The sequence below is a fragment of the Stenotrophomonas sp. ZAC14D1_NAIMI4_1 genome, from assembly GCF_003086775.1.
In the GTDB taxonomy this organism is placed as follows: Bacteria; Pseudomonadota; Gammaproteobacteria; order Xanthomonadales; family Xanthomonadaceae; genus Stenotrophomonas.
This window is the reverse complement of record NZ_CP026001.1, coordinates 3,609,638-3,666,511: the sequence shown is the minus strand read 5'-3', so window position 1 is coordinate 3,666,511 and position 56,874 is coordinate 3,609,638. Positions and strand designations below refer to the sequence as shown.

51 protein-coding genes and 1 tRNA gene (2 of these 52 only partly in view) are annotated in these 56,874 nt (G+C 66.2%); 29 read left to right on the top strand and 23 right to left on the bottom strand.

Features of this window, described 5'->3' with window-relative positions:
* On the top strand, positions 1–344 hold the final stretch of the coding sequence (locus C1927_RS16805; protein WP_108747270.1) for an ABC transporter substrate-binding protein. The gene continues 694 nt to the left of window position 1, outside the view; 344 of the gene's 1,038 nt are visible here — the last part of the coding sequence; its start codon lies beyond the left edge, outside the window; the stop codon is at positions 342–344.
* Between the two features lie 48 nt (positions 345–392).
* Here the strand turns inward: C1927_RS16805 and C1927_RS16800 are convergent, their stop codons facing one another.
* Both C1927_RS16800 and cysK read right to left on the bottom strand, forming a co-directional pair.
* Positions 393–989: an O-acetyl-ADP-ribose deacetylase gene (locus C1927_RS16800; protein ID WP_079222982.1), complete on the bottom strand. Its 597-nt coding sequence runs from the start codon at positions 987–989 to the stop codon at positions 393–395.
* A 230-nt stretch (positions 990–1,219) separates the two neighbouring features.
* Positions 1,220–2,179, bottom strand: coding sequence for a cysteine synthase A (gene cysK, locus C1927_RS16795; protein ID WP_079222981.1), 960 nt, complete (start codon positions 2,177–2,179; stop codon positions 1,220–1,222).
* A gap of 210 nt (positions 2,180–2,389) precedes the next feature.
* On the opposite strand from cysK, the gene C1927_RS16790 reads away from it, so the two are divergent.
* The 8 genes from C1927_RS16790 (at position 2,390) to C1927_RS16755 (ending at position 14,148) form a co-directional block, all read left to right on the top strand.
* Positions 2,390–3,373 (top strand): LysR family transcriptional regulator, encoded by a 984-nt coding sequence (locus tag C1927_RS16790; protein WP_079222980.1) that lies wholly within the window; start codon positions 2,390–2,392, stop codon positions 3,371–3,373.
* An 852-nt stretch (positions 3,374–4,225) separates the two neighbouring features.
* Positions 4,226–5,332 carry an efflux RND transporter periplasmic adaptor subunit gene (locus C1927_RS16785; protein ID WP_079222979.1) on the top strand — a complete coding sequence of 369 codons (1,107 nt, stop codon included), beginning with the start codon at positions 4,226–4,228 and terminating at the stop codon, positions 5,330–5,332.
* Positions 5,329–8,454: an efflux RND transporter permease subunit gene (locus C1927_RS16780; protein WP_108747269.1), complete on the top strand. Its 3,126-nt coding sequence runs from the start codon at positions 5,329–5,331 to the stop codon at positions 8,452–8,454. Before C1927_RS16785 ends, C1927_RS16780 begins: the two co-directional genes overlap by 4 nt.
* Complete coding sequence (locus C1927_RS16775) at positions 8,447–8,980, top strand: GNAT family protein (protein WP_108747268.1); 534 nt, start codon at positions 8,447–8,449, stop codon at positions 8,978–8,980. The genes C1927_RS16780 and C1927_RS16775 overlap by 8 nt, the downstream gene beginning before the upstream one ends.
* Before the next feature lie 190 nt (positions 8,981–9,170).
* Complete coding sequence (locus C1927_RS16770; protein ID WP_079222976.1) at positions 9,171–10,682, top strand: alanine/glycine:cation symporter family protein; 1,512 nt, start codon at positions 9,171–9,173, stop codon at positions 10,680–10,682.
* The gene (locus tag C1927_RS16765; protein ID WP_079222975.1) at positions 10,683–11,522 is read left to right on the top strand and encodes a TrmH family RNA methyltransferase; all 840 of its coding nucleotides are present in this window, start codon (positions 10,683–10,685) and stop codon (positions 11,520–11,522) included.
* A 177-nt stretch (positions 11,523–11,699) separates the two neighbouring features.
* The gene (locus C1927_RS16760; protein ID WP_108747267.1) at positions 11,700–12,686 is read left to right on the top strand and encodes a hypothetical protein; all 987 of its coding nucleotides are present in this window, start codon (positions 11,700–11,702) and stop codon (positions 12,684–12,686) included.
* A gap of 10 nt (positions 12,687–12,696) precedes the next feature.
* Entirely contained in the window at positions 12,697–14,148 is a 1,452-nt protein-coding gene (locus C1927_RS16755; protein ID WP_108747266.1) for an alanine/glycine:cation symporter family protein, read from the top strand.
* A 61-nt stretch (positions 14,149–14,209) separates the two neighbouring features.
* On the opposite strand, the gene C1927_RS16750 is transcribed toward C1927_RS16755, so the two are convergent.
* The 4 genes from C1927_RS16750 to C1927_RS16735 form a co-directional block, all read right to left on the bottom strand.
* Positions 14,210–15,631: a M28 family peptidase gene (locus tag C1927_RS16750; RefSeq protein WP_108747265.1), complete on the bottom strand. Its 1,422-nt coding sequence runs from the start codon at positions 15,629–15,631 to the stop codon at positions 14,210–14,212.
* Positions 15,632–15,888: 257 nt separating this feature from the next.
* Positions 15,889–16,293 carry a large-conductance mechanosensitive channel protein MscL gene (mscL, locus tag C1927_RS16745; protein ID WP_079222971.1) on the bottom strand — a complete coding sequence of 135 codons (405 nt, stop codon included), beginning with the start codon at positions 16,291–16,293 and terminating at the stop codon, positions 15,889–15,891.
* A gap of 53 nt (positions 16,294–16,346) precedes the next feature.
* Entirely contained in the window at positions 16,347–17,069 is a 723-nt protein-coding gene (locus C1927_RS16740) for a fumarylacetoacetate hydrolase family protein (RefSeq protein ID WP_108747264.1), read from the bottom strand.
* A gap of 69 nt (positions 17,070–17,138) precedes the next feature.
* On the bottom strand, positions 17,139–17,423 hold the full coding sequence (locus C1927_RS16735; RefSeq protein ID WP_079222969.1) for a hypothetical protein: 285 nt from the start codon (positions 17,421–17,423) through the stop codon (positions 17,139–17,141).
* A gap of 179 nt (positions 17,424–17,602) precedes the next feature.
* Here C1927_RS16735 and C1927_RS16730 point away from each other — a divergent pair, with 179 nt between their 5' ends.
* Positions 17,603–17,938, top strand: a complete 336-nt coding sequence (locus C1927_RS16730) for a Rieske (2Fe-2S) protein (protein WP_079222968.1) — start codon at positions 17,603–17,605, stop codon at positions 17,936–17,938.
* Between the two features lie 259 nt (positions 17,939–18,197).
* Here the strand turns inward: C1927_RS16730 and C1927_RS16725 are convergent, their stop codons facing one another.
* The 4 genes from C1927_RS16725 to thiS form a co-directional block, all read right to left on the bottom strand.
* Positions 18,198–20,045 carry an SLC13 family permease gene (locus C1927_RS16725; protein ID WP_079222967.1) on the bottom strand — a complete coding sequence of 616 codons (1,848 nt, stop codon included), beginning with the start codon at positions 20,043–20,045 and terminating at the stop codon, positions 18,198–18,200.
* Between the two features lie 27 nt (positions 20,046–20,072).
* The gene (gene trmB, locus C1927_RS16720) at positions 20,073–20,807 is read right to left on the bottom strand and encodes a tRNA (guanosine(46)-N7)-methyltransferase TrmB (protein ID WP_006387461.1); all 735 of its coding nucleotides are present in this window, start codon (positions 20,805–20,807) and stop codon (positions 20,073–20,075) included.
* Positions 20,807–21,601 carry a thiazole synthase gene (locus C1927_RS16715; RefSeq protein ID WP_079222965.1) on the bottom strand — a complete coding sequence of 265 codons (795 nt, stop codon included), beginning with the start codon at positions 21,599–21,601 and terminating at the stop codon, positions 20,807–20,809. The genes trmB and C1927_RS16715 overlap by 1 nt, the downstream gene beginning before the upstream one ends.
* Positions 21,602–21,734: 133 nt before the next feature.
* Complete coding sequence (gene thiS, locus C1927_RS16710) at positions 21,735–21,935, bottom strand: sulfur carrier protein ThiS (protein WP_108747263.1); 201 nt, start codon at positions 21,933–21,935, stop codon at positions 21,735–21,737.
* A 207-nt stretch (positions 21,936–22,142) separates the two neighbouring features.
* Between thiS and C1927_RS16705 the strand changes: the two genes are divergently transcribed.
* The 9 genes from C1927_RS16705 to C1927_RS16665 all read left to right on the top strand — a co-directional run bounded on the left by C1927_RS16705 (position 22,143) and on the right by C1927_RS16665 (position 30,660).
* Entirely contained in the window at positions 22,143–23,975 is a 1,833-nt protein-coding gene (locus C1927_RS16705) for an autotransporter domain-containing protein (protein WP_108747262.1), read from the top strand.
* Positions 23,976–24,079: 104 nt separating this feature from the next.
* Positions 24,080–24,153 (top strand) — tRNA-Gly (locus C1927_RS16700).
* 170 nt (positions 24,154–24,323) lie between these two features.
* Positions 24,324–25,472: a hypothetical protein gene (locus C1927_RS16695; protein ID WP_108747261.1), complete on the top strand. Its 1,149-nt coding sequence runs from the start codon at positions 24,324–24,326 to the stop codon at positions 25,470–25,472.
* Between the two features lie 82 nt (positions 25,473–25,554).
* Complete coding sequence (gene rimK, locus C1927_RS16690; RefSeq protein ID WP_079222961.1) at positions 25,555–26,433, top strand: 30S ribosomal protein S6--L-glutamate ligase; 879 nt, start codon at positions 25,555–25,557, stop codon at positions 26,431–26,433.
* Between the two features lie 257 nt (positions 26,434–26,690).
* Positions 26,691–27,170: a hypothetical protein gene (locus C1927_RS16685; RefSeq protein WP_079222960.1), complete on the top strand. Its 480-nt coding sequence runs from the start codon at positions 26,691–26,693 to the stop codon at positions 27,168–27,170.
* 105 nt (positions 27,171–27,275) lie between these two features.
* Entirely contained in the window at positions 27,276–27,746 is a 471-nt protein-coding gene (locus tag C1927_RS16680) for a hypothetical protein (RefSeq protein ID WP_254051497.1), read from the top strand.
* Between the two features lie 139 nt (positions 27,747–27,885).
* On the top strand, positions 27,886–28,563 hold the full coding sequence (locus tag C1927_RS16675; RefSeq protein WP_005410804.1) for a response regulator transcription factor: 678 nt from the start codon (positions 27,886–27,888) through the stop codon (positions 28,561–28,563).
* Positions 28,564–28,567: 4 nt separating this feature from the next.
* Positions 28,568–29,893 carry a HAMP domain-containing sensor histidine kinase gene (locus C1927_RS16670; RefSeq protein WP_079222958.1) on the top strand — a complete coding sequence of 442 codons (1,326 nt, stop codon included), beginning with the start codon at positions 28,568–28,570 and terminating at the stop codon, positions 29,891–29,893.
* A 350-nt stretch (positions 29,894–30,243) separates the two neighbouring features.
* Positions 30,244–30,660, top strand: a complete 417-nt coding sequence (locus C1927_RS16665; protein WP_108747259.1) for a hypothetical protein — start codon at positions 30,244–30,246, stop codon at positions 30,658–30,660.
* Between the two features lie 175 nt (positions 30,661–30,835).
* Here the strand turns inward: C1927_RS16665 and C1927_RS16660 are convergent, their stop codons facing one another.
* Positions 30,836–31,888 carry an AI-2E family transporter gene (locus C1927_RS16660; RefSeq protein ID WP_108747258.1) on the bottom strand — a complete coding sequence of 351 codons (1,053 nt, stop codon included), beginning with the start codon at positions 31,886–31,888 and terminating at the stop codon, positions 30,836–30,838.
* 205 nt (positions 31,889–32,093) lie between these two features.
* Between C1927_RS16660 and C1927_RS16655 the strand changes: the two genes are divergently transcribed.
* The gene (locus C1927_RS16655; protein WP_159095373.1) at positions 32,094–32,663 is read left to right on the top strand and encodes a hypothetical protein; all 570 of its coding nucleotides are present in this window, start codon (positions 32,094–32,096) and stop codon (positions 32,661–32,663) included.
* 140 nt (positions 32,664–32,803) lie between these two features.
* Positions 32,804–33,106 (top strand): hypothetical protein, encoded by a 303-nt coding sequence (locus tag C1927_RS16650; RefSeq protein ID WP_159095372.1) that lies wholly within the window; start codon positions 32,804–32,806, stop codon positions 33,104–33,106.
* A 44-nt stretch (positions 33,107–33,150) separates the two neighbouring features.
* Here the strand turns inward: C1927_RS16650 and coaE are convergent, their stop codons facing one another.
* The 3 genes from coaE to C1927_RS16635 are packed head-to-tail and all read right to left on the bottom strand — an operon-like array spanning position 33,151 to position 35,899.
* Complete coding sequence (gene coaE, locus C1927_RS16645) at positions 33,151–33,762, bottom strand: dephospho-CoA kinase (protein ID WP_108747256.1); 612 nt, start codon at positions 33,760–33,762, stop codon at positions 33,151–33,153.
* A gap of 10 nt (positions 33,763–33,772) precedes the next feature.
* Positions 33,773–34,636: an A24 family peptidase gene (locus C1927_RS16640; protein ID WP_108747255.1), complete on the bottom strand. Its 864-nt coding sequence runs from the start codon at positions 34,634–34,636 to the stop codon at positions 33,773–33,775.
* Between the two features lie 6 nt (positions 34,637–34,642).
* Complete coding sequence (locus tag C1927_RS16635; RefSeq protein ID WP_079222952.1) at positions 34,643–35,899, bottom strand: type II secretion system F family protein; 1,257 nt, start codon at positions 35,897–35,899, stop codon at positions 34,643–34,645.
* A 357-nt stretch (positions 35,900–36,256) separates the two neighbouring features.
* Here C1927_RS16635 and C1927_RS16630 point away from each other — a divergent pair, with 357 nt between their 5' ends.
* The 3 genes from C1927_RS16630 (at position 36,257) to C1927_RS16620 (ending at position 39,120) form a co-directional block, all read left to right on the top strand.
* A complete protein-coding gene (locus C1927_RS16630) occupies positions 36,257–36,691 on the top strand; it encodes a pilin (RefSeq protein WP_079222951.1) in 435 nt (144 codons plus the stop codon).
* Between the two features lie 77 nt (positions 36,692–36,768).
* On the top strand, positions 36,769–38,700 hold the full coding sequence (locus C1927_RS16625; protein ID WP_079222950.1) for a hypothetical protein: 1,932 nt from the start codon (positions 36,769–36,771) through the stop codon (positions 38,698–38,700).
* Between the two features lie 3 nt (positions 38,701–38,703).
* A complete protein-coding gene (locus C1927_RS16620; protein WP_079222949.1) occupies positions 38,704–39,120 on the top strand; it encodes a pilin in 417 nt (138 codons plus the stop codon).
* On the opposite strand, the gene C1927_RS16615 is transcribed toward C1927_RS16620, so the two are convergent.
* Positions 39,106–40,221 carry a glycosyltransferase gene (locus C1927_RS16615; RefSeq protein WP_079222948.1) on the bottom strand — a complete coding sequence of 372 codons (1,116 nt, stop codon included), beginning with the start codon at positions 40,219–40,221 and terminating at the stop codon, positions 39,106–39,108. The two genes, C1927_RS16620 and C1927_RS16615, sit on opposite strands and share 15 nt — an antisense overlap.
* 81 nt (positions 40,222–40,302) lie before the next feature.
* On the opposite strand from C1927_RS16615, the gene C1927_RS16610 reads away from it, so the two are divergent.
* Complete coding sequence (locus C1927_RS16610) at positions 40,303–41,190, top strand: FkbM family methyltransferase (RefSeq protein WP_079222947.1); 888 nt, start codon at positions 40,303–40,305, stop codon at positions 41,188–41,190.
* A complete protein-coding gene (locus C1927_RS16605) occupies positions 41,187–42,302 on the top strand; it encodes a glycosyltransferase (RefSeq protein WP_108747254.1) in 1,116 nt (371 codons plus the stop codon). The genes C1927_RS16610 and C1927_RS16605 overlap by 4 nt, the downstream gene beginning before the upstream one ends.
* Here the strand turns inward: C1927_RS16605 and C1927_RS16600 are convergent.
* The 3 genes from C1927_RS16600 to C1927_RS16590 all read right to left on the bottom strand — a co-directional run bounded on the left by C1927_RS16600 (position 42,265) and on the right by C1927_RS16590 (position 45,701).
* Positions 42,265–43,461 (bottom strand): oligosaccharide flippase family protein, encoded by a 1,197-nt coding sequence (locus C1927_RS16600; RefSeq protein ID WP_254051496.1) that lies wholly within the window; start codon positions 43,459–43,461, stop codon positions 42,265–42,267. The genes C1927_RS16605 and C1927_RS16600 overlap by 38 nt on opposite strands.
* A gap of 204 nt (positions 43,462–43,665) precedes the next feature.
* Positions 43,666–44,829 carry a glycosyltransferase family 4 protein gene (locus C1927_RS16595; protein WP_079222944.1) on the bottom strand — a complete coding sequence of 388 codons (1,164 nt, stop codon included), beginning with the start codon at positions 44,827–44,829 and terminating at the stop codon, positions 43,666–43,668.
* Positions 44,826–45,701, bottom strand: a complete 876-nt coding sequence (locus C1927_RS16590) for a glycosyltransferase family 2 protein (protein ID WP_079222943.1) — start codon at positions 45,699–45,701, stop codon at positions 44,826–44,828. The genes C1927_RS16595 and C1927_RS16590 overlap by 4 nt, the downstream gene beginning before the upstream one ends.
* A gap of 274 nt (positions 45,702–45,975) precedes the next feature.
* Here C1927_RS16590 and pilB point away from each other — a divergent pair, with 274 nt between their 5' ends.
* Positions 45,976–47,706, top strand: coding sequence for a type IV-A pilus assembly ATPase PilB (pilB, locus tag C1927_RS16585; RefSeq protein ID WP_079222942.1), 1,731 nt, complete (start codon positions 45,976–45,978; stop codon positions 47,704–47,706).
* A 122-nt stretch (positions 47,707–47,828) separates the two neighbouring features.
* On the opposite strand, the gene C1927_RS16580 is transcribed toward pilB, so the two are convergent.
* Together C1927_RS16580 and C1927_RS16575 are read right to left on the bottom strand one after the other, a co-directional pair.
* Complete coding sequence (locus C1927_RS16580) at positions 47,829–49,202, bottom strand: sigma-54 dependent transcriptional regulator (RefSeq protein ID WP_079222941.1); 1,374 nt, start codon at positions 49,200–49,202, stop codon at positions 47,829–47,831.
* Positions 49,203–49,257: 55 nt separating this feature from the next.
* A complete protein-coding gene (locus C1927_RS16575) occupies positions 49,258–50,871 on the bottom strand; it encodes an ATP-binding protein (RefSeq protein ID WP_108747252.1) in 1,614 nt (537 codons plus the stop codon).
* Positions 50,872–51,211: 340 nt separating this feature from the next.
* On the opposite strand from C1927_RS16575, the gene sucC reads away from it, so the two are divergent.
* Positions 51,212–52,381 carry an ADP-forming succinate--CoA ligase subunit beta gene (gene sucC / locus C1927_RS16570; RefSeq protein WP_079222939.1) on the top strand — a complete coding sequence of 390 codons (1,170 nt, stop codon included), beginning with the start codon at positions 51,212–51,214 and terminating at the stop codon, positions 52,379–52,381.
* Positions 52,382–52,402: 21 nt separating this feature from the next.
* Positions 52,403–53,278 carry a succinate--CoA ligase subunit alpha gene (gene sucD, locus C1927_RS16565; RefSeq protein WP_005410793.1) on the top strand — a complete coding sequence of 292 codons (876 nt, stop codon included), beginning with the start codon at positions 52,403–52,405 and terminating at the stop codon, positions 53,276–53,278.
* 118 nt (positions 53,279–53,396) lie between these two features.
* Here sucD and C1927_RS16560 read toward each other — a convergent pair whose 3' ends face one another.
* The 3 genes from C1927_RS16560 to C1927_RS16545 form a co-directional block, all read right to left on the bottom strand.
* Positions 53,397–55,130: an ABC transporter transmembrane domain-containing protein gene (locus C1927_RS16560; protein ID WP_159095371.1), complete on the bottom strand. Its 1,734-nt coding sequence runs from the start codon at positions 55,128–55,130 to the stop codon at positions 53,397–53,399.
* A 663-nt stretch (positions 55,131–55,793) separates the two neighbouring features.
* Complete coding sequence (locus C1927_RS16550) at positions 55,794–56,810, bottom strand: TraB/GumN family protein (RefSeq protein ID WP_079222936.1); 1,017 nt, start codon at positions 56,808–56,810, stop codon at positions 55,794–55,796.
* Positions 56,804–56,874 carry the final stretch of a hypothetical protein gene (locus C1927_RS16545; protein WP_079222935.1) on the bottom strand. It continues 943 nt past the right edge of the window, so 71 of the gene's 1,014 nt are visible here — the last part of the coding sequence; its start codon lies off the right edge, out of view — the gene reads right to left on this strand; the stop codon is at positions 56,804–56,806. The genes C1927_RS16550 and C1927_RS16545 overlap by 7 nt, the downstream gene beginning before the upstream one ends.

The window sequence follows — 56,874 nt, the reverse complement described above, 5'->3', positions numbered from 1 at the left end:
TCACGCTGGACGTCCAGCGCAGCAAGGTGCCTGCCACGATCGTCGACCAGGACGGCACCCCGCTTCCAGCGTCGGGCAGTGTATTCACCGTGCTGGATGCCGACGGACGCCGGCGCTTCCTGCTGAGCCTGGACGCACCGGCGCGGGTGCAGGTGGATGCGCTGTCCAGCCAAGTCGATACCGTGCTGCGCGTGGTCGGCGGTGACATCGACATCGAAGACGATGATGGCGGCAGTGGCACCGATGCGCGCCTGCAGGAAACCCTGCCGGCCGGCCACTACACGGTGGATGTATCCAGCATCGGCGGCGATTCCGGCCTGGTGGAGCTGCGCATCCAGCGGTAGATCCACGCCACGCGTGGATGGCCTTTCATCTTCCTGCCTGCCCGTGCCTCAATGCGCGGCAGCGTAACCGGCATCACCCACCGGCGGCAGCGGCAGGATGCGTTCGGCCTCCACCGCCTGGCCCGCCGCGGCCAGTGCCTGCTGGTAGGCCTTGGCCGTGGCCGTGTTGAACGCCACCAGCACGATACGCATCGGCTGCGCGTGGCTGCGCTGCCATGCCAGCGTTTCGGTCACTGCCACCTGCGCGGCCTGGTACAGCGGATAGCCATAGACGCCGCAGCTGATGGCCGGGAACGCAATCGAGTGCACGCCCAGCGATTCGGCCAGCTGCAGTGATTTCCAGTAACAGTTGGCCAGCAACGCCGGTTCATCGCGCTGGCCGTCATGCCAGACCGGGCCGACGGTGTGCAGCACGTGCCGTGCGGGCAGTGCATAGGCGTCGGTGGCACGCACTTCGCCGGTCGGGCAACGCACGCCCGGGCGCAGTTCCGGCAGGCGCTCGCATTCGGCCAGCAGCTCCGGCCCGGCCGCACGGTGGATCGCACCGTCCACACCGCCCCCGCCGAGCAGGGTTTCGTTGGCCGCGTTGACGATCGCATCCACCGCCAGGGTCGTGATGTCGCCCTGCCACACTTCGATCTTCATGCGTCCGTCTCCTGCCTGTTGTTGTTGCGCGCCGTGCCCGCGCTGGCTGCACCCACCGTAGTGGAGAGGGCATCCATGCTGCGTCATGACCGTCTCACGCGCTGCGATTACGGCCTTCACGCACGATGGGGGCAATAACCTTCACGCAGGCTGAAGCAGAAAGGGGTCAGCCAGAAAAGGAAACGCCGGGCATGGCCCGGCGCTACCGTGGGTTGACGACCCCGTGCGGCTTACGGCAGGCCGGCCAGCCAGTCGTCGTCGGAGCCTTCGTTCACCTCGGCAAACAGCGGCGTGGAGAAATAGCGTTCACCGGTGTCCGGCAGCATCGCCAGGATCACCGAGCCCGGCTCGGCGCGGGCAGCCACGTCCAGTGCGCTGGCCACGGTGGCACCGGCGGAGATGCCGACGAAGATGCCTTCTTCGGCTGCCAGGCGGCGCGCGGTGGCGATGGCGCGGTCGTCCTCGACCGTCAGCAGTTCATCCACCACGTCGCGATTGAGCACATCCGGCACGAAGTCCGGCGTCCAGCCCTGGATCTTGTGCGGCTTCCAGTCGTCGCCCTTCAGCAGCGCAGCGCCGGCCGGTTCGGTGGCCACGATGCGGGTCTGCGGGCGGGCGACCTTCAGTACTTCGCCCACGCCGGTGAGGGTGCCGCCGGTGCCCCAGCCGCTGACGAAATAGTCCAGGCGCTTGCCGGCGAAGTCGCGCACGATCTCCGCCGCCGTGGTGTTGCGGTGGTAGGCCGGGTTGGCCGGGTTGGCGAACTGGCTGGCCAGGAACCAGCCGTGCTGCTCGGCCAGTTCGGCGGCCTTGCGCACCATGCCGCTGCCGCGCTCGGCGGCGGGGGTCAGGATCACCTTGGCGCCATAGGCACGCATCAGCTTGCGTCGCTCCACCGAGAAAGTCTCGACCATGGTGGCCACGAACTTGTAGCCGCGCGCGGCGGCCACCATGGCCAGGGCCACGCCGGTGTTGCCCGAGGTGGCTTCCACGATGGTGTCGCCCGGCTTGAGCAGCCCGCGTGCCTCGGCGTCGAGGATGATGGCCAGCGCCAGGCGGTCCTTCACCGAGCCGCCCGGGTTGAACGATTCGACCTTGGCGTACAGGGTCACGCCCTGCGGAGCCAGGCGCTGCAGTTTGACGATGGGGGTGTTGCCGACGGTATCGAGGATGGAGTCGTACAGGGCCATGGAAGCGCTCCGGAAGCTGGCCGCGCCGTGGGCCGGCGGGCGGAAGGGGGGGAGGCTGGCCGTTCAGGCCAGCGGCTGCCGGCTGACCGTAGCGCCGGCATATGACGCCCGGAAATGACCAGATACCTTTCTTAAACAACCTTTGGTTATAAGCTGGTGAGGGTATTAGACCCTAGAGTGGACCTCCGCCCCCCTGCGCCCCCGCCTGCCATGACGCTTACCCAGCTGCGCTACCTGGTCGCCATCGCCGACGCCGAGATGAACATCACGCTCGCGGCCACGCGTGTGCACGCCACCCAGCCCGGCCTGTCCAAGCAGCTCAAGCAGCTGGAGGACGAGCTGGGCTTCCTGTTGTTCGTGCGCAAGGGGCGCAGCCTGGAATCGGTCACCCCGGCCGGTACCGAAGTCATCTCCCGCGCCCGCGCGGTGCTGGCCGAGGCCAACAACATCCGCACCTACGCCGCCAACCAGCGGCGCGAAAGCCAGGGCCAGCTGATCCTGACCACCACCCATACCCAGGCGCGCTTCGTGCTGCCGCCGGCGGTGGCGGCGATCAAGCAGGCCTACCCGCAGGTCAGCGTGCACCTGCAGCAGGCCGGTGAAGCCGACGCGCTCGACCGCCTCAACCAGGGCGATGCCGACATCGCGATCATCAGCACGGCCGGCGGCGAACCGACCGATGGCATCGCGGTGCCGCTGTTCCGCTGGCGGCGGCTGGTGGTGGTGCCCAAGGGCCACCCGCTGGACCGCGCCGGCCGCGCCCCGGATCTGGCCGCGCTGGCCCGCCAGCCGCTGATCAGCTATGAATCCTCCACCCGTCCCAGTTCCTCGCTGCAGCGCGCCTTCGCGGCCAACGGCCTGGTACCGGACCTGGCGTTGACCGCGCTGGATGCCGACCTGATCAAGACCTATGTCCGCACCGGCCTGGGCGTGGGGCTGCTGGCCGAGATGGCGGTCAGTTCCAACGATGAAGACCTGCGCTCGTGGCCGGCCCCGGAGCCGATCACCGAGTGCATTGCGTGGGCGGTGCTGCCGCGCGACCGGGTACTGCGTGATTACGCACTGGAGCTGGTGCACGTGCTGGCGCCGCAGATTGATCCGCGTGACCTGCGGCGGGTGCTGGATGGCAACCAGGCGGCCGCGTGGCCGGTGCCGCCGACATGGGAGTCGCTGACCCAGACCATCACGGTCTGAGGGGTGGGGTTTTCGGCAGGGCTTGCAGCCCTGCACCTGCCGAAGCAACGGCAACGTCAACTTCAAAAGCGGGCGATCCGTGGGTTGGCGGGGCGGTGTGGGTGGGCAGGACACGCCGTAAACCCATCCATGGGGGCTCGATGGCGCCATCCATGGCGCCAACGGTCCTGCCCACCCACACCGCCCCACCTCTGACAGATCCCTGCGATCTGTTGGTGGGTGCCGACCGTTGGTCGGCACATCTGTCAGATATCGATATTCAGAATTGGGTCGGAGCCCGGCTGGTAGATCCACGCCATGCGTGGATGAAATCTGTCAGACATCGAAATTAATTCCGGATCCGACCCAGTGCCGACCAACGGTCGGCACCCACCACCATCAGCAGCAGGTTCCAACAGGCCGCAGGAATCTGTCGAAGGCGGGGTGGGTCCGGTTGAGGGGGTGTGAGCGGCATGGATGCCGCGACCAAGCCCCCATGGACGGGTTTACGGCGTCCCCTCAACCGGACCCACCCCGCCATCCCACGGAATGCCGGCTTTTGACGTTGCCGTTGCATTGAGCGGGTGCAGGGCTGCAAGCCCTGCCGGGACAAAAAAAACAGGGCCGGACCCCGCCAGGGCCGACCCCCGCCTGGCGCCCTCTGCCAAGCAGCCTCGACTGTACGATGACAACGCACGACAAAGTGCGGCTGGATACATCCCGACATACGCCGACACTGCCCCGGCGAGCCTTGCATGGAACGGGTTCACGGCGCCACCGCAGGGCCTGTTCCACGCCAGTAAACGCTTGGCACATATCGCTTTCGCAGCCCCTTGCCTACACTCGGCGGCCGTGCATCAACCAGGACCTTTCATGTTGGCTCGTATCACTTCGACCCTGGCCCTTGGCCTCAGCCTGGCCGTCCTGGCCGGGTGCGCAGGCAAACAGGAGGCCGCCGCGCGTCGGCAGGGCGAAGCGGTGCCGGTCACCGCCCAGGTCGTGCAGCCCTCGCAGTGGAACGACACGCTGCAGGCGCTGGGGACGGCCAAGGCGCGTGAATCCATCAGCGTTACCGCCAAGGTCAGCGAGATCGTCGACCGCGTGCACTTCGAAAGCGGCCAGCAGGTCGCCGCCGGTGCGCCCATCGTGACCCTGCGCGGGCAGGCCCAGGAGGCGGCGCTGGTGCAGGCGCAGGCGACCTTCCATGAAGCCGACCAGCTCTACAAGCGCCAGCGCGAACTGGCGACCCAGCGCCTGGTCTCCAGCGCCACCCTCGATACCCAGAAGTCGATCCGCGACGCCGCCGAAGCACGCGTGGCGCAGATGCAGGCGGACATCGGCGACCGCCGCGTGCGTGCGCCGTTCGCCGGCGTACTCGGCATCCGCCAGGTCAGCCCGGGCACGCTGCTGACCCCGACCACCGTCATCGCCACCCTGGATGACATCGAACGCATGCACGTCGATTTCCAGGTGCCGGAAGTGGAAATGGCCGCGCTGTCCAACGGCGACAAGGTCAGTGCGACCAGCGTCGCCTGGCCGGGCCGTACCTTCGAAGGCGAAGTGACCACCATCGATGCGCGTGTCGATCCGGCCACCCGCGCGGTGACCGTGCGCGCCGACTTCGCCAACGCCGATCACGCGCTGCGTCCGGGCATGCTGCTGGACGTGCGCCTGTTCCGCCCCGAGCGCCCGGCGCTGGTGGTACCGGAAATCGCCGTGGTGCAGGTCGGCCGCGATACCTTCATGTACCGCATCAAGGCCGACGACACCGTCGAGCGCATTGACGTGACCACCGGTGCGCGTCGTGCCGGCGTGGTCGAGATCCGCCAGGGCCTGCAGGGCGGCGAGCGCATCGTCGTCGATGGCACCGGCAAGCTGCGCGCCGGCCTGAAGGTGGCGGCGACCGACGCCGCGCCGGCCAGCGGCACCGCACCGGCCAAGACGCCGGCACCGGCACCGGCCGAGGGCAACGGCGGATGAAGCTGTCGGATATTTCCATCCAGCGGCCGGTATTTGCCGTGGTGATGAGCCTGCTGCTGGTGGTGCTGGGCATCATGTCCTTCACCCGCCTGACCCTGCGCGAGCTGCCGGCCATCGATCCGCCCATCGTCTCGGTGTCGGTGGATTACACCGGTGCTTCGGCGGCGGTCATCGAAAGCCGCGTGACCCAGGTGCTGGAAGATGCGCTGGCCGGCATCGAAGGCATCGATACGATCAACGCGCGCAGCAGCAATGGCCGCTCGCAGGTCAGCATCGAATTCACCTCCAACCGCGATATCGAAGCGGCCGCCAACGATGTGCGCGATGCGGTCAGCCGCGTGGCCGACCGCATGCCCGAAGAGGCGCGCCCGCCGGAAATCGCCAAGGTCGAGAGTGATGCCGACCCGATCATCTGGTTCAACATGTCCTCCACCACGATGGACACGCTTGAACTGAGCGACTACGCCGACCGCTACGTGGTCGATCGCTTCTCCAGCCTGGATGGCGTGGCCCAGGTCCGCATCGGCGGCCGCCAGCGCTATGCCATGCGCATCTGGCTGGACCGCGACCAGCTGGCCGCCCGCGGCCTGACCACCGGCGATGTGGAAACCGCGCTGCGCAACGAGAACGTGGAGCTGCCGGCCGGCCGCATCGAGTCGACCGACCGCGACTTCACCCTGCGCGTCGAGCGCAACTACGTGAAGCCCGAGGATTTCGCCACCATCCCGCTGGGCAAGGGCAGCGATGGTTACGTGGTGCGCATGGGCGATGTTGCCAAGATCGAACTGGCCTCGGCCGAACGCCGCGCGTACTTCCGCAGCAACGGTGAACCCGGCGTCGGCCTGGGTATCGTCAAGACCTCCACGGCCAACTCGCTGGACGTGGCCCGCGCCGCACGCGCGGAAGCTGAGAAAGTTGCCGCGACGCTGCCCGAGGGCACGCAGATCGTGGTCACCTTCGACAACACCACCTTCATCGAAGCGGCCGTCGATCGCGTCTACGCGACCCTGATCGAAGCGATGCTGCTGGTGCTGGCGGTCATCTGGCTGTTCCTGGGCAGCTTCCGCGCCGCGCTGATTCCAGCGGTGACCGTGCCGGTCTGCCTGGTCGCGGCCTTCATCGCGCTGTACGCCTTCGGCTTCTCGATCAACCTGCTGACCCTGCTGGCGCTGGTGCTGTGCATCGGCCTGGTGGTGGACGATGCGATCGTGGTGGTGGAGAACGTGCAGCGCCGCATCGACCTCGGCGAACCGCCGCTGGTCGCCTCCAAGCGTGGCACCACCCAGGTGGCCTTCGCGGTCATCGCCACCACCGCGGTGCTGGTGGCGGTGTTCCTGCCGGTCGGCTTCCTGGAAGGCAATACCGGCCGCCTGTTCCGCGAGCTGGCGGTGGCGCTGGCCGCCGCAGTGGCCCTGTCGGCGTTCGTCGCGCTGACGCTGACGCCGATGATGGCCTCCAAGCTGCTCAAGCCGCACAGCGGGCACGCGCCGCGCGGCCTGTATGGCGTCATCAACCGCAACCTGGAGCGCCTGGCGTCGGGTTACGGTCGCGTGCTTGACCACCACGTCGACCGCCTGTGGATCTACCTGGTGGTGATGGCGCTGGCACTGGCCGCCAGCTGGGGCCTGCTGAAGATCCTGCCGTCCGAGCTGGCCCCGGCCGAAGACCGTGGCTCCTTCCAGATCATGATCGACGGCCCGGAAGGCGCCGGCTATGACTACACCGTGCAGCAGGTGCAGCAGGTCGAAGCACTGCTGGCGCCGCACGTGGGCGCCGACAAGACCATCGCCCGCGCCAACCCGCGCGTGCCCGGCGGCTTCGGTGCCAGCGAGGAAATGCACACCGGCCGCGTCAGCGTGTTCCTGCAGCCGTGGCGCCAGCGCACCGAGAACACCGTGGACGTGGCCAACGACCTGCAGAAAGAGCTGGACACCCTGCGTGGCGTGCGCGTGCGTACCCAGGTCGGTGGTGGCCTGGTGCGCAGTGGCGGCCAGCCGTTCCAGATCGTGCTGGGTGGCCCGGAATATGCCGAGATCGCGCAGTGGCGTGACCGCATCCTGCTGCGCATGGCCGACAACCCGGGCCTGGTCGGCCCCGATTCGGACTACAAGGAAACCCGTCCGCAGATGCGGGTGAACATCGACCGCCAGCGTGCGGCCGACCTCGGCGTCCCGGTCACCGCGATCGGTTCGGCACTGGAAACCATGATGGGCTCGCGCCGCGTCACCACCTTCGTCGACAACGGCGAGGAGTACGACGTGCTGGTGCAGGCCGGTCGTGATGGCCGCGCCAGCCCGGCCGATCTTGCCGCCATCCGCGTGCGTGCCAACTCCGGCGAACTGGTGCCGCTGTCCAACCTGGTCACCCTCAGCGAAGTGGCCGAGGCTGGCACCCTGAACCGCTTCAACCGCCTGCGCTCGATCACCATCAGCGCCGGCCTGGCCCCCGGCTACCCGCTGGGCGAGGCCATCGCCTGGGCACAGCAGGTCACCCGCGAGGAGCTGCCGCAGTACGCGCAGGTCAACTGGAAGGGCGAGTCGCGCGAATACCAGAGCGCCGGTGGCGCGGTGCTGCTGACCTTCGCCATGGCCCTGCTGGTGGTGTACCTGGTGCTGGCCGCGCAGTTCGAGAGCTTCATCCACCCGCTCACCATCATGCTGACCGTACCGCTGGGCGTGCTCGGCGCGCTGGTCGGGCTGTGGGTCAGTGGCGGTACGGTGAACCTGTTCAGCCAGATTGGCATCGTGATGCTGGTGGGCCTGGCGGCGAAGAACGGCATCCTGATCGTCGAGTTCGCCAACCAGCTGCGCGATGACGGGCGTACCGTGCGCGCGGCCATCATCGAATCGGCGGTGGTGCGCCTGCGCCCGATCCTGATGACCTCGATCGCCACCGTGGTCGGCGCCATCCCGCTGGTGGTGGCCGGCGGCCCGGGTTCGGCCAGCCGTGGCACCATCGGCGTCGTGATCATCTTCGGCGTCACCCTGTCCACGTTCCTGTCGCTGTTCGTGGTGCCGGCGTTCTACGCGCGCCTGGCCCCGTACACGCGTTCGCCCGAAGCGGTGAAGCGCGAACTGGAGAAGCAGGAAGCCGAGTCGCCTTCGGTGGGCGGTCATGCCTGACCCTCGGCTGCAGGGCGAAGGCTTCTGCCTGCGCCCCTGGCGCAGCGACGACCTCGAATCGCTGCTGCGCCATGCCGACGATCCGGAGGTCTCGCGCGGCCTGCGCGACCGCTTCCCGAGCCCCTACACGCGTGCGGACGGCGAGGCCTTCCTGGCCGGCCGCGTGCTTGGCCCCGGCACCCTCAACCTGGCCATCGAGATCGACGGCCAGGCCTGCGGCAGCGTCGGCGCACAACCCGGCACGGCCGAGCGCGGACATACCGCTGAACTGGGGTACTGGCTGGGCCGGGCGTTGTGGGGGCAGGGCGTGATGACCCGCGTGGTGGGCCTGTTCGCGCCGTGGGTGATGGATGAGCTGCGCCTGTTCAGGCTGCAGGCCGAGGTGTTGGATTTCAACGAGGGCTCGGCCCGCGTGCTGCTGGCAAATGGCTTTGCCGAAGAGGGCACGGCCCGCTGCGCCGTCTACAAGCGCGGCGTCCTGCACGACTTGCGGCGCTTCGCCCGGGTACGCACGCAGCTGCCCTGACCGGCCGCCGGGCACGGCCCGGCGCTACCGTGGGGGTGCGCGGTCAATGCCGGTAGCGCCGGGCCATGCCCGGCGGAGAACACGCCTCCGAATCCGGCGCTATCGCAGCGACCTTCGATCAGGGAGAATCGGTCCGGTCCCTTCCAGCCGACGGGACGTCCTTACAACCCGCCGACTGGAGAGAGCGCGCGTGGAAGCAACCGTACATTTCATCAACAGCATCATCTGGAGCAAGGCCCTCATCGTGGTGTGCCTGGGCGCCGGCCTGTATTTCAGCCTGCGCACCCGCTTCATGCAGATCCGCGGTTTCTTCGAGATGTGCCGCCTGACAGTGCAGGGCGAGAAGTCCGAGGCCGGCGTGTCCTCCTTCCAGGCCCTGGCCATGTCGATGGCCGGCCGCATGGGCATCGGCAACATCGCCGGCGTGGCCACCGCCATCGCGTTCGGCGGCCCGGGTGCCATCTTCTGGATGTGGGTGATGGGCTTCCTCGGCGCGTCCACCTCGTACGTGGAATGCACCCTGGCGCAGATCTACAAGACCAAGGATGCCGAGGGCCGCTACCGCGGTGGCCCGGCGTACTACATCGAAAAGGCCATGGGCCTGAAGTGGTATGCGCTGGCCTTCGCCATCGCCACGATCATCGCCGCCGGCTTCCTGATGCCGGGCGTGCAGGCCAATGCCATCGCTGACAGCGTCATCAACGCCTGCCGTGGCACCGCCGTGTGCGGCCCGCTGGATGGCCAGATGCTGGGCATGAGCTCGGTCGAAGCGCTGAAGCTGGGCATCGGCATCGCCGTGGCGCTGCTGCTGGGCGTGGTCATCTTCGGTGGCGTCAAGCGCATCGCCAACTTCGCCGAAGTGGTGGTCCCGTTCATGGCCGCCGCCTTCATCCTGATGGCCATCGTCATCATGGTCATCAACTACGACCGCGTGCCGGAAATGTTCGGCATCATCTTCGACAGCGCCTTCGGCACCCACGCTGCGTTCGGCGCGATGATGGGCCTGGCGGTGGAGTGGGGCATCAAGCGCGGCATCTACGCCAATGAAGCCGGCCAGGGCTCGGGCCCGCACGCCGCCGCGGCCTCCGAGGTTTCGCACCCGGCCAAGCAGGGCTACGTGCAGGCCTTCGCCATCTACTTCGACACCATGATGGTGTGCACTGCCACCGCGTTCCTGATCCTGGCCAGCGGCACCTACAACGTGTACTCGCCTGCAGGCGCCAACGCGCCGCCGATCTTCCAGGGCCTGGCCGGTATTCCCGAAGGCGCCGGCTACGCGCAGGCCGGCGTGGAAGCGGTGCTGCCGGGCTGGGGCGCGGCGTTCGTCTCGATCGCCATCTTCTTCTTCGCCTTCACCACCATCATGGCCTATTACTACATGGCCGAAACCAACCTGACCTACGTCAACCACAACAAGAAGCGCCCGCTGACCGTGCTGGTGCTGCGCCTGGGCATCATCGCCATGGTCGTGTTCGGCGCATTCCATAATGCGACCCTGGCCTGGGCGCTGGGTGACATCGGCGTGGGCCTGATGGCCTGGCTGAACATCATCGCCATCCTCATCGTGCAGAAGCCGGCCATGCTGGCCCTGCGTGACTACGAACGACAGAAGAAGCTGGGCCTGGATCCGACGTTCGACCCTGATGCCCTGGGCATCAAGAACGCCGACTTCTGGCGCCAGCGCAAGCAGGAGAATGTGTAAGTGAACAACCCCTGGAACAACCGCCGCCCGTCCGCCCGTCCGCCACGCGCAACGCCGTTGCCGCGTCCGGAGGTGCCGGCCACGGGTGGTGGCGGTGGCGGCCGTGGCGGCAACGATGAGCTGCGCCTGTTCGGCCTGAACGCCGTGCTGGCCGCCTTCGAAGCGCGCCCGCAGGCGCTGCGCAAGCTGTACCTGCTGGAGGCGCGCATTCCGCGCCTGCAGCCGCTGCTGAAGTGGTGCGTGGCCAACCGCGTGGGGTACCGCGTGGTGGAAGACGGCGACCTGAACAAGCTGGCCGGCACCACCCACCATGAGGGCGTGGTGGCTGACGTGGTGCGTGCGCCGGTGCTGCCGCTGGCGCAGTGGCTGCAGCAGGTGGGCGACGGCCCGGCGCTGGCGCTGTGGCTGGATGGCGTGGGCAACCCGCACAACCTGGGCGCGATCCTGCGCTCGGCCGCGCACTTCGGTGCCAAGGCGCTGCTGCTGCCGGCCGGCAGCACGCTGGCGCTGTCCGGTGCCGCCGCGCGCGTGGCCGAAGGTGGCGCCGAGGCCCTGCCGCTGGTGCAGCTGCCCGGTGACGCAGATGCCATGGCGGCGCTGCGTGCGGCGGGCTTCGGCCTGGCTGCGACCCTGGTCGAGGGCGGCCAGGACGTGTTCCGTGCCGAGTTGCCCGCGCGCCTGGTGTACGTGATGGGTGCCGAGGGCGAGGGCATGGATCGCGCGCTGGCCAGCCAGTGCGACCAGCAGGTCTCCATCCCCGGCAGCGGCGCGGTGGAAAGCCTCAACGTCGCCTCGGCGACGGCGGTGCTGCTGGCGCAGTGGTCCAGCCGTCACGGCTGAGGGCCCGGATCGGGGGCAGAGCCCTCGCCGCAGGCGAGGGCTCTGGCCCCCGTCGATTGCCAGGCATGCTTTACGGCACTGAAAGCGCGCTGGAAATTTGAAACTTTCCTCATAGGTCGGCCATCGCCGGCGACGCAGGGTGGAACTCCATCCCTCGTTGTCCCCGGAGTGGCTGTCATGTCCCATCTGCAACGCACCTTGTCCGTGTCCCTGCTGCTGGCCAGTGCGCTGGCCAGTGCCAGTGCCTGCGCCAACGAACGCAGCCTGGAAAACGTCAATTTCATGGGGCCGTTGATCACCCCCAATCCCGCGGGCCTGCCGCAGGGCCGCTGGTTCCTCGAACCCTACCTGGTCCGCGTCGACAGCAACGCCCACTACGATGCCGACGGCGAGCGCCAGCGCAGCGCGCAGGACAGCGGCGCGTGGGCGGTGGTCATGCCGGTGATGTACGGCTTCAGCGACCGCCTGATGGGCCAGGTGAACCTCAGTGCGTCGCGGGCGGAGTCCGGCACCGGGCACAGTGGCGGCTTCCGTGCCGGCGATACCACCGCCCGCCTGCAGTACCTGCTGCAGGCACCCAGCGCCGATGGCACCCGGCCTGCGGTTTCGCTGGCGGTGTCGCAGCGCTTCAGCACCGGCAGCCACGACCGCATCACCGGCAACCCCCTGGATGCGCAGGGCGATGGCGTGCAGCGCACCACCGTCGCGCTGGGTGTGCAGCAGGTGGTGTGGATGCCGAACGGGAGACCGCTGCGCTGGCGTGGGCAACTGATGGCCGGTCCGGCGCCGGCGCGTACGGCGCTGTCGGGCGCCAGCATCTACGGCACCGAAGCCGGCTTCCAGGGCCACATCGCGCGAGGCTCGGTGCTGGGCCTGTCGGTGGCCGGCGAGTACAGCTTCAACGACCGCTGGGTCGGGGTGATGGAACTTGCCGCCAGCCGCGAGACCGGCCAGCGCCTGATCGGCTTCATGCCCACCGCCGACGGGGGCGGGCGACGCATCGACGAACAGCGCCCGGCCAGCCGCTCGCTGTCGGTGGCGCCGGCGGTGGAGTATCACTTCAGCCCGTCGCTGGGGCTGATTGCCGGCGTCGAGATCACCCTGGCCGGGCGCAATACCGGCCGCGTCATCAGCCCCCAGATCGCCCTGGGCGTGTTCTTCTGAGGGGGCGGCCATGAGCATCGAATCGATCGTCAATGTCCTGCTGGGCATCATCTGGAGCCCCTGGCTGGTCGTGCTCTGCCTGCTGGCCGGCCTGTACTTCAGCGTGCGCACGCGCTTCATCCAGCTGCGCGCGCTGCCTGACATGCTGCGCCTGATGTTCCGCCACGAGCGCTCCGAGGCGGGCGTTTCGCCCTTCCAGGCGCTGTCGTTGTCACTGTCCAGCCGGGTCGGTGTCGGCAACATCGCCGGTGTCGCCATGGCCATCGCCTTCGGCGGCCCGGGGGCCATCTTCTGGATGTGGATCGTGGCCTTCCTCGGCGCCTCCAGTGCCTTCATCGAATCGACGCTGGCGCAGATCTACAAGGAGCGCGATGCCAGCGGCCAGTACCGGGGCGGCCCGGCTTACTACATCGAAAAGGGCCTGGGCCAGCGCTGGTATGCGGTGCTGTTCGCGCTGGTCACCGTGCTGGCGGGGGCGATGCTGGCCGGCACCCAGTCCAATGCCATCACCAGCGCGGTGAACGAGGCCTGGGGCATCCCGGTGGCGGGCACCACGGCGGTGCTGCTGGCTGTCCTTGCGGCGGTGCTGTACGGCGGCGTGCGCCGCATCGCCCGCGTGGCCGAGTGGGTGGTGCCGATCATGGCCGTGGCTTACCTGCTGGTCGCCGCCGTGGTCATGGTCATCAACGTCGACAGGGTTCCCGAGGTTCTCGCGCTGGTGCTGCGCAGTGCGTTCGGCGTGGACGCCGCGTTCGGCGCGATGATCGGCACCGCCATCCAGTGGGGCGTGCGTCGTGGTGTGCTGTCCAACGAGGCGGGCATGGGCAGTGGTGCGCATCCGGCCGCGGCGGCGGAAGTCTCGCATCCGGTCATGCAGGGCCTGGTGCAGTCGTTCTCGGTCTACATCGACACCATGGTGGTGTGCAGCGCAACCGCGTTCCTGATCCTGTCGACCGGGCTGTACAACGTCTACGATCCGGCTGTGAACGGTGTGCCCGACGAGGCGCGCCTGCTGCTCGCCAACCTGCCGGGTGTCGAGGCCGGGCCGCGCTTCGTGCAGCATGCGGTGGAATCGGCGCTGCCGGGTTTCGGCAGGTCGTTCGTCGCGCTGGCGATCCTGCCGTTCGCGTTCACCACGATCCTGGCGCTGTACTACATGGCCGAAACCAATGTCAGCTACCTGTGCCGCGACCGCCCCGGGCGCGCGACGGTCACCGGTTTCCAGCTGCTGTTCCTGGGCGCAACCGGCTACTCGGCGGTCAATACCGCAACGGTGGCCTGGGCGCTGGGTGATATCGGCGTGGGCATGATGAGCTGGTTGAACATCATTGCCATCCTGCTGCTGCAGAAGCCTGCCCTGGCGGCACTGCGCGATTACGAACAGCAGAAGCGGCAGCAGCGTGATCCGTTGTTCAGGCCGCAGGCGATCGGCGTGCGCAATACGCGTGTCTGGGAGCGTTGAACGTAAGCGGGGTCAGAGCCCTCGCCCAAGGCGAGGGGTCTGACCCCGTGACTTCACCGCGTCACTCGTTCGGCGGCGTGGTGGCCTTGGCTTCGCTGCCGAAACTGCCATCGGCGTCGGCCGCCAGGTAGGCGAACACAGTGTAGGCGGCCACGTTCTGCGCCAGTGCCTTCGGGTCGATCTTGTCCAGGGTGTCGTCGGCGGTGTGGTGCAGGTGGAAGTAATCCGAACCATCCTGCGCCAGCCACGCCCACGCGCCGCCCTTGGCGGCCAGCGGGCCGACATCCGGGCCCGGGCCACCCTTGTCGGCCATGTACTCGATGCCCAGCGGCTTCATCACCTCGGCAATCTGCCGGGTAGCGTCGCGCGAGCCTTCCGGGTTCGGCGAGCCGGTGTTGAACGCGTAGATGCGGCCGGCACCGAAATCGCTCTCGGCGGCCAGCTGGTGCAGCGTCACGTCCTTGGCATGTGCCTCGGCGTACGCCTTGCCGCCATACAGGCCCTGTTCTTCGTTGGCGAAGGCGATCACGCGGATGGTGCGCTTGGGGGCCTGCTTGAGCTGGCCGATCAGGTGGCCGGCGGCCATGGTGATGCCCACGCCTGCACCGTCATCCACGGCGCCGGTGCCCAGGTCCCAGGAATCGAGATGACCACCGATCACCACCACTTCCTTCGGCAGCGTACGCCCGGTGATTTCGCCGATCACGTTGTAGGAGGTCGCAGTGCCGTCCCAGCCGCAGTCCAGCGCCACCTTCACTGTGGTGGTGCCACGCGCCACCAGGCGGGCCAACTGGTCGGCATCGGGCACCGAGAGGGCCGCCGACGGCACCGGGGTCAGGCCATCATCGAAGCGGGTGATGCCGGTATGCGGCACGCGGTGCGAATCGGTACCGGCCGAGCGCATGAGGAAACCGACCGCGCCCTTGCGGATCGCCTCGGACGGGCCCTTGCTGCGGATCGCGCCGCCGCGGCCGTAGTCACGGCCGTCGCGGAACGGCAGCATCTGGTAATCGACGAAGGCGATCTTGCCCTTCAGCGAACCTTCCGGTGCCGCCTGCAGCGCGGCGAGGTCGGCAAAACGCACCACCTCGGCCTCGACGCTGCCGCCGGGGCTGCCGCCCAGGGCGGTGATCTGCAGCGGCTGCGGGTTCCTGCCGGTCACTGCGGCATGTTCACTGCGGCGCTCCCACTTGGGGAAAGTCACGGGCTCTTTCCACACCTTGTCGAAGCCGAGTGCCTTGAACTTGGCTTCGGCCCAGGCCACGGCGCGGGCATCGGCTTCGCTGCCGGCGATGCGCGGGCCGATCTCGGTGGTCAGCGATTCCACCACCTTCCAGCCGGTGTCGTCGGCCAGTGCCTGGTCACGCAGCTGCGCAGCGGTGGCCAGCGAGGCCGGGGGCAGGGTGGTGGTGCGCGGCGCCGCGAAGGCCGGCGCGGCCAGCAGGGCGAGGGAGGATGCGATGGCAAGGACGCGGCGACGCATGGACAGCTCCGGGAAGGGAATCAGCCTTGGAGCTTAACAGTCGTTCAGCGCCGCGCATGGGCGGGAGGTCACGGTGGTGGCGAACGCTGTTTTCCGGCCATGAGCGGCAAAGCGGTAGCGCCGGGCCATGCCCGGCGAACGTCGACCAACCGCTGCGCTCGCCGGGCACGGCCCGGCACTACCTTGACGACTGTCCGGCGCAGTCGAGCACGGCTCGACTCTACAGGTACGCGGGGCGCGCGATGGCGCCCGGCACCTTACTTCTTCAGGCTGTCGCGGATCTCGCGCAGCAGCACCACTTCTTCCTTCGGTGCGGCCGGGGCGGCATCCTTCTTGCGCGAGAGGCGGTTGATCACCTTGATCACCATGAAGATGGCGAAGGCCACGATGATGAACTGCACCAGTGTGTTGAGGAAATCACCGTAGCCGATCACCACTGCCGGAATTTCCTTGCCATCCGGCCCGATGCTGGCGGCCGACAACGTCCACGCCAGATCGGAGAAATCGACCTTGCCAATCAGCATGCCCAGCGGCGGCATGATGATCTTTTCCACCAGGGCGGTGACGATCTTGCCGAAGGCCGCGCCAATGACCACGCCGACGGCGAGGTCGATGACGTTGCCGCGCATCGCGAATTCCTTGAACTCGGTGAGCATTCCCATTCTTGTTCTTCTCCTGAGGGCGAGGGATCGGGCGCAGGTTAACGCAGCGGATGTCAGCCTGCGATGACGCCGTGGCGTTCGGCCACGTTTTCCAGTCGCGCACTGAAACGGTCGCCCGGCTTCAATGCGGCCACACCCGACGGCGTGCCCATGAACACCAGGTCGCCGGCACGCAGCTGCCACAGCTTGGACAGCTCATGCAGGATTTCCGGCACGTTCCAGATCATCTGGTCGAGCAGCGATTGCTGGCGCACTTCGCCGTTCACTTCCAGCGACAGGTTCAATGCGGCCAGGTCGCCCACTTCACCGGCGTGCACGATCTCGCTGATGGGTGCGGAGGCATCGAAGCCCTTGGCCGAATCCCACGGGTGGCCCTTTTCCTTGGCGGCGGCCTGCAGGTCGCGGCGGGTCAGGTCCAGGCCCACGGCGTAGCCGTAGATCAGCGCGTCGGCATCGGCCACGGCCAGTTCACCGGCCGGTGCATCCACGCCGATCGCCACCACCAGCTCGACTTCGTGGTGCAGGTTGCCGGTGGCGGGGGGATAGGGGATTACATCGTCATGGCCGACCACGATGGCATCGGCCGGCTTGCAGAAGAACATCGGGCGGCCGCGATCGTCGGCCGCCGGCACCGCAGCACCCATCTCACGCGCATGGTCGGCGAAATTGCGGCCGACGCAGTAGATGCGGTGGACCGGGAAGGTGCCACCGCCCACCACCGGTACGCGCGGCACGGCGGGGGCAGGGATCACATCGGAAACAACGGCAGTGGACATGCGGGGGTTCCAGTAGGAAGGCCCCTGCAGTCTAGAACGGTGCGGCGCCCACGTCAGCGGGCGAGCGCATCAGCGCGACATCGGCAAAGCTGACTTGCGCACCACGCGGTATTCGCCTTCCACCACGTTGGCATCGGCCGCACGACGCGTGACGCTGGGCTTGCGCGACGCCAGCAGCTTCCAAGCCAGGCCGATCAGGATCATCGCCGCACCGACGAACACGCCGATGAACACCATCGCTGCCAGGATCGCCAGGCCGAGCAGGCCCACGGCAACGCGCACCAGCGGGTGGCGCGGCTTGCGCGGCGCGAACAGGGTGCGGAACTGGTTGAAGGCGGAAGCGCGAGTAAACATGGCGGCTCGATAGGGCTGGGATCAGCGAAACCAGAGTATCGGGATGCGCCACTGTCATTGAGTGAAAAACTCGTTAAATATAGCCTTTGCTTATTACGGATCAATGACTTGTGTTCATGTCGCAGCCAGTCATATGAGCGGCCGTGCGACAATCCGGTTTTCCGCAAGAGCCTTCCGCCATGACTGCCGCCGCTGCCCTGATCGCCCTTGATGCCCTTGCCGACGGGGCCTTTGCCGAGGTCGAAGCGGTGGTCGAAGGCGATGCCGAATCGCTGGTGCTGTATCGCGATGGCGCCCAGGTGCGCGCATTCCTGAACATCTGCCCGCACGCCGGCCGCCGCCTCGACTGGGCTCCCGGCCAGTTCCTGAAGAGCCGTGAAGGCCACCTGGTGTGTGCTGCGCACGGCGCCTCGTTCGCGCTGGACAGCGGTGACTGCATTGCCGGCCCGTGCAAGGGCGACCGCCTGCGCGCGGTGCCGGTGGATATCCGCGACGGCCAGGTCTACCTGGCCTGAGGCCAGCGTCGGGGTCGGATCCGTTCTCCGCAGGAAAACGGCTCTGACCCCATCGGGGCGTCAGGGTAGAAGCAGAAGCATCCACGCCATGCGTGGATCTACTGGCTCCGTGGCAATGCCATTCAACACCGGGATCCGACCCCGTGCCGACCAACGGTCGGCACCCACCATCAGCCGCGTGAAACTGTCGAAGGCGGGCATTGGACGTTGCCGTTGCTTCTGCAGGTGCAGGGCGCAGCCCTGCCAACACACCCCACCCTCAGAACATCAGGTTGATCATCACCACCACCACCAGCGTGTAGATCAGCGACAGCGGTCCGCCGACCCGCCACATCTCGCGCGGGGTGTAGTTGGCCGGGCCGGTGATCATCGAAATCACCGGGTTGGAGGCCGTCATCAGGTTGTTGGACGCTGACAACGCCACGATCAGCGCGAACGCGGTCGGATTGCCGCCCGCCGCCAGCGCCAGGTTCACCGCGATGGGCACCATCACGATCGTCGCGCCCACGTGGCTGATCACCAGCGAGAACACCGTGGTCAGCAGTGCCAGCGCAAGCTCCAGCACCCAGATCGGGATGCCGGTCGGCAGCTTGTCGATCGTGTGGCCGGCCACCCAGGCCGCCGCGCCGCTGGAATCCATTGCCCAGCCGAGCGGAATCAGCCCGGCCATCATGAATACCGTCTTCCAGTTGATCGAGGCATAGGCCTCGTCCATGCGCAGCACGCCGGTCAGCAGCATGCCGGCCACGCCGGTCATCAGGGTCAGCGCCACCGGCAGCTTGCTGGTCAGCGCGATCAGGATGGTCAGCGCGAAGATCGCCATCGCGATCTTGAACTTGTGCGGGCGCTGCTCGCCGGTCGGGTAGTCGGTCACCACCACGAAGTCGCGGCTCTTCGCGGCCTGCGCCAGGTCGGTCCAGATGCTGTGGAAGACCAGCATGTCACCGGCGCGCAGCTGCACGTCGCGCACGTCCTCGCGGATCACCTGCTTGTCACGGTTGATCGCCAGCAGGCTGATGCCGCGCTCCTTGCGCAGGCGCAGATCGGCAGCGCTCTTGCCGATCACGTTGGAGGTCGGCGGCACCACTGCCTCGGAAATACCGGCACGGCTGGGGTTGAACAGGTCGCCCAGGTGCTTCAGCCGCGAGGACATGCGCAGGAACTGGTTCTGCGCGAAATCGTGCACGTCCTGGCGCGGGCCCATCGCGCCCAGCACGCTGCCCACCCAGATGCGCATCTCCGCCGGCGGTGCCAGGCGGGTGTCGTTGCCGGTCTTCAGCGCCAGCAGCAGCGGCGCATCATGCAGGGTCTCGGCCTCGCCCAGGGTCATGCCCACCAGCGGGCTTTCGGCGGTGACCACCAGCTCGAACACATCGCCTTCGATGCCGTAGGTCTTGGCGAAGTAGCTCTCGGTGCGTGCCGGGGTCACCCCGTCATTGACCAGGCTTTCCTCTTCGATCAGCTTGCGGTCGCCGTAGTAGCGGAAATACAGCAGCGAGGCGATCAGCAGGGCCACGCCGATCGGCAGCGGCGCGAACATGCGCAGCGGCTCGATGGTCGCCAGGCCCGAAGGCAGATTGTTGTTGGCCGAGGCCAGCAGATCGTTCAGCAGGATCAGCGGCGAGTTGCCGACCATGGTCAGCGCGCCGCCCATCACGATCGCTGCCGAGATCGGCAGCAGCAGCCGCTGCAGGGTCAGCCCGGTGCGCGCGACCAGCCGCGAGGCGACCGGCAGGTACAGCGCCATCACCGAGGGGTTCTGCATGAAGGACGAGTTCAGGCCGGCGATGGCCGTGGTCATCATCAGCAGCCGCTGCTCGACGCCGTGGCCGCGCCGCAGCAGCCACGCGGCCAGCCGGTTCAGCGCCCCGGTGCGGTCCAGGCCCGCACCGAGGATGGTGGTGGCGATGATGCTCATCACCGCGTTACCCGAGAAGCCACCGAAGATTTCTTCCGGGGCGATCAGGCCGGTGACGCCGAGCACCACCAGCACCACCAGCGCGACGACGTCGGCGCGGATGCGCTCGAACAGGAACATCGCCATCGTGAAGCCGACCAGCCCGAGCACGAGCTTCATGTCGTTGGTCAGCGTCAGCGCGGTATCCATGTGGGGCGCAGCGTCCTCGTGCGTGGGTCAGGTACGGTCGTACAGCAGGTCCCAGACGCCGTGGCCGAGCTTCTGGCCGCGGGTCTCGAAGTGCGTCTGCGGGCGCCAGTCCGGGCGCGGCACGCTGCCACGCGGGCCGGCACGGTTGACCAGGCCGGCGGTGGCGTCGAGCACGTCCCACATCTGCTCGGCGTAGTCTTCCCAGTCGGTGGCGCAGTGCAGGCGGCCACCCGGGCGCAGCTTGCGCACGATCAGCTCGGCGAACGCCGGCTGCAGCAGGCGGCGCTTGTTGTGGCGCTTCTTGTGCCACGGGTCCGGGAAGTAGATGCGCACTTCATCCAGCGCACCGTCGGCGATCTCGTTCTGCAGCACTTCCACCGCATCGTGGTGGTACAGGCGCACGTGGTCGGCGTTGTCATCGGCCAGCGCGTTCAGCAGGCGGCCCACGCCCGGGGCGTGCACTTCGATGCCGATGTAGTCGCGCGACGGATCGTGCTGAGCGGCGAAGCGCATGGCTGCACCGTTGCCGAAGCCGATTTCCAGCACCTTGTGCGCCGGGCGGCCGAAGGTGGCATCCAGGTCGCGCGGCTGGCCGTTGTAGTCGATGCCGAAGCGCGGCCAGCGTTCGTCGAACGCGCGCTGCTGGGCGGGGGTGAAGCGGCCCTGGCGCAGCACGAAGCTGCGCACCTCGCGGCGGCCCTCGCTCACGGTGAAGGGCTTGGGCGGGGCCTTGGAACCGGCGCTGTCAAAAGGATTGGTCATCAGCCGATCAGCCCATCCACCGGGGAGGAGGCGCTGGCGTAGCGCTTGCGCGGGATGCGCCCGGCCAGGAAGGCCTCGCGGCCGGCTTCCACGGCCTTGCGCATGGCGCTGGCCATCAGCACCGGGTGGCGCGCACCGGCGATGGCGGTGTTCATCAGCACGCCGTCGCAGCCCAGCTCCATCGCAATGGCGGCATCGGAGGCGGTGCCCACGCCGGCGTCGACGATGATCGGCACCTTGGCGTCTTCGATGATCTGCAGCAGGTTGTACTTGTTCTGGATGCCCAGGCCCGAGCCGATCGGCGCGGCCAGCGGCATCACCGCAGCGCAGCCGATCTCTTCCAGGCGCTTGGCCAGGATCGGGTCATCGGAGGTGTAGACCATCACCTCGAAGCCGTCCTTGACCAGCTGCTCGGCGGCCTTGAGGGTCTGCACCACGTCCGGGTACAGCGACTTCTGGTCGCCCAGCACTTCCAGCTTGGTCAGGTTGTGGCCGTCCAGCAGCTCGCGGGCCAGGCGGCAGGTGCGCACGGCGTCTTCGGCGGTGTAGCAGCCGGCGGTGTTGGGCAGGATGGTGTAGCGGTCCGGCGGCAGCACGTCCAGCAGGTTCGGTTCGCCAGGGTTCTGGCCGATGTTCGTGCGGCGGATGGCCACGGTGACGATCTGGGCGCCAGCGGCCTCGGTGGCCAGGCGCGTTTCTTCCAGGTCCTTGAACTTGCCGGTGCCGGTCAGCAGCCGCGAGCCATAGGTCTTGCCGGCGATCACCAGCGAATCGGGGGAGACAGGGAGGTTCATGACGCGATTATCGCTTATCCGCCTGAAGATGGGGTCGTCACTTCGACGCCGCCGGGCATGGCCCGGTGCTACCGGAAGAGATGCGCAGGGTAGCGCCGGGCCAAGCCCGGCGAGCGCGGAGCGCGGGTTTTCCTCAGCCACCACCGAGCGCGTGCACGATCTCCACCACGTCACCTTCGGCCAGCACGTGCTCGCCATGGCGGCTGCGGCTGACGATCTCGCCATTCACTTCCACCGCCACCCGGCGCTGCAGCAGCTGCTCGGTGGCGAGCAGGTCCAGGAGGGTCGCCGAAGCGGGCAGGGTGCGGGGTTCGCCATTGAGCTGGATGTTCATCCGCGCATTGTCGCTTATGGCCCATCAGGATCGGAACCGCCGCCTCCGTGCGCCGCACGCCATCACCGGCACAGCCCGCCAGCATGGTCTCAGGCGACAATTCATGCGGCGGCGCAGCGTGAGCAATCGGCGACACGGTGAAACCATTCACCGTGCGCCGGCGTACGTGTGCGCCGGATCCCCAACATTTCCCCCCAGGAGTTCTACATGCTGCTCAGCAAACGCCCGATCCGCTCCCTGATGGCGGCCGCGATCGCGCTCGCCGCGCTGCCGGCCATGGCAGGCGAATCCCCGTTCACCCGCACCGTGTTCTTCGGCGACAGCCTGACCGACAGCGGCTACTTCCGCCCGCTGCTGCCGGCGGACGTGCGCCCGGTCACCGGCCAGTTCACCACCAACCCGGGCTGGGAGTGGTCGCAGTTCGTGGCCGATTACTACGGCACCAACGCCAGCCCCAACGGCAATGGCCAGACCGGTGACAACTACGCCGTCGGTGGCGCCCGCGTGGGCGTCGACCTGACCCAGCCGGCGCTCGGCAACGTGGCCGTGCCCTCGCTGAAGACGCAGATGGCCAGGTATCTGGCCGCCAACGGTGGCAAGGCCGACCCGAACGCCCTGTACACCGTGTGGGGCGGCGCCAACGACCTGTTCTCGATCACCGCCCCGGCCCAGGCGCCGGCCGTCATCGGCGCGGCGGTCACCACCCAGGTCGGCATCGTGGCCGGCCTGAAGCAGGCCGGTGCGCAGTACGTGATGGTGCCCAACCTGCCTGACGTGGGCATCACCCCGGGCTTCATCGACCGCGGCGCCGCCGGCCAGGCGCAGGGCACCGCCCTGTCCACCGCCTACAACAACGCCCTGTACGGTGGCCTGAAGCAGGCCGGCATCGAGTTCATCCCGCTCGATACCTACACCCTGCTCCGCGAAATCATCGCCAACCCGGGCATGTACGGCTTCAGCAACGTCACCGGCCGCGCCTGCCTGGTGGCTTCGTCGCTGACCTGCAGCCCGCTGGCCTATGTGCGCCCGGACGCAGCCAGCACCTACCTGTTCGCCGATGACGTGCACCCGACCTCGGCCGCGCACCAGATGCTGGGCCAGTACGCCATCTCGATCCTGGAAGGCCCGCGCCTGCAGCAGATCCTGACCCACTCGGCGCAGACCATCGGCCGTTCGCGCGCCGACCAGGTCAGCCTGCACCAGGCCGGCCGTCCGGCCGACGGCATGTCCTGGTGGGGCGGCGTGCGCGGCGACATGCAGCGCTACGACCACGCCGACGTGTATGACGGCCTGGCCCCGGCCGGCCTGTTCGGTGTCGACTGGGCACGCGACGGCATGGTCGTCGGCGGCTTCGCCGGTTTCGGCCGCATGAACGCCGACTTCGGCAACAGCCGTGGCGACTTCACCCAGAAGGACACCACCGCCGGCCTGTTCGCGGGCTGGTACGGCGACCGCATCTGGGTCAACGGCCAGGTCAGCTACACCTGGCTGTCCTATGACGTGAACCGCAAGGTCCAGCTCGGCCCGGCCACCCGTGAACACGGCGGCTCGCCGGACGGCAGCAACCTGACCGCAGCCCTGAACGCCGGTTACGAGTTCGGCACCGAAGGCGGCTTCCGCCACGGCCCGATCGCCTCGGTGATCTGGCAGAAGGTGAAGATCGACGGCTACACCGAAACCGCCGATGCCAACACCCTGGCCACCGCGCTGGGCTACGGCAAGCAGGACGTCGATTCCACCGTGGGCCGCATCGGCTGGCAGGCCCGCTTCGATGGCGGCAGCGTCAAGCCGTACGTGCAGGTGACCTACGACCACGAGTTCGAGGACACCAAGCAGGCCAGCGCATGGGTGCAGAGCCTGCCGGACGTGGGCATGTACCGCGTGCCGGGCATGGACTTCGACAAGAACTATGCAACCGCCATCTTCGGCGCGCGTATGGAGCTGTTCGGCCTGCAGAGCAACATCGGCCTGAGCGCCACCACCCTGCAGAAGCGTGCGCAGGACGCCACGCTGTTCGCCAACTTCAGCGGCAGCTTCTGATCCAGGGCGGGGTCGGATCCCTTTCCACCCGGAAAGGGCTCCGACCCCGTTGCCGCCGGCATTGCGCAACACCGGCCGGTCCGCATAGACTTTCACCCTGCAATGCGGGCGTAGCTCAATGGTAGAGCTGTAGCTTCCCAAGCTACTGACGAGGGTTCGATTCCCTTCGCCCGCTCCATGTCTCCCAGTGGTTCTTCCGCGCATGGATCCCGGTCGTGATGATCGGTGAACGCCTCGAACAGGCCTGCGCTTCGCGATTATCCTGTGCCGAATCAACCGTGTCCGGGCCCATTGCCTGGGGCCGTGTTGAACGCTTGAATGGTGCACGGATGCCGATGCGATGCCCGGATGACTGCTGATCGAACCACGCTCCGTCGCTTTGCCCAATGGTTGCCGTTGCTGGCATGGGTGGCCATCTGCGTCGCCTGGTGGTCACCGTTGGGCGTCGTGGTCGGCCTTGCCGTGTGCGTTGCGCTGGGAGTCGTGCTGCAGCGCCTTGACCTGACCGGTGATGCCGTCGGCGGCGCACGGCTGCGTTCGGAGTTGCCAGGGCGCCTGGCCGAGCGTCCCCCCACGCATGACGTGCTGCTGGAATCGGCTGAAGTGGGCATGGGCGGGCCCGTCTACAGCGTCCAGATGCTGCGCGATGGCGCCATCGTCGAAGGGGTAGCCATCCTCGGCAGCAACGAGGCCAGCTGTGGATGGACGTCGCTGCCGGGCAGCGCGCTGCGCCTGGCCACCGGCTCTGTCGACCGGAACGAGGGGGTGATCGTCTACGACGAGCAGCACAAGGTGGTGCATCTGCTGGCCGTCGCTCCAAGCGTGCTCGCGCAGGAACTGGGTGCCCGTCGGCAATCCGATGGCGATGTGGCGGCGGCATCGTGGCTGCGCAGCCTGCCTTGCCGCCTGATCCAGCTGCATCCCTGTCGAGGGCTATGGCTGGCGGAGGGGCACCCGGCGCTGGCTGCAGGCGTGCCGAGGGCGCTTCGCCATGTCCTGCCCGACACCCGGGTCCTGCAGGCCATTCCCATGCTTCCCGAGGATCTGCGCCTGACCGCGCATCCGGCCCTGTTCACGCAACTCTGTCCGTACTCGCTTCACATCGACGGTGAGGCCACGGGCCGCCATGTGTGCGGTCTGGAGACGGTGATCGCCAGCCCGTCGGGACGATGCGTGGTGGTGGCGGGCAGCGTGATCGATGCGGATCTGCGTCCCCACCAGAGCGTGTGGCTCATTTACTGGCGGGGGCGTTGGCAGGCCATCGCCGGCCATGCCGTGGGCGGTCGTGGCAAGGCCAGCAGCGTGGCCTGGATCAATGTGATCGAGGTGAGTGATGACGGCACGCTTCACGGCGAAGCCCATGAAGATCACTGGGTGGCCGATGCCATCAAACGGATCCCCACGCCGCACACGGCACTGGAACTGCCCGTGGAGTGGCGGCAAACCGGGCTGGTCCTGCGGGTCCGCGACGGACGCTTCACGCTGCGCCTTCCCTGATCTGCGGCAGCACGTCGCGGAGCATCATCCTGCCGCCACACGCTCGCGCTATGCTGCGCGCCTGCCGTCCACTGTCGCCGCGATGAAGCTCGCCATCCTGTCCCGCAACAGCTCGCTGTACTCCACCCGCCGGCTGGTCGAGGCTGCGCGCGCGCGCGGCCATACCGTCCGCATCCTCGACCCGCTGCGCTGCTACATGCGCATTGCCGCCGATGGCTTTTCCATGCACTACAAGGGCCGGCCGATGACCGGCGTGGACATGGTCATCCCGCGCATTGGCGCCTCGATCACCCGCTACGGCACCGCCGTGCTGCGCCAGTTCGAGCTGATGGGTGCGCGGACGCCCAATCCGTCCGACGCGATCCTGCGCTCGCGCGACAAGCTGCGCGCGCACCAGCTGCTGGCGGCCAAGGGCATCGACATGCCGGTCACGGTGTTCGGCGACAACCCGGACGATACGGTCGACCTGCTCTCCATGCTTGGCCCGCCGCCGCACGTGGTGAAACTCAACGAGGGCACGCAGGGCCGCGGGGTCATCCTCACCGAGAAGGCCAGCGCCTCGCGCGGCATCGTCGAAGCCCTGCGCGGCCTGTATGCCAACTTCCTCATGCAGGAATTCATCGGCGAGGCGAAGGGCGCGGACCTGCGCTGCTTCGTCGTCGGCGACCAGGTGGTGGCCTCGATGCAGCGGCAGGCTCCGGAGGGCGACTTCCGTTCCAACCTGCATGCCGGTGGCACGGCGGTGGCGGCCAAGGCCAGCCGGGCTGAACAGCAGGTGGCGGTGCGCTCGGCCAAGGCCTTGGGCCTGTCGGTCTGCGGGGTCGACCTGATCCGCTCCGAGCGCGGCCCGCTGGTGCTGGAGGTGAACTCCACGCCGGGCCTGGAAGGCATCGAAGCGGCCTGCCAGGTGGACGTGGCCTCACGCATCATTGCCCACGTCGAGAAGATTAAAAAGCCTTGATTATCAGTGGCTTGTAATTTTCCTGAAGATTGTCGGCCGGGTTTAACAAGGCTTTAATCGGGGCCGGCGTAGGCTTCAGCGAACCGCAGCTCTGCCTCTCAGCAGGATCGGTAATCGGGATACGACTTCAGGCCCAGGCGGGTAGACCGCCTGGGTCTTTTTTATGCCCGTCCGGTTCCTGCCAAAGGTCCCTTGTGGTGGCGCAGGGCGGCTCGTAGAGTTGGGCCTTCGTTCCGGGATGGATCGGGAGGCTGGCGATGTACCGCATCACCGTGTTTGCAATGTTGCTGGGGCTGTCCGCAGCCGCACAGGCCGGGTCGGAAAAGCCCGTCGTGCAGATGGACCGGCAGGCGCCGGTAGCCGACCAGGTGCGCCAGGTCGAAAAGGCGCTGGACAACGGCGAGTACGCCGAAATTTCAACGGATGACCGTGCGCAGGTGCGGCAGTCGCTGGCCCGCATCACCCAGCGGATGGGTGACCGCCAGACGGTGCAGGAACTGCCCGCGACGGTACAGAACGAGGTCTTCAACGACCAGGAGCGGATCAACACCATCCTTACCCGCGCCCACGCCGACAGCCGGCAGGTCTGCCAGCACACCCGTACCACCGGCAGCAACATGCCCAAGAGCCGCTGCCTGACCGTGGCCGAGCGCCGGCGGATCGAGGAGAAGGGCAAGGCGCTGCTCAACGACGAGCGCAGCTACAAGACCCTCTCGCCGCCCCCCGCCGGGCGCTGACGGACGGCCGTTGGGCCCCCTGCCGGTCGTCCCTTGTAGGTACACCGGCAGCTCCGTAGAGTGGGTGATTCTTCATGGACGATAACAAGGGAAACTATGCGCCGCATGACCTCGCTTGGCCTGGTGTTCTGCATTGGAGTGACGCTGGCGGCCACCGCCCAGGCCAAACCCGACAAGGATGCTGAAGTGAAGCTGGATGCGAACCTGCCGGTTGCCGCGCAGGTGAGCGCCATTGAAAAAGCGATCGATTCCGAGGATTACAGCGAGATCGCCAGGGAAGACAAGACCAACCTGCAGCAGGCGCTGGGCCGCATCCAGACCCGGCTGGGCGACCAGGAGCGGGTGGACCAGCTCGACCCGCAGGTCCGCGCCGAGGTCCTCAAGGACCAGGACGTGGTCAACACCATCCTGGCCCGGGCCTGGTCCGACAGCCGGATGGTCTGCAGTCGCGAGCGCACCGTCGGCAGCAACATGGCCAAGCGCGTGTGCACCACGGCGGCCCAGCGGCGCCGGATTGACGAGGCCAGCCGCAGGTCGTTCGAAGACAGCAACCGGATGGGCAACCTGAGGCGCTGATCAGCCGGTCCCGTGTCCCGTACGAAATGTTAAGAATGGAACCTGTATCGTTCAGCGGGTAGACGTGGCGTCCACCCGCTCGGTTGCATCCTGAGCGGGTCGGCATCCCCCGACGACCCTTACTGAATCAGAGGTCCCAGTGCGTATTCTCGTAATCGAAGACAACAGCGACATCGCAGCCAATCTTGGCGATTACCTCGAGGATCGGGGCCACACGGTGGACTTCGCTGCTGACGGGGTCACCGGCCTGCATCTTGCCGTGGTGCACGAGTTCGACGCGATCGTGCTGGATCTCAACCTGCCTGGCATGGACGGCATCGAAGTCTGCCGCAAGCTTCGCAATGAAGCCCGCAAGCAGACCCCGGTGCTGATGCTGACCGCGCGTGATTCGCTGGACAACAAGCTGGCCGGTTTTGATTCCGGCGCCGATGACTACCTCATCAAGCCGTTCGCGCTGCAGGAAGTGGAAGTCCGCCTCAACGCCCTGTCGCGCCGCGGCAAGGGCGTGCAGACCCGCGTGCTGGAAACCGGCGATCTGGAATACAACCTGGACACGCTGGAAGTCCGCCGCCAGGGCAAGCTGCTGCAGCTCAACCCGACCGCGTTGAAGATCCTGCAGGCGCTGATGGAGGCCGCTCCGGCGGTGGTCACCCGCCAGGAACTGGAAACCCGCGTCTGGGGCGAGGAGCTGCCGGATTCGGATTCCCTGCGTGTGCACATCCACGGCCTGCGCGCGGTGGTCGACAAGCCGTTTGAAGTGCCGCTGATCCAGACCCGCCATGGCATCGGATACCGCATCGCCACCCCGGAAGCCTGATCCGGTGGCAACCAGGGGGGAGCGTCGGCGCACGCCTTACCGGCGGCGCCTGCGCAGTCGCATCATCGTCTCGTTCGTGTTGTTGGGCTTCTGCCTGACGACACTCTTCGCGTTCGCCACCAACTGGGCCCGCATGCGCGTGGAAACCCAGCTGGTCGAAGACGTGATGAACCGCAACATCAACGAGTACGCGCGGCGTTACTACGAAGACCCTCTGCGCAGCCCCGATCTCCCGGTGCAGCAGATCCGCGCATTCGCCTACCCGAAAGACAAGTTCGAGAGGGTCAGGGAAGAGCGCGCGCAGTGGGCAGCGTTCCCCGATGGCATCCACACGGTCACCGGTGACGAGCATGGCGAGCAGTATTCGTACAAGTTGGCCGTGCGCAAGACCCCTGACGCCTGGTTCTTCCTCGCCTATGACATGACCGACAGCGTGCGCGGCGGGCAGCAGCTCAACCGCGCGCTGGTGTTGTCGGTACTGGTGTTCAGCCTGCTGTCGCTGGTGCTGGGCTGGTGGTCAGCATCGAAGGTGATGAAGCCGGTGTCCGACCTGGCCGCACGGCTGCGTGCCTACCGTGGAGGCACCAGCGATCCCGAGCCCCTGGCGCCGCGCTTCCCGGATGACGAGGTGGGCCAGCTGGCGCAGGCGCTGGATGACTATTCCTCGCGCCTTACCGAGGTCGTGCAGCGCGATCGCGAATTCAATGCCGATGTCAGCCACGAGCTGCGTACACCGCTGGCGGTCATCCGTGGCGCGACCGAGCTGCTGCTGACCCGCCCCGGCCTGGACGAGAAGGTGTTGCAGCGACTGCAGCGCATCCAGCGTGCCGAACAACAGTGCAGCGACCTGATCGGCGCCTTGCTGCTGCTGTCGCGCAACGAGCGCGGGCAGGGCACCAGCAATGTCGCGCGCGTGGCCGATCAGCTGTTGGACGCCCACCGCGCCCAGCTCGGTGGCAAGCCGCTGGAGCTGGTGCTGGAAGGCGAGCGCGACCTGGTGATCGATGCGCCCGAAGCCGCGTTGTCGGTGGCGCTGGGCAACCTCATCGGCAACGCCGTGAAGTATTCGCAGGATGGCAGCGTGCGCGTGCACGTCAGCAGCAATGCGGTCTCGGTGACCGACAGTGGCCCTGGCCTGAGTGAAGAAGATGCGGCCAAGCTGTTCCAGCGCGGCTATCGCGGTACCCATGCCGGCCACTCGCAGGGCGGCGGCATCGGCCTGTCGATCGTCAGCCGCCTGTGCGACCTGTACGGCTGGCAGGTGAGCGTGCGCCCCGGTGGCGACCGCGGCGTGATCGCGACCCTGACGTTCTCGCCCAAACCGCTCTGATCATCCACGCATGGCGTGGATCTACTGAAGCCTGCTGGCGGTGGGTGCGGACCGTTGGCCCGCACGGCGGATGAGTCCGGTGATGGTGGGTGCGGTGAGTGGTGGGTGCGGACCGTTGGTCCGCACCGAGGTTAAGTCCGGTGATGGTGGGTGCGGACCGTTGGTCCGCACCGCAGGCATCCTCATCCACGCATGGCGTGGATCTACTGTCGTAACCGGCGTGTCTGGGTCTTGCTTCTGACGGTGGACGTCCATCCATTCCCTTGCCGCAGAGCGCTTTGACGCATTTGCCTGCTGACATCGCCCCGCGCAGCTGGCCAGATGGCCTACCACCTGCACGGAGCCCGGCCATGTCCCATCGCACCCGTTACCCGAACCTGCACCAGCTGGTCGGCGATTCGATCGACCTTCTGTCTGCGGAGGTCGCCGAACGCGTCGAAGCCGTCCTCAAGGAACCTGGTGACCTGATGAACGTCCTGCAGGAAAGGATGGAAGCCGACGCTGCAACCAGCCAGGCCGCCCAGCGCGCCGGGCTCAGCGAGCCGCAGACCGGCACGATGGCGGGCCTGAGGCGTACCGTGTCCGGTATCAGCACGCTGACCCGGCTCATGCATGCTGCGCACATCGCGCGGACGCGTGGCGGCCCGCTGCAGGCCGTGCCATCAGAGACGATGGAAGGCCTGATGGTGGCCGCGCGTGAGCTGACCCGCCATGTGCAGCAGCAGCTGCAGGCCGAGCGCATGCGGGGAGCTGCGACGCTGCAGTAGAGCTGAGCCCATGCCCGAGCATCGGCCCGGCGCTGCACCGGGAATCGAGCCCGGTGGACGGTGGGTGCGGACCGTTGGTCCGCACTGCCGATGCTCTCATCCACGCATGGCGTGGATCTACTAGGTCATCCACGCATGGCGTGGATCTACTGGGCCATCCACGCATGGCGTGGATCTACCGGGCCTTCGTGGCCGCGGGCTCGCCTGGAATCGGCGTCGCTGTGCCGAGCGCTTCGACGACATAGAGCCGCTTGACCAGCACATACAGCACCACCGTCAGCGGCGCCGCCAGCAGCACGCCGGCCGGGCCCAGCAGCGAGCCGATGCCGAACAGGGAGAACAGCAGCAGGGCAGGGGGAAGATCAACCGCACGCTGCTGGATAAGCGGCTGCAGCAGATGTCCCTCCATCTGCTGCACCACCACGAACAGTGCCACCGTGGCCAGGGCAATCTCCGGGCTGACGGTGAAGGCCAGCAGGATGGCCGGAACCGCCGCGAGGATGGGGCCGACGATCGGTACGAAATCCAGCAGTGCAGTGATGATGCCCAGCCCGAAGGCGACCGGCACGCCCAGTGCCCACAGGCCCAGCCCGGTCAGCAGGCCGACGACCGCCATGGCCAGCAGCTGGCCGCCCAGCCAGGCCTTCAGTGCATTGCCGCTGGCGTGGAGTGCGTCGTCCACGGCCGGACGCTGCCGCGTCGGCAGCAGCTTCAGCAGGCCCGTGCGGTACAGCGTCGGTTGCGCGGCCAGATAGATGCCGCCGATCAGCACAAGGAACAGGTCCGCCACACCCCCGGTGGCCGACATCGCCAGTGACCCGGCGCGGGCCGCCATCGTCGATACGCTGGACTGTGCGTTCTGGGTCAGCTCATGGACCGTGGGCCCGATGGGGCTGTCCGCCAGCCACGTCTGGAAGTTCTCCCATGCGGCCGGCAGCGTCTGTCGCAGGGTGGCCATCTGCGCACTCAGCTGCGACCCGAACAGCCACATTGCCAGCGCAAACAGCACCATCAGCAGCAGCACGGTCAGGCCCAGTGCCCAACCTTCCGACAGCGGCGTGCAACGAAGCACCGCGCCGACGATCGTCCGCAGCAGCGCGGCCACGACCACGGCGCCGAAGATCAGCAGCACCAGTTGCGACAGTTGCCACAGCAGCAGGCCGAGGGCGACCAGCGCCAGGGTCACCACCACGCGGGCGGTATAGGAACGAAGAGAGGCGGTGGGCACGGGGTGATCTCACAGGCAGGCGCAATGACAGGCGCAGGACCATAGCGGGAGGCGTGAGAAGACGGTGTGTGTCTGTCGGATTACCGTTGTCGCGTACGCGGCACGGCTGTCCGGAAGGCGATTGTCAGGGCGATCTCTGGTATGGCAGATAATGTGTGAGCGTCACCGCCCTTTCGAGCGCTGCTGATTGTCGATGAGGCAGTGTGTGCGTAGCCTGATGAAGTCAGGAAGCTGTGCGCCCTGTCGTCATGGCCCGGAAACCAATATCCCTGAGCGCGATGCTATTTGGATGATGATCAGATCACGTGTCGTAGCGTTGGCATTTCTGGCGGGTCTTGCTGGCTGCGATCACGGCGCACGGACCTATGATTCCCTCTCGCAGATTGCAAGTGAAGGGGATCTTTCCGTGGTGCGCGCTGCGGCAGTGCCCGAGGATGCCACGCTGATCGATATCCGGTCGGATGTGGAATCCGGGGAATACTACATTTCCTACAATGCGAAGGATCCGCTTGCCTGGATTCGTGATGGCGGGCTGAAGAAGGCGGAGGGAAGTATCGTTCCGATGATCCGGAGTTCAATCGGCTTCGGGGCCAGTTTGCCGCCTGATGCTGAATTTTATTACAGGTGCGGCATTTCCCGCCGTTTGGGCGCGGAGGGTATGAGTGCGTATGAGCTTGTGCTGGTCGGCCTGGATGGAAAGCGGCGATATTTCTGGAACAGCTTCCATGATGAGGATCTCGAAAGGGCCTTGTGCCTTGAAACGAGCTCCCGGTGATTCCTGCTCAGGCTCGTATTGTTGCGCTGTGATCGAGCATTGCCGCTGCACTCTGGCTGCGCCTTGGGTGATTTTCGGTCCAGCGTGAGTGCCCCGGCCGCGCGGGCGTCATGTAGAACATATCTCCCAAGGAGGTGGAAGTGTCCAGATCGCGGCGGACGTGGCGTCCGGTGATTTTCATTCCGGCAATGGTATTTGCCCTTCTGTCGGCAGCCATGGGGGCTGCGACATTGGGGATTGGGCTCAACGAGGGGGCTGTGCGCTGTAAGGGCCACTGCGGGGTTGTTTTCTCGCTCCTGAAGTATTTCAGTCACTCGACGCAGGAGCTTGTCATCGCGCTGTTGTTTTTCGCCTCGGCTGCAATGCTGGTGCATATCGCAATGCGTCATGGGTTGCTTGACGGGCACCAGCGTGGAGTCAAAAAGAAGAAATCCAGGAAATGAGGGCTGATCCCAGTCGTTCTTCCAGGAGCAGGCAGTACAGCCCGCTACGGCGCAGCCAGTTCGAGATACCGCGTATGCAGGGCTTCGACCTGCGCCTGCAGGTCTTCCGGGTGGCCATCATTGACCACCACGTCATCGGCCAGGGCCTGGCGCTGTGCGCGGCTGGCCTGGGCGGCAATCATCCGGTCCGCCAGTGCAGCATCGATGCCGTCGCGCTGCATCAATCGCGCGTGCTGCACGGCCTCGGGCGCATCAACCAGCAGGATGCGGTCCAGCCAAGGGTAGGCCTGGCGGCCGCCGACCTCGGTCAGCAAGGGAATGGCGGCCAGCGCATAGGGGCTGGCCGCCTGTTCGCACTGCTGCTGCATCAGGCGGCGAATCGCGGGATGGGTGATTGCCTCAAGGGCCACCCGTTCGGCGGGGTCGGCGAACACGTGGGCCCGCAGGCGGGCCCGGTCCAGGCTGCCATCGGGCAGCAGCATGGTGGCGCCGAAGCGCTCGGCGATCATGGCCAGCGCCGGACTGCCGGCAGCGACTACCGCACGCGCGGCCAGATCCGCGTCGGCGACCACGATCCCCAGCGCCTCGAAGCGCCGGGTCACCTCGCTCTTGCCGGCGGCGATGCCGCCGGTCAGGCCGACCACGTAGCGGCTCATGACGGCAGCGTCAGCGCAGCCCGCTCATGACCAGGTACTGGTTCACCACCGGCTCGCCCCACATGAAGTACACCCAGCCAGCCAACGCCAGATAGGGGCCGAAGGGGATCGGCGTGGCCTTGTCGCGGCCGCGGGTGTACAGCCAGATCGAGCCGATGATGGCGCCCAGCACGGACGACAGCAGGATGATGGGCAGGATGCCCTTCAGCCCGCACCAGGCGCCCAGTGCCGCGAGCAGCTTGGCATCGCCGCCGCCCATGCCGTCGCGGTTGGTCACCAGCTTGTAAGCCTTGGCCACGACCCACAGCACGAGGAAGCCGGCAGCGGCACCGATCAGGGCGGGCTTGGCTGGCATGTACAGGTTGTCCATGCTCCCGACTAGGCCCAGCCACATCAATGGCAGGGTGACCTGGTCCGGCAGGTACTGCGTGCGCAGGTCGATACCCGACAAGGCGATCAGGAAACAGGTCAGCACGATGGCGCCGAAGCCCTGCCAGCCGAAGCCGAACTGCCAGACGCAGGCCAGCACCAACACTGCGGTCAGCGCCTCCACCAGTGGGTACTGGATGGAAATGGGCGCCTTGCAGTGGCGGCACTTGCCGCCCTGGATGATCCAGCTGAACAGCGGGATGTTTTCGTACCAGGACAGCTTGTGCTTGCAGTGCGGGCAGTGCGACGGCTCGACCACGATGCCGGGTGGAGGCGGGTCGTAGATGTCCGGCTGCTCCAGGACCTCACGCGCCTCGCGCTTCCACTCCCACATCATCCGCCTGGGCAGGCGCAGGATGACCACGTTGAGGAAACTGCCGATTAGCAGGCCCAGGGCGGCCGCGGCGGGGTAGCCGAGGCCGGGATGCTGGTCGAGAAATGCCATGTAAGGTTAGACCACGGAAGCAAGTTTGAAGATTGGGAGGTACATACCGATGACGAGGCCACCCACGATGACGCCGATGAAGATCATGATCATCGGTTCCAGCAGGCTGCTCAGTGCGTCAACGGCATTGTTGACCTCCTGCTCATAATACTCGGCTACCTTGAACAGCATGGTGTCCAGGGCACCCGCCTCCTCGCCGATGCCGGTCATCTGGATGACCATGTGCGGGAACAGGTTCTGCTGCTTCATGGCCATGTTGACCGGGTAGCCGACGGAGACGTCGTCGCGCATGCGCAGCACGGCTTCCTCGTAGACCTTGTTGCCGGTGGCGCCGGCCACGATGCCCAGTGCCTCAACCAGCGGAACACCGGCCTTGAAGGTCACCGCCGTGGTACGGGCGAAGCGGGCGATCGAACTGTTGTTCATGATCTGCCCGATCACCGGCACCTTCAGCACCAGCCGGTCCAGCGTGTGCTGCATCTTCGGAGAGCGCTTGTAGGCCATGGTGAACCCTACGAGGGCACCGATCACCACGAGCAGGATCAGCCACCACCATGAAACCATGAAGCGGGACATGTTCACGATCAGCTGGGTGAAGGCTGGCAGATCGGCGCCGAAGCCGCGGAACACGTCCTCGAACTGGGGCACGACCCAGATCAGCAGGATGGAGCTGACCGCCAGTGCCACGGCGATGACCATGGCCGGATAGAACAGCGCCTTCTTGATCTTGCCCTTCAGGGCCTCGATGTTTTCCTTGTAGTTGGCGACGGTATCCAGCACCGTTTCCAGCACGCCGGCGCCTTCGCCAGCCCTGACAAGGTTGCGGTAGAGCTCGTCGAACTGCACCGGATGCTTGCTGATGGCTTCGTAGAGCGAGGAGCCGCCCTCGATATCCGTGCGGATGCCATCCACCATCTTCTTCATGCGCGGGTTCTTGTGGCCGCTGCCGATGATCTCCAGCGCCGACACGATCGGCACGCCGGACTTCATCATGGTGGCCATCTGCCGGCTGAAAAACGCGATGTCCTTCGGGCTGACCGCCTTGCCGGCGGCGCCGAACATCGGCTTGGGCTTGACCTTCACCTGCCCGGGGTTGATGCCCTGGCGGCGCAGTTCGGCCCGCAGCAGATTGGCGTTCTTCGCCAGCTGCTCCCCTTTCATCTTCACGCCACGCTTGTCGGTCCCCTCCCAGACAAACGGCTGAAGCTCCATGGTGCTACGCGCCACGGGCTCTTTCTTTATCGCACTGCGACTGACAGACATGTTGGCTCCCCAAGGCCCGCCATCCCCAGGCGGGCATCATTGGCTCCGATGTTAGCCGGTTCATGGCCTTCTGGGCAGGCTGTGCGGGGGGCAAATTGCGGAATCGTGCCGGGTTCCGGCCAAAGGTGACGCATTGCGTCACATTGGCTGATTCGTCGCATTTCCTGGTCGGGGGGCTTCACATACAACAATTTGCTGCCATTATTGGCGCCGGGGAAATCCAGGGGGGGGCGTGCCGGGGTTGGCACGCAACCTGCGTTGATCCACCCGCGGGGCGCAGGAACCGCTCAGCCGGCTCGGAGCCGGACCGTTCAGGCGCACTGAACTCAACCACCACCAATCTTGGGGATGTACACAATGAAGAACCAGAAGGGCTTCACCCTCATCGAACTGATGATCGTCGTCGCGATCATCGCGATCCTGGCCGCCATCGCTCTGCCGGCTTACCAGGACTATGTCGCTCGCTCGCAGGTCTCCGAAGCGATGACCCTGAGCGGCGGCGCCAAGACCGCTGTCACCGAGTACTACGCTGACAAGGGTGCCTTCCCGGACACCAATGCCAAGGCTGGCCTCGCTCCGGCTGCTTCGATCAACGGCAAGTACGTCCTCAGCGTCGGCCTGAGCGGCAATGGCGTGATCACCGCCACCATGAAGGGCGCCTCCTCGGCCAGCTCGAAGATCGCCAGCAAGACCTTCGTCATGACCCCGGCTGATGCCGGCGGCTCGATCACCTGGGATTGCAAGAGCACCGGCACCATCGACGCCAAGTACCGCCCGTCTTCCTGCCGCTAATTGCGCAGAGGACATTGCAGTACTGGGAAAGGGCCGCTTGCGGCCCTTTCTCTTATCTGGAAGGGGAGTTCCATCCGATGCAAAGTGTGCCTGCCCAGCGGATTCTGCGCTTCGGAGCGTTGCTGCTGCTGTTGCTTGTGGGAGTGGTCGTCTATTGGAATGGCCTGAAAGGCGGTTTCATCTTCGATGACTTTCCCAACCTGGTAGACGATGAGGACTGGCGTCTTGTTTCATTGGACGCTGGATCCATCAAGGCCGCCATGACCGAAGGGATCACGGGCGATGCGGGGCGTCCGCTTGCGCTCCTCAGCTTCGGTCTCAACTACTATTTCACCGGTCTGGCAACGTGGCCGATGAAGGCCACGGGCCTGGCCGTGCACCTGCTGAACTCGCTGCTGGTGTTCGCCTTGGCGTCAGCGTTGATGCGGCGGGTACTGTCCGCTCCGGTGGCGAAGGTACGCCTGATCGCGCTCGCCGTGGCGCTGGCGTGGATGGTGCATCCGCTGCAGGCGTCCACCGTGCTTTACGTCGTGCAGCGCATGGAGCTGGGGGCGGCGACGGGGGTGCTCATCGCACTGAACTGCTACCTCCACGCACGCAGCAGCACGCCGCGTTCAAGGAAGGCAGTCCTGTGGTGGAGCGGTGTCGTGCTGGGCACCGTGCTGGGGCTGGGCTTCAAGGAAACCGCGATTCTTGTTCCCGCCTACGCGCTGGTGCTGGAGGTATTCGTCCTCGGCTTCCGCAACGCGGATGGAACTCGCGCGCGCGCGCTGATTGCCTTGTATGCAGTGGGCATTCTGGCGGCAGCCGCTGTGTTCTTCGCTATCGTCCTTCCGGGAGCGATGTCGCCGGAGCGGTACTCCGCGCGTGATTTCAGCCTGGCGGGCCGGCTTCTCTCACAGCCAGGTGTCCTGCTCGATTATCTCCAGCAGATCATCCTGCCTTGGCCGGAGTCGCTGAAGTTCTACTATGACAACGTAGGCGTGCCGACTTCCTGGCTGGCGCCTGCCTTCATGGTGCCGATGCTGTTGCTGATGGCATTGGCGGGCTTCGGCTGGGCCGTACGCAAGCGCTGGCCGCTGACCGCGCTGGGTATCGCCTGGTTCTTTGTCAGCCATGCACTGACCAGCAATGTCGTGCCCCTGGAGTTGGCCTTCGAGCACCGCAACTACCTGGCGCTTGCCGGTATCGCCCTGGCATGGGTGCAGCCCCTGCGTGCGCTGATGGCACGATGCACGCGTGGCGTCGCAGTGACGGTTGTGTCGGTGCTGCTGGTCTTCGTGGCTGGGATGGGATGGGTGCAGGTCCAGACCTGGGCTGACCCGATGCGCTTGGCACTGACGCTGTCCAACCGGAATCCGGATTCCCCTCGGGCGGGCTACGAGCTCGGACGCACTCTGCTGGCCTTGAATCCGGATGCCCCGCGGTCTCCCGCGTGGGGATTGGCGGAGAAAGAGTTCGAGCATGCAGCGGCGCTTCCGGGGGGATCTCCTTTGCCTGAGCAGGCATTGATCATTCTCCACTCGTACCAGGGGCGGACGCAGTCGCCCCAGGTGTGGGCGTCACTTGAACGGAAGATCTCCCGGCGGGCGCTGGGGCCGCAGGAGTCCGGTGCACTCGAGGCAGTGGTCGCCTGTCGCGTGCAAGGGGGCTGTCGCCCCGTCGATGAGCGGGTGCTGCTGGACCTGCTGACGGCAGCCACGGTCGCAAATCCCAACTCGTCGCGGATCAGGCTGGTGTTTGCCAACTACGCGTTCAACGCAATGAAGGACTATCCGCTGGCCATGGAGCTCCTGCGGGAGGCGGTGCGTATCTCCCCCGACGACACGGGCGCGCAGCTCTGGCTGCTGCGGATGGGGTTGGCATCCAACTTGCTTGGCTTGGAGGAAGGCCGCAAGGGGATGGGGATCCTCACGGCGGCCAATAGTCGCCATGCGTATGATCCGGACATCAAGCACCTGGAGCATTGGCTGGCGGAGCAGCAGCAGACAAAGGCAAAAGGGGACTAGAACATGAAGCAGCGCGGCTTTACATTGATCGAACTGATGATCGTCGTCGCGATCATTGCCATCCTGGCGGCCATCGCGACGCCGGCGTACCTCGACTACGTGGCCCGTGGCCAGGTCGCAGAAGGTCTGTCGCTGTCATCGAGCGCCAAAGAAGCGATCGCGACCTACTACTCTGACCACGGCCAGTTCCCGGCGGACAATCTGGCGGCAGGGATGGCAGCACCGGCGTCCGTGCGGGGCAAATACGTGCGATCGGTCACAGTGGACAATACCGGTTCGATTTCGGTCGTGTTTGCGTCTTCGGCCAGCTCAAAGATCGCAGGCCGCAGCCTGGTCCTGACGGCCCACGATACGAATGGCGCGGTGAACTGGTCCTGCAGTGGGCTGGATGGTCGCTACGTTCCGTCATCCTGCCGCTAGTTGATCGCCGCATCCCTGTGCCTGCAGAAGCAGGCGCTCCATCTGCGTGGCCCTCTGCTCCCAGCTGCAGGCCAGTGAGCGGGGCGCCCGCGATGGGATGGACAGTTGCTGCTCGATGGCTGCTTTCAGTTCCTCGCAGCTGCCGGGGGAGTAGGTGGCCAGGGTTTCGCCGCCGATGCGGCGTGTGTCGCCCACGGCCGCAGCTACAACGGGGACCCCGCAGGCGATGGATTCGACCAGCTTGAGCGGATAGCAGAAGCGCCCGAAGGCCGAGTCGCGATTGCAGACGATGGACACGTCCAGCGCATTGATCAGGACGGGCACGTCTCGCCAGTCCAGCGTACCCAGGTCGATGATCCTTGGATGTGCGTAGTGCTCAAGCGTGTTGTCCCTTGGGCCCGCGATGACGAGATGGAGATCGGGGTCGCTGTGCGCCAGCAGGTGGAATGCCTTGAACAGGTCTTCAATGCCCCTGCTCTGGTCCAGCGCGCCTGCGCAGCCGATCAGGCGCGCATTCGTGGGCAGGCCCAGCTGCGCCCTGCATGCGGCCTGCTCCATGGGATGGAACAGGTCAGTGCGCACGCCATTGCCGATCACTTCCAATGGCGTGCCGCCCGGGAGGGATGGACGCAGTGCCGTTGCCAGTGAGGTGGTCACCACGCTGATGCCGGCCGCGTGGCGGCATGCATGGTCGAACGCCGCGCGTACGCCAGGAAGCTTCGTCAGGCCAAACGCTGCGTAGTTGTCATAGAGGTCGACGACGTGTGCGACATGCAGGCGGCGGGAAAGCCGGTCGCCGAGCGTTGCGCACAGGGCGTCGGAGCTCGAGAGGAGGACATCGATCGGGCGGTGTGCGTGAATCTGGTCGATCATCCGACCCAGGTACAGGGCGCGCATCGAAACGGCGTTGATCGACTGCCAGTGAACATCGGCGGGAGAACGATGCAGGCCCGTGTCCCTGCGACGATAATTCAGCGTGAGCCCGCTGACCGCATGGCCTCGCCGGGCCAGCGCTTCCGGAATCTCCCACAGGCGGCCGTACTGGTCATCGAGCAGGTCCCGCCCGGTGTACTGGCGCTTGCAGAGCATGAGCACATGCATGAAGGGACCTGTGTGGCTATTCTGTCGGGCAGTACCGCATGATGGGCAGTTGCAGGTGGAAAGTCACCTTGGGGAAAGGCGATGGGACTGACAGTAGTGCTTCGGCGGGTGGCAAACAATCTGCGCTTCGGTGAGCGGCCGGGGGTGGCGCAAAGCGTTTTCCGGCGCGTATTCCGGCACTGGCGCGGGCGTCAGGTCGTTCATGATTTCGACGGGCGGTTCACCGTGGCTCTGGACCTGTCCGAGCATATGCAACGGCGCATGTTCTGGATGGGTTACTACAATCTACGGCTGGTCTCGCTTCTGGATCGGATTCTCGAGCCCGGAATGACCGTGGTCGATGTGGGCGCGAACATCGGTGAGATCAGCCTGGTGTGTGCCAACCGCGTGGGACCGGGCGGTGCAGTTGTAGCGCTGGAGCCCATTGCCGGCATTGCAGACGAGCTGCAGGTCAACGTCCAGCGCAACAGCTTGCAGGACGTGGTGCAGATCCATCGGCAAGGCCTGGCCGCCGAGATCGGGCGACTCCCCATCTACGCATCCTGCGGGCAGCATGATGTGGAGGAGGTGCACCAGGGCCTTGGCAGTCTTCATGGAACTGCTGGGGTGGATCACTACCTGGGCGAGGTCGACATCACCACGCTGGACGAGTTGGCACACCGTATCGGGTTGACGCGGTTGGATCTTCTGAAGATTGATATCGAAGGAGGGGAGCTTCCCTGCCTGCAGGGCGGATTGGAGACCGTGCGCCGCTTTCTTCCCGTGATCGCCATTGAAGTGCAGGATAGATCCAGCCTCGCGGCCGGTTACCACGGGCGGGACATCCTGGCGTTGTTGGAGCCGCTCGGCTATCGCTTCCATCGACTCGAACCGCACGGGCGTCTGGTGAGGATCAGGATCGAGGATCTGCGCGAGTACCAGGATGTCATCTGCATCGCCGGGCCTACCCTGGCAGTCGAATCGGCATGATCTGGCTGTTGGCCAGCCGCTGGGAGCCGGGCGGCCTGGAACGTGTGCAGCTGAACCTGCTGCGCGGTTTCAGGGAACGGGGCGAGGCTGCCCGTGTCATCGCCGGTCGCGATCTCGGCGGCCCTGGCCATGCGGGGGAAGTCGATTTCGTTGCGCCGCGCGGTGCCTGGCAGCTGCTTCTGCGGTTGCCATGGCTGATCAGGCGCGAGCGTCCCGCAATCGTGGTGACGACCGCCAACGATCTCGCCATCTGGATTGTCTTCTGGCAGCGGCTGCTCTATCCCGGCACGGCCGTGGTGATCGCCCAGCATCTTGCGCTGTCCGCACCGCGAAAGAAGGCGCGCGGTTCTGCACGATGCAAGCGGGAGATCATTGGTTGGCTCATGCGTTTCGCCACGCCGGCAGCGCAGGCGGTGGTTGCGGTTTCAGCAGCGCTGGCCAGGGATATGGAAGAGGAGCTTTGCCTTCCGGTCGCGCAGGTTCGGGTCATCCACAACCCCATCACCCGCAAGGCGCGCAGCGCGCCGATCCTGCCGGACCAGGCATGGCCCTTCCCGGATGACGGGATCCCAGTGTTCATCTATGCCGGGCGCCTTTCGCCGGAAAAGCGCCTGGACCTGTTGTGGGAGGCGTTCGTCCTTTTGCGGCAGACCCACCGGGCGCGCCTGCTGGTGCTGGGGCAGGGGGAGGAGGGAGGCCGTCTTGCCGGGTGGGTGGCAGCAAGCGCGCTGCAGGATGATGTCGCACTGCCCGGCCGCGTGGAGGACGTGCTGCCGTGGATGGTGCGCAGCACGGCGCTGGTGCTGTGCTCGGACTACGAAGGCTTTGGCAATGTCCTGGTCGAGGCCATGCACTGTGGCATCCAGGTCGTGGCCACCGATTGCCCGCATGGCCCTGCCGAGGTGCTGGGGGAGGGGCGGTATGGACAGCTCGTGCCTGTGGGGGATGTGGCTGCGCTGGCGCAGGCCCTGCGCAACGTCGTTGAGGGGAACGGCCACGTGCCTGCGCAGACGCTGCGCGCGCGCGCCGATGCATTCTCCATCGAGACGGCGCGCCAGGCCTATCTGGATGTGTTCAGTGTTGCGCGCTCGCGCTTGCCGGCGCGGGACTGAAGGACACGACCACCCAGGCGATGCAGGCCATCACGGCCTCGGCGGTGATGATCATCCACACGGCACCCTGCAGGCCGTACGCCGGGATCCACAATGCCGAGAGCGCCGCCATCAACAGCAGGCCCAGCGCTTCGACGAGGAACTTGCGCAGTTTCCAGCCGCGCCCCAGCAGCGTGTGGCAGCCGATCTGCCGCACGCTGTAGCCGACCACGAACAGGCCCATCCACTGCAGGCCCGGAATGGCCGCGGTGAAATCGCTGCCCAGCAGATGCGGAAGCATGTGGGCGCCGTAGCCCAGCACCGCGCTGGCGGCGATGCCATAGCCCAGCGCGGCCAGGATCATCGAGGCGACGAGGCGCCGGTGCTGGGTGTTGTCCCGTTGCGCCCGGAACAGGCGCGGCATGGCGGACATGATCATGGCGTCGAGCGGCATCGCGAACACTGCCGCGATGCGGTACGCGGCCGAGTACTGGCCGGCAACCGCGCTGCCACCTGCATGCAGCACGAAGGACTTGTCCAGCGTGGTGACGCCCACCGATGAGCTCCATCCGGCTGCGTGGCCGCTGCCGTGCATCAGGTCGCTGCGGCTGATCCGTGCCTTTGCCGGCCCCGGCTTCAGCAGGCAGCGCACCGCCAGCAGCGCGAGGAGCGCACTACAGGCGGACGCGGCCAGATGCAGCGCGAGATATGCGGTCAGGTCGGCCGATGCGGGCAGTGCGCTGAAGATGCAGATCGCGGCCAGCCGCAGCAAGGCGTTCAGCGCGGGCAGGGCGGCCGACCATCCCATCCGGTCATTGGCCGAGAGGGCGAACGCCGCGTTGGTCACGAACGGATACACCACGATCTCCGAGACCGCGATGAGGTACAGGGCAGGCCATGGCAGCAGGCTTCTGCTGAGCAGGCAGAAGACCACGGAGAGTGGTATCGCGGTGAGAGCGCAGAGAAGAAGGGACTGCTTCCAGTAGCGGGCAAAGCGTGAGCGGTCTGCAGCGGTGTACTGGTACATGAGCATGCCACCACCAAGGCCCGCCAGGCCGGCCAGCGCCGTCGCCGTCCCCACCGTGCCAGAGAACAGGCCGTAGTTCTCAGCACCCAGCACCCGTGCGCCGACAAAGATCCAGACGGCCAGGCATGCCATGCGGACGCCCTGCCAGAACATCACCAGGATCGAGGTCCTGGCCAGTCCTCCGAGGGACGGCAGCTTAAAACGCACCCGCGGCCTCCGTGATGCACTGCGGCTGGCCGTCAGGGCAGGAAGCAACACCGGCGGAAGCATACGGCGCCAGCGCGGTCTGCGACTGCGATAGGGTCATTGCCCAGCGCCTGATGCTGCGCTGCCGAACCGGGTAGCAGTGGATGTCGGTCATCGCCGCGTCACTGATGAAAGCAGTTCCCGTACCTTGGCTCCAAAAGCGTCCCAGCTGAACCGCATCGCAAATGCGCGCATTGGTTCAGCGGGCAGGGGGGCATCGATGGCGTGGATCACCGCAGTGGCGTAGCCGCTGCTGTCACCAGGTTCGATCAGGAAACCGGAAATTCCGTTCGCGACGGCATCGGCGACGCCGCCCGACGCATAGGCAACCGTCGTCAAACCGTGGGCGGCTGCCTCGATGGCGACCATCCCAAACCCCTCTGGGTCGCTGCGCTGGGACCGCACGGGGAACACGTGGACCGCGCTTGCGCACATGCTGATGCCCAGTTCTTCATCGCTCAATTCGCCAACGAACCGGATTCTCTCGCGCACGGCACTGCTGGCACTTTCGATCAACTGCGCGGGTGTCACCGCTTCTGAAGCGAGGGCTTGGCTGGCGGTAGCGCCAACGACGACCAGGAACGCGTCCGGGTGCGCGGCCAGCACAAGCGGAAGCACGTCGCGCACGAATTCCATCATGCCCTTCCGGCGGGTCAACCGGCCCACGGAGAGAATCAGTGGACCTTTTCCGAGGCCATGGCGTTCGCGGAAATCGACAGCCTCTGCGGTACGTTGTGCCGCATGGGGAATGGTGGGCAGTGCTGTACCCGGGTGGACGATGTGGATTCGTTCCGGGTCGATTCCTGCCTCGGTAGCCAACGCGGCTGTCGCCCTGCTGTTGACAATAACCAGGTCGAGGCGGCGCAGCACCGGCAGCCATAGCGTTCGGTATGCCGCGTTGTCCACGCTGATATCCAGTCCGTGGAGATACGCGACGCAGCGGCCTCCAGAAAGGCGGCTAGCCAACCATGCGTGAGGTGCAGTCAGGCCACTGCCCGCCAGACAGGTGCCCCGGCGATTTCGCATGCTGTGAGTCAGCGTGCACCACATGGCGTTCACCAGAAAACGCCAGAGGGGGCGCAACGGAACCTCCCGCACTGGAATCCCGGCGGGCGCCCGCTCAGCCGATCCTTCGGGAGCGATCACCTGCACAGCGGCAAGATGCTGCACTTGCTGGAGCAGATGCCAGTTGAGTCGCTCCATGCCCCCCTGCAGTGGCGGCAGATTGCGGGTAACCACCAGCAGGTGCTGCAACTGCCCCTGTGCGGCATTCATTTTGTCTCATGCCCGTTCCGCGACGCCAGGTAGGTCAGGCCCGTGATCTGCTCGGAAACCAGCCCTATCAGGAAAATGATCACCGATGCACTGAACAGCAGCGTGCTCATGTTGGTGAAGCGGTGCATGGTCGCGAAGGTATAGCCGTAGTAGCCCAGGCCCACCAGGAAGAACGCCACTGCCACCGGCGCGAACAGCTTCAGCGGCGAGTACAGGGTGGCGATCTTGAAGATGATCAGGAGGAAGCGGATGCCGTCCTTGATGGGACGGATGTGGCTGCCGTTGCCGACGCGCTTGGCCACCGGGATCGGCACGTAGGCCACCGGGTATGCGCTGCGGAAGAAGGCCATGGTGCTGGTGGTGGGATAGCTGAACCCGTTCGGCAGCAGGTGCAGGAACTCGCGGAAGCGTCCTGCGCGCACCGCACGGAACCCGGAGGTCAGGTCCTTCACTTCGAAGCCGGTCATGTGGCTGGCCAGCCAGTTGTAGAACCGGTTGGCGAGGCCGCGGTGGACGTTTGCCTGGCCGCTGCTGTCACGGGCACCCACGACCATGTCATAGCCTTCGGCCAGCTTGTCCAGCAGGGCCTGGATGTGGGCCGGATGATGCTGCCCGTCGGCATCCATGAACACCAGGATTTCGCCGGTGGCCTCGCGAGCACCGCGCTTGATCGATGCGCCGTTGCCCATCGAGTAGGGGCTGGAAAGCACCTTGACGCCGTGTTCGCGGGCGATGGCCGCGGTGGCGTCGGTGGAGCCATCATCAACGACGATGATCTCCGCGTGAGGGTAGTGCTGGCGAAGTGCCGGAAGCGTGCGCTGGAGCCCCTCGGCTTCGTTCTTTGCCGGCAGGATGATACTGAGCTGGTTCAAGGTGTTTCCCCGTTTTTCCCCGCCGTAATGTTACTCCGCCGCGATGCCTGAATGGGGTGCTGGCCGTTCCAGTCCGCAGGCCCGGAATGGGGGATGTTCACCGCTGCTGTGTTGGCCGGGCACCGGGAGAGCTATCATCACCCGGGGAGTCAGGATTGTGCCTGCCAGGCTGGACGCAGGAGGGCGGTCAGTGGCCGTGGCATGTTCTGGGACCCCGTGACGTGGCCTCGTGAACGAGCCACGGCATTGCCCGCCCCACGAGCCAAGGATTTCAATGAACGCCGTAACCACCGCCAATCTCGTCGGCATCACCGGCCTGGCGCGCCGCCTGGTCCAGGATGGCGCGCTGGATGAAGCTGCTGCCCGCGATGCGATGGCCAAGGCTACCGCCGCACGCCTGCCCCTCCCGACCTGGTTCGCGCAGAACAAAGTCGTGGGCGCCGCGCAGCTGGCCGCCGCCAATTCGGTCGAATTCGGCATGCCGCTGTTCGATGTGTCCACGTTCGACAGCAGCCAGAACGCCATTGCGCTGGTCAGCGAGGAGCTGCTGCGCAAGCACAACGTGCTGCCGCTGTTCAAACGCGGTGGCCGCCTGTTCGTCGGCACCAGCAACCCGACCCATTCGCTGGATGAGATCAAGTTCCACACCAACCTGGTGGTGGAGCCGATCCTCATCGACGAGGACCAGATCCGCCGCACGCTGGAGCAGTGGCAGGCCAAGCATGACACCATGTCCGACGCGCTCGGTGGCGATGACGAGGGCATGGCCAACCTTGACGTCAGCGGTGGCGACGAGGATCTCGCTGGCAGCAGCGACAGTGGCATCGACGCCAAGGGTGACGACACCCCGGTGGTCAAGTTCGTCAACAAGGTGCTGGTCGATGCGATCCGCAAGGGCGCTTCGGACATCCACTTCGAACCTTACGAAGACGACTACCGCGTGCGCCTGCGCATCGATGGCCTGCTGAAGATGGTCGCGCGCGCGCCGGTGAAGTTGAACCAGCGCATCGCCGCGCGTCTGAAGGTGATGGCGCAGCTGGACATCGCCGAGAAGCGCGTGCCGCAGGACGGACGCATCAAGCTGAACCTGTCCAAGACCAAGCAGATCGACTTCCGCGTGAGCACGCTGCCGACCCTGTTCGGCGAAAAGGTGGTGCTGCGTATCCTGGATGGCAGCGCGGCCAAGCTGGGCATCGACAAACTGGGTTACGAGCCGGAGCAGCAGAAGCTGTTCCTGGAGGCGATCCACAAGCCGTACGGCATGGTCCTGGTGACCGGCCCGACCGGTTCGGGCAAGACGGTGTCGCTGTATACCGCGCTGGGCATCCTTAACGACGAGACCCGCAACATCTCCACCGCCGAAGATCCGGTGGAAATCCGCCTGCCCGGCGTCAACCAGGTGCAGCAGAACAACAAGCGCGGCATGACCTTTGCCGCCGCGCTGCGCTCGTTCCTGCGACAGGATCCGGACATCATCATGGTCGGCGAAATCCGCGACCTGGAAACGGCCGAGATCGCGATCAAGGCCGCGCAGACCGGCCACATGGTGCTGTCCACCCTGCATACCAACGACGCGCCGCAGACCATCGCGCGCCTGATGAACATGGGCATCGCGCCGTACAACATCACCAGTTCGGTCACCCTGGTGATCGCCCAGCGCCTGGCGCGCCGCCTGTGCAGCAACTGCAAGCGTCCGTCCACCCTGCCGGCGCACGCGCTGCTGGCCGAGGGCTTCACCCAGGAGCAGCTGGATGCGGGCATCGAGCTGTACGAAGCGGTGGGCTGCGATGAGTGCACCGAGGGCTACAAGGGCCGTACCGGTATCTACCAGGTGATGCCGATGACCGACGAGATCTCGACGATCATCCTGGCCGGCGGCAATGCCTTGCAGATCGCAGAGGCAGCGCAGGCGATCAAGGTGAACGACCTGCGCCAGTCCGCGCTGAAGAAGGCCGCGGCGGGCGTGACCAGCCTGGCCGAGATCAACCGCGTCACCAAGGATTGATGCGGTTGTAGCCGAAGCAGCCGAGCGTGGGCTCGGCTCTACGGTAGATCCACGCCATGCGTGGATGACACGATGCGTGAAGTTGCCGGCCAGCGGCCGGCACTACCGGGGGATGGCCCGCCTTACTCCATCCCCAGCTTCTTCAGCTTGTAGCGCAGCGCCCGGAAGGTGATGCCGAGCTGCGCGGCGGTGCGCGTCTTGTTCCAGCGGTTCTCTTCCAGCGCACGCTGGATGGCGCTGCGCTCGAGCTGCTCGATGTAGGAGGGCAGGGCGGCACTGCCAGGCTGCAGGTCGACCACGGCCTCGGGCGCGGCAGGGCCTCCGGCGGCGCGCGGAGCGTGCTGCGGCAGGCGCAGGTCATCGGCACCGATACGGTCTTCCTCGGCCAGGGCCAGGGCGCGCTCGAGGATGTTCTCCAGTTCGCGCACATTGCCCGGGAAGCCGTAGTGGGACAGGGCGTCCAGCGCCGAGGGCGCCAGCAGCGGAGTGGCACGGCCATGGCTGCGGGCCAGCCGGGCCAGGATCGAACCGGCCAGGTCCGGCAGGTCCTGCCGGCGCTCGCGCAGCGGCGGCACCTTCAGTTCGATGACGTTGATGCGGTAGTAGAGGTCATGGCGGAAGCGCCCGTCCTCGACCAGTTCGGCCAGGTCCTTGTGGGTGGCCGAAAGAATGCGCACGTCCACCGGTTCCTCGTTGGCCGCACCCAGTGCACGCACCGATTTTTCCTGGATGGCGCGCAGCAGCTTGACCTGCATCTGCAGGGGCAGCTCGGCCACTTCATCCAGGAACAGGGTGCCGCCGTGTGCCGCCTGGAACAGGCCGGGCTTGTCGGCGTGGGCGCCGGTGAAGCTGCCCTTGCGGTGGCCGAAGAACTCGCTTTCCATCAGCTCGGTGGGGATGGCGCCGCAGTTGACCGGAATGAAAGGGCCCGAGGCGCGTGCGCCCTGCGCATGGATGGTGCGCGCGACCAGCTCCTTGCCTACCCCGGATTCGCCCAGGATGTAGACCGGCGCCTGGCTGCGGGCAACCTTGCCGATGGTGGTGCGCAGCACGTCCATCGCCGGCGAACTGCCGAGCAGGCGCGCGGCCTGTTCGGTGGCCGCCGCGGCGACCGGCCGCTCGCTGTTGTTGAGTTCCAGGGCGTGCTTGACCAGGCCCCGCAGGACGCTGATGTCCACCGGCTTGCTGACGAAGTCGAAGGCGCCGGCCTTCAGCGCTTCCACGGCCAGGTCCATGCTGCCGAAGGCGGTGATCATCGCCACCGGCGTACGTGGGTAGTGGTGGGCGATCTCGCTCACCAGTTCGATGCCGTTGCCGTCGGGCAGCCGCATGTCGGTGATGCACAGGTCGTAGGGGTTGCTGGCCAGCAGTTCGCGGGCTTCGGCGAGGTTGGCGGCGGTGCTGATGCGCAGGCCCATGCGGCCAAGGGTCAGCACCAGCAGTTCGCGGATGTCGCGTTCATCGTCGACGACGAGGGCGCTGCGGGTTTCGTTCATGGGCGGAGAAGATAAACGACGGGGGCTGGAAGCGACAAATGTTTGACGCGGCGGATCACTGCGGAATCAATGCATGCGGGCCGGGCAGGACCAGGCGGAAACAGGAACCACCCGCCGGCACGGGGATGTAGTCCAGCCGTGCCTGGTTGGCGCGGCACAGCTCGCGGGCGATGTACAGGCCCAGGCCGGTGCCGTGTTCGGAGGTGGTGAAGAACGGGCGGAACAGCTGCGCGGCCACGGCCTCGGGAATGCCGGGACCACGGTCCATCACATCGATCACCGCGCTGCGCTCGTGCTGGGCCACGCGCAGGCGCACGCGCGCCGGCTGCTCGCCCACGCGGCCGTACTTCAGCGCGTTGTGCACCAGCACGGTCAGCACCTGGTACAGGTGGCGGGTATCGACCAGGGCCGGGACCGAGGTGTCGTTGATGATCGGCTCGATGCTGTCCGTTTCCAGGGTCTGGCCCTGCTTGTACTCCAGCACGAAGCGGCGCACGAAGGCGGCCAGGTCGACGTTCTCGGGCGTGGCGCGCTCGCGCCGGGCCAGGCCCAGCACGCTTTCCACGATGCCGTTGGTGCGCTGGCACTGCTGGTGGATGATCTGCAGCAACCGGCGGTCGCTTTCATTGAAACCGGTGCCTTCCTCCAGCAGCTGCACGGCGTAGTTGATGGCTGCCAGCGGGTTGCGGATCTCGTGCGCCAGGCTGGCCGAGAAACGGCCCATCGCCGAAAGGGTGAGCGATTCGGCGCGGCGCGAGACCACGCTGGAGTCATCCAGGAAGACCAGGGCCAGCTCGCTGCCGGCCAGCAGGCGGGCAAAGCGCGGCTGCACTTCGGGCTGGTCGGGGTTGAGCTGCAGCGGCAGTTCGTCCTGGGTCCAGCCGTTGCGCCAGCGGTTCAGGCGCCGGGCCAGTTCGGGCGCGATGCTGGCCAGGTCCAGCTGGCCGGTCTCGCCCACGCCGTCGTTGTCACCCAGCAGCAGGGAGGCGGCCTCGTTGGCCAGGGTGATCCGGTTGTCGCCATCGACGACGATCACCCCGGTGCGCATGCGGCGGATGATCAGCTCGTTGATCTGGAACAGGTTGGCCACTTCATCGCCGCGCTGGTTGGCCAGCTGCTGGTTGCGGCGGGCGCGGCTGCCCACCTGGTAACTGATGAAGGCTAGGGCCAGGTAGCTGGTGGCGAACATGGCCAGCTCGGCCAGGGTACGGGTGGGGTCGCCGCCCTCCAGTACCTTCCACAGGTACTCGGCGGCGGTGGCGGCGCTGGCGGCCAGGGCCAGCACCAGGCCCCAGCTGAGGGGCAGCAGGGTGGCCGCCGCGGCGATGTTGAACAGCAGCGACATGGAGATGCCGGCGCTGGCACCGGGCAGGGCGTGGGCCAGCAGGCTGGCCGCGACGATGTCCAGCAGCACGCCGGTGACCACGATCGGCAGCAGCCAACGCTCGCTGCGGCCGACCAGCAGGAGCAGCAGGGACAGGACCAGGTAGGTGGCCCCGACCAGGTAGGCCAGGCGGGGGTGGTGCGCTTCGCCGACGAGCATGGACAGCGGGCTGTACAGCAGCGCGGCGATGACCGAAGCGATCAGCACGCGGTACAGCGCGAAGAAGTACAGCTCGCGCCGGGGAATCGATTCGATGCGGTCGATCAATGAAGCGCTGGGTGACACGCCGGAACTCCCCTTCTGGCTGCCTGGATCTGGATGTGACGGCGTTGATGCTGCAGCGTACCCGACGTTCCCCCGATCATCGGACCCGCGGCACCAGTATAGGCCGGTGGAAGCGGTTTCCTGCGCAATCGGCCCACACCGGGCCCGGGCGGGCCGCCCCCGGGGCGGCGCAACTGCCTGAATGAACGTGGAAATCTGGCCGGGTCTGGCCGTTCGTCCCGGGTTCTTTGCGCCCCGGCGCTGGCTCGGCCACAATAGTGGGCCCGCCGCGGTCCATGCCGGCGCCCCGCCGGGGCCCCTGAGGAATTGCGTGCGGTCGTTCCTATTCCCACGGTGACGCATGAATTTCCACGAATACCAGTCAAAACAGCTGCTTGCCGAGTACGGCATCCCGGTCCCGGCCGGCAAGGTCGCGGCGACCCCGGACGAAGCAGTCGAAGCTGCCAACTCCCTGGGCCAGGGCCCCTGGATGGTCAAGGCGCAGATCCACGCTGGCGGCCGCGGCAAGGCTGGCGGCGTCAAGTTCTGCAAGACCACTGACGACGTGAAGGCCGCTGCGGCCAAGATGCTCGGCACCAAGATGGCCACCTACCAGACCGCAGGCGTCGAACTGCCGGTCAACCTGGTGCTGGTGACCACCGCCGGCGAGATCGTCAAGGAACTGTACCTGTCGGTGCTGGTTGACCGTGGCACCAAGACCATCACCTACATCGCCTCTTCGGAAGGCGGCGTGGAGATCGAGCAGGTCGCTGCTGAAACCCCGGAGCTGATCCACTCGCTGAACGTCGACTTCGTCGAAGGCGTGCAGGGTTACCACGGCCGTGATTTCGGCTTCAAGCTGGGCCTGACCGCCAAGCAGGCCGGCCAGTTCGCCAGCATCATGGTGAACCTGTACCGCCTGTTCAACGAAAAGGACCTGGCCCTGGTTGAAATCAACCCGCTGGCCATCCTGGACGACGGCAACCTGTACGCGCTGGACGGCAAGTTCGACAGCGACGACAACGCCGCCTTCCGCCAGAAGGCCCTGGTCGCCATGCGCGACAAGACCCAGGAAGATCCGACCGAAGTGATCGCTTCGGAGCTGGACATCAACTACGTCACCATGGACGGCAACATCGGCTGCATGGTGAACGGCGCCGGCCTGGCCATGGCCACCATGGACGTCATCAAGCTCAACGGCGGCGAGCCGGCGAACTTCCTGGACGTGGGCGGCGGTGCGAACAAGCAGCGCGTCATCGAAGCCTTCAAGCTGATCCTGTCCTCGGACAAGGTCGAAGGCATCTTCGTCAACATCTTCGGCGGCATCGTCCGCTGCGACATGATTGCCGAAGGCATCATTGCCGCCGTGAAGGAAGTGGGCGTCAAGGTTCCGGTCGTGGTGCGCCTGGAAGGCACCAACGTGGAAGAAGGCAAGCAGCTGCTGCGTGACAGCGGCATGGCCATCATCCCGGCTGACAACATCAACGATGGCGCCAAGAAGATCGTTGAAGCTGTCAAGAACGCCGCCTGATACCGACACCAAGGAATTCCAATGTCTGTTTTGATCAACAAGAACACCAAGGTGATCGTGCAGGGCTTCACCGGCCAGCAGGGCACCTTCCACGCCACTCAGATGATCGAGTACGGCACCCAGGTCGTCGGCGGCGTGACCCCGGGCAAGGGTGGCACCACCCATATCGACCTGCCGGTCTTCAACACCGTTGCCGACGCCGTACAGAGCACCGGCGCCAACGCTTCGGTCATCTACGTGCCGCCGCCGTACGCGGCTGACGCGATCCTGGAAGCCGCTGCTGCCGGCATCAAGGTCATCGTCTGCATCACCGAAGGCATCCCGGTGCTGGACATGCTGCGCGTCAAGAACGTGCTGACCCGTTCGCATCCGGACACCGTGCTGATCGGGCCGAACTGCCCGGGCGTCATCACCCCGGGTGAGTGCAAGATCGGCATCATGCCGGGCCACATCCACCAGCCGGGCAAGATCGGCATCGTGTCGCGTTCGGGCACCCTGACCTATGAAGCGGTCAAGCAGACCACCGAAGTCGGCCTGGGCCAGTCCACCTGCATCGGCATCGGTGGTGACCCGATCAACGGCCTGAACTTCGTCGACTGCCTGAAGCTGTTCAACGAAGACCCGCAGACCGAAGGCATCATCATGGTCGGCGAAATCGGCGGCGACGCTGAAGAAGCCGGTGCCGAGTACATCAAGAACCACGTGAAGAAGCCGGTCGTCGGTTTCATCGCCGGTGCGTCGGCTCCGGCCGGCAAGCGCATGGGCCACGCCGGTGCGATCGCCTCGGGCGGCAAGGGCACTGCAGAAGGCAAGTTCGCCGCAATGGAAGCTGCCGGTGTTGTCACCGTCCGCTCGCCGGGCGACCTGGGCGCTGCCATCGCCAAGCTGGTCAAATAAGAACGACTGTCTCCGGCAGACGCTCTTGTAGAGTCGAGCCATGCTCGACTTGCGTGAAACAGAAAGGCCGCCTCCGGGCGGCCTTTCCTGTTCTGCGGGTGGCCCACTACGGTGGCCATTATTCGACCGTGGCCTGCATCTGCGGCCTGATCAGGTCGCGGTATCGAGCGCTGCGGATCAGCAGTTCTTCGTGCGACCCGGTGGCGGCAACAGCACCCTCATCAATGAGTACGATTCGGTCGGCGGCAAGAATGGTCTGCAAGCGGTGTGCGACGATCAGGGTGGTCGGCCCCGCGCCCGTTCCGAAAACATGGTCATGTACCGCCTGTTCGGCGTGCGAATCGAGCGCTGAAGTCGGCTCGTCGAGGAGCAGGATATCGGCCTGCTTCAGCAGTGCGCGTGCAATGGCTACCCGTTGCTGCTGGCCGCCTGACAATCGGGCCCCGCGTTCGCCTAAGGGTTCATCGTAGCCAGCGGGCAATTCATTGATGAAGGCATCTGCGCCTGAAGACACTGCGGCGTTCCTGACATCCTCGTCGGTAGCGTCGAGCTTGCCGTATCGGATGTTCTCAAGCACTGATCGGCCGAAAATCGCCGGCGCCTGCGAGATCGTGCCGATAGCGTTGCGGATGCTTGCAGGCTGGAACATGGAGATGTCGTGGCCGTCGATGAAGATGGCTCCCGCCCGCACGGGATGCAGGCGCAGAAGCAGTGACAGCAGCGTACTCTTGCCGGCGCCGGATGCGCCTACGATGGCGACCTTTTCCCCCTTCGCAATGTCCAGGTTCAAGCGTCGCAGGACGGGTCTGTCGGGCGCAGCGGCATACCAGAAATCGACATTCTCGAATCGGATGCATCCCTGCAGAGCCTGCACCAGCCTGGTTTCCTGCGCCTCATGGTGTGGCAGGTCACCGAATGCGGTGATGCGATCAGTCGCTCCGGCGGAGCGCTGCAGCGCGCCCCATGTGTCCAGAAGCGCGGCGGCGGCCATGCCGCACATCACAGCATACATGGCGAACTGTCCGAGCTGGCCCGCCGAGAGCGTCCGGTCCATGACCTTGTGGGTGCCGGTCCATAGCACAGCGGTGATGCCCAGCAGCATCACGATCAATGACATTGCCGTCAGTACAGACTGCCAGGTCGTGCGCCGACGAGCTCCGCTGACGCTGGCATCGAGCGTCGCCGCATGGCGCTCTGTCTCGAAGGGTTCGCGGGCGAAATCTTTCACCGCCCTGATGTGGCCCAGCGCTTCCGCCGCAACTACACGCGATTGCGCAAGCAGATCATTGTAGTCGCGCGCGCTGGCCCGCAGGTGCTTGGAGCCCACGGCGATGGGAACCGATGCAAATGGGATGGCGGCAATCGTCAGCAGCGCCAGGCCGGGGGCGGTAACGAACAACATGGTGACCGCACCGGCCAGCATGATTCCGCTGCGTACCGCCACGGAGAAGCTGACACCGATGGCTATCCGCAGGTGCTCGATATCCGAGGTCAATCGTGAAAGCAGTTCCGTTGAAGGCTGCTGCTGATGGAACTCCAGCGGCTGGACGAGCAATCGTGAGAACAGCTGTCCCCGCAGGTCATTGGTTACTTCGTCAGCGAGGCGATTGATGAAGTAGACCCGCATTGCCGTGGCCACGCCAATCGCCACTGAGATCAAGGCAAGTGTCAGGAAAATGTTGTCGATCTTCTCCAGGCTGTTCAGATCCAGGCCGCGGCTGCCCCGTGCCGCGATGGGAACGGCGAGGGCGAACGTGGTTGCAACCACGATGCTGGTCAATGCCCCCGCCAAGAGTGGCAGGTGGTTGCGCGAAAGACTCGCCAGCAGCCGGAGGGTGCGTGCCACCGGCATGGCCTTCTCGAGGGCTCTATTCACACCCGGCGCTCCCGTCAGTTCCAGTTGCGGGAGGAAGCACTGTGACGATGGCTAGTTTATGCAATTGCGCTGCTCCATCGTCCTGATGATGGCCTCGGCACTATCGGGGTTTGATGCAAGCGCCTGCCGCAGTTCAGCGCACGCCATCCTCCGCCCCATGCGTGCATACCTTCCCATCCATGAGTTGTCCTCGACTCTCACCTGCAGTGTGGGCTCGCGCGCCGGAAAGGCGGCCTGGGCCGGTCTTGTCAGGGGAGCGCGCTTGAACGAGATATCATCTGGACGAATGGCAAGGTCGAGCGGTGCATGGGCAACAGCCATCGCAGGTCCGTGTCCTTCATCGAGCACGTCCAGCGCGGGCCTGCGGGGCGCCGCAGATGCAACAGGCGGCGACGAGCCGGCAGCCCTGCCGGGCCTTCCCAGTGCCCCGGGCATGACAGCAGGAACGGGCGCCCGCGCGAGAGGGCGCTCGATGAACACGAGCGATACCCTCGCTTCATCATTCCCGCCGTTCCCAGGTGCCTTGTCGGCGACCTGGCGCAGCAGGAGCAGCAAGGCCAGTTGCGCTGCCGTTGCCAGGAAAAGCGCGGATAGTCGTTCCACTCGAGGCGACATCGATCGGTCACTGCGGGAGGGCATTCAAGGTGACTCGACCTCGTATCCGCGCTGACGCAGCGCATCGATATATCCGTCGTTGCCGGACAGGTCGGCGATGGGAAGCACCGCGAGCGTCGTCGCGTTGGTCTGCAGTGCACTGTCTGCGGCCGCAAGCCATTTCTCCCGTACGACCGTGCGGATGTCAGGCATGCCAAAAGCACGTGCTGCGGGCGCGTTGCTGAGCGAGTCTGTGCATAGTTCATCCCGTTTCGAGGTTAGGGATACGTCGATCCGGGCGGTCTCGCCCGTAGACCATGCGTTTGCGTTGGTTACCAGGCGATCCATGCCGGTTTCCACAAGATCCATGGTTGCCACCAGGCAGGCGCTGTCGTCGATCGACGTTGACCTGACTGCCTTGAGCATCTGCGCGGCGTTCTGGCGCGAGAGCTTGAGCGTATATCGAGGTGTGTGCAGTCCGATGCCGCGCGCCTTCACTTCGGCGACAATGACGGGAGCGACCACCCCCTTGCTGCTCAGGCCACGCTGGGCCATCACCGCCGACATCAGCTCATCCGCAGCGGCGAGCGGGCGCTTGCCTTCGAGGTTGCTGCGGCCAACCAGGTACTTGTCGCGCAGCTTCTGCCAACGCGCGTACACATCCGGTGCCAGAATGTCTTTGAGTTGCGCATTGTCAGGATTGTTCTGTGCCTTCATGTAGCTGTAGCCAAGCGACAGCTTGCCGAGCCAGCCGGTGTCGATGTCTAAGGTGAAGGATGGCTCCCACAACACGGTCTGAGCCTCGGCAATCACCTCTCGCACCGCTGCCGAATCCCATGTAATCGAGGATGGCACGGGCTTGAGCGTGCCCAGGATCCAGAGTGTGTGCTCGCCACGTGAGACTCTCCATAGCCCGGGACCCGGTGCAACCCCGGACACCACGACGGTATCAAGAGTGCGCAATGGGGGCTCGGTGGCGTCTGCCGCGGTGGCGCAGTTGATGCCCGCCGCGGGAAGCGCCAATGCAGTGAGGAGCACAAGACGTGATTTCTGTTTCAGCATGTGGGTGCCGTTGCGTCTCTTCTCAGGTCAATTACTGCGGTAGGGGCGAGCATGTCGGGGTCGC

What these genes read in the sequence shown, in the direction of transcription:
- coaE (WP_108747256.1), bottom strand. Translation starts at nt 33,762, where the DNA reads ATGAGCCGCTACGTGGTCGGCCTGACCGGCGGCATCGCCGCCGGCAAG.
- C1927_RS16600 (WP_254051496.1), bottom strand. Translation starts at nt 43,461, where the DNA reads ATGTTCTGGCAGGGCGTCCGCATGGCATGCCTGGCCGTCTGGATCTTT.
- C1927_RS16695 (WP_108747261.1), top strand. Translation starts at nt 24,324, where the DNA reads ATGACTGCTGATCGAACCACGCTCCGTCGCTTTGCCCAATGGTTGCCG.
- C1927_RS16680 (WP_254051497.1), top strand. Translation starts at nt 27,276, where the DNA reads ATGACCTCGCTTGGCCTGGTGTTCTGCATTGGAGTGACGCTGGCGGCC.
- C1927_RS16580 (WP_079222941.1), bottom strand. Translation starts at nt 49,202, where the DNA reads ATGAACGAAACCCGCAGCGCCCTCGTCGTCGACGATGAACGCGACATC.
- C1927_RS16550 (WP_079222936.1), bottom strand. Translation starts at nt 56,810, where the DNA reads ATGCTGAAACAGAAATCACGTCTTGTGCTCCTCACTGCATTGGCGCTT.
- C1927_RS16755 (WP_108747266.1), top strand. Translation starts at nt 12,697, where the DNA reads ATGAGCATCGAATCGATCGTCAATGTCCTGCTGGGCATCATCTGGAGC.
- C1927_RS16630 (WP_079222951.1), top strand. Translation starts at nt 36,257, where the DNA reads ATGAAGAACCAGAAGGGCTTCACCCTCATCGAACTGATGATCGTCGTC.
- C1927_RS16790 (WP_079222980.1), top strand. Translation starts at nt 2,390, where the DNA reads ATGACGCTTACCCAGCTGCGCTACCTGGTCGCCATCGCCGACGCCGAG.
- trmB (WP_006387461.1), bottom strand. Translation starts at nt 20,807, where the DNA reads ATGACCAATCCTTTTGACAGCGCCGGTTCCAAGGCCCCGCCCAAGCCC.
- C1927_RS16760 (WP_108747267.1), top strand. Translation starts at nt 11,700, where the DNA reads ATGTCCCATCTGCAACGCACCTTGTCCGTGTCCCTGCTGCTGGCCAGT.
- C1927_RS16730 (WP_079222968.1), top strand. Translation starts at nt 17,603, where the DNA reads ATGACTGCCGCCGCTGCCCTGATCGCCCTTGATGCCCTTGCCGACGGG.
- sucD (WP_005410793.1), top strand. Translation starts at nt 52,403, where the DNA reads ATGTCTGTTTTGATCAACAAGAACACCAAGGTGATCGTGCAGGGCTTC.
- C1927_RS16615 (WP_079222948.1), bottom strand. Translation starts at nt 40,221, where the DNA reads ATGCATGTGCTCATGCTCTGCAAGCGCCAGTACACCGGGCGGGACCTG.
- C1927_RS16750 (WP_108747265.1), bottom strand. Translation starts at nt 15,631, where the DNA reads ATGCGTCGCCGCGTCCTTGCCATCGCATCCTCCCTCGCCCTGCTGGCC.
- C1927_RS16775 (WP_108747268.1), top strand. Translation starts at nt 8,447, where the DNA reads ATGCCTGACCCTCGGCTGCAGGGCGAAGGCTTCTGCCTGCGCCCCTGG.
- rimK (WP_079222961.1), top strand. Translation starts at nt 25,555, where the DNA reads ATGAAGCTCGCCATCCTGTCCCGCAACAGCTCGCTGTACTCCACCCGC.
- C1927_RS16605 (WP_108747254.1), top strand. Translation starts at nt 41,187, where the DNA reads ATGATCTGGCTGTTGGCCAGCCGCTGGGAGCCGGGCGGCCTGGAACGT.
- sucC (WP_079222939.1), top strand. Translation starts at nt 51,212, where the DNA reads ATGAATTTCCACGAATACCAGTCAAAACAGCTGCTTGCCGAGTACGGC.
- C1927_RS16740 (WP_108747264.1), bottom strand. Translation starts at nt 17,069, where the DNA reads ATGTCCACTGCCGTTGTTTCCGATGTGATCCCTGCCCCCGCCGTGCCG.
- C1927_RS16715 (WP_079222965.1), bottom strand. Translation starts at nt 21,601, where the DNA reads ATGAACCTCCCTGTCTCCCCCGATTCGCTGGTGATCGCCGGCAAGACC.
- C1927_RS16780 (WP_108747269.1), top strand. Translation starts at nt 5,329, where the DNA reads ATGAAGCTGTCGGATATTTCCATCCAGCGGCCGGTATTTGCCGTGGTG.
- C1927_RS16705 (WP_108747262.1), top strand. Translation starts at nt 22,143, where the DNA reads ATGCTGCTCAGCAAACGCCCGATCCGCTCCCTGATGGCGGCCGCGATC.
- C1927_RS16685 (WP_079222960.1), top strand. Translation starts at nt 26,691, where the DNA reads ATGTACCGCATCACCGTGTTTGCAATGTTGCTGGGGCTGTCCGCAGCC.
- C1927_RS16595 (WP_079222944.1), bottom strand. Translation starts at nt 44,829, where the DNA reads ATGAATGCCGCACAGGGGCAGTTGCAGCACCTGCTGGTGGTTACCCGC.
- mscL (WP_079222971.1), bottom strand. Translation starts at nt 16,293, where the DNA reads ATGGGAATGCTCACCGAGTTCAAGGAATTCGCGATGCGCGGCAACGTC.
- C1927_RS16800 (WP_079222982.1), bottom strand. Translation starts at nt 989, where the DNA reads ATGAAGATCGAAGTGTGGCAGGGCGACATCACGACCCTGGCGGTGGAT.
- pilB (WP_079222942.1), top strand. Translation starts at nt 45,976, where the DNA reads ATGAACGCCGTAACCACCGCCAATCTCGTCGGCATCACCGGCCTGGCG.
- C1927_RS16640 (WP_108747255.1), bottom strand. Translation starts at nt 34,636, where the DNA reads ATGGCATTTCTCGACCAGCATCCCGGCCTCGGCTACCCCGCCGCGGCC.
- C1927_RS16725 (WP_079222967.1), bottom strand. Translation starts at nt 20,045, where the DNA reads ATGGATACCGCGCTGACGCTGACCAACGACATGAAGCTCGTGCTCGGG.
- C1927_RS16610 (WP_079222947.1), top strand. Translation starts at nt 40,303, where the DNA reads ATGGGACTGACAGTAGTGCTTCGGCGGGTGGCAAACAATCTGCGCTTC.
- C1927_RS16785 (WP_079222979.1), top strand. Translation starts at nt 4,226, where the DNA reads ATGTTGGCTCGTATCACTTCGACCCTGGCCCTTGGCCTCAGCCTGGCC.
- C1927_RS16735 (WP_079222969.1), bottom strand. Translation starts at nt 17,423, where the DNA reads ATGTTTACTCGCGCTTCCGCCTTCAACCAGTTCCGCACCCTGTTCGCG.
- C1927_RS16620 (WP_079222949.1), top strand. Translation starts at nt 38,704, where the DNA reads ATGAAGCAGCGCGGCTTTACATTGATCGAACTGATGATCGTCGTCGCG.
- C1927_RS16635 (WP_079222952.1), bottom strand. Translation starts at nt 35,899, where the DNA reads ATGTCTGTCAGTCGCAGTGCGATAAAGAAAGAGCCCGTGGCGCGTAGC.
- thiS (WP_108747263.1), bottom strand. Translation starts at nt 21,935, where the DNA reads ATGAACATCCAGCTCAATGGCGAACCCCGCACCCTGCCCGCTTCGGCG.
- cysK (WP_079222981.1), bottom strand. Translation starts at nt 2,179, where the DNA reads ATGGCCCTGTACGACTCCATCCTCGATACCGTCGGCAACACCCCCATC.
- C1927_RS16560 (WP_159095371.1), bottom strand. Translation starts at nt 55,130, where the DNA reads ATGCCGGTGGCACGCACCCTCCGGCTGCTGGCGAGTCTTTCGCGCAAC.
- C1927_RS16665 (WP_108747259.1), top strand. Translation starts at nt 30,244, where the DNA reads ATGTCCCATCGCACCCGTTACCCGAACCTGCACCAGCTGGTCGGCGAT.
- C1927_RS16625 (WP_079222950.1), top strand. Translation starts at nt 36,769, where the DNA reads ATGCAAAGTGTGCCTGCCCAGCGGATTCTGCGCTTCGGAGCGTTGCTG.